The organism is Shewanella sp. MF05960, assembly GCF_050849305.1.
Lineage (GTDB): Bacteria > Pseudomonadota > Gammaproteobacteria > Enterobacterales > Shewanellaceae > Shewanella.
Window position 1 is genome coordinate 1 of sequence record NZ_JBOZPS010000002.1, and the last position, 57,671, is coordinate 57,671.

A 57,671-nucleotide genomic window follows, 5' to 3' on the forward strand; every position below is an offset into this window, starting at 1 on the left:
TGACCTGCTGATCAGTGATTCGTGTTCCCGGCACAGTGAACTCCTCCGTTCTGCTGTACCGAACCTTATCAGATCAACCGGCCAAGATAATTGTCGCTAGACCGGCCACCGTAATTGTCGCTTAATAAGTTGATCAACAATGCCGATAAATGTTTATATCAGGCTAAAACCTTAGGTAGAAATCGGGTTCATCCTTAAATATGATTGGGTATATGGCTTACAGCAAGCTGCAGTTAGCTTTTTATCTTCTCTAAAATTCATTTTACTGACATTAAAAAGCCCCAAAATATTGGGGCTTTCTAATCTATCTACTCAATCCAATTACTGCTCTGCAGTTTCAGGGTAAAGACTGTTCCACCATTGCGGTTCGTCTTTGAGTTTCATATCAAACCAGGCCATGGTGGTGTTCCACCAATCAAAGCGCGCCTGACGGGTGTTGATGTGATGGTCCTGATCATTAAACTCCACCAGCTCCACCTCTTTACCTAACAACTTAAGTGCGGTGTACATGTAATGGCTTTCGCCCACCGGCACGTTGGTATCAGCATTACCGTGAATGAGTAATAATGGCGTAGTGATTTTATCTGCATGATAAAGCGGGCTTTGCTCAACATAAAGCTCAGGGTTATTCCACGGAAAACTGCCGCGACTCGCCACACCAGAATACCCATACCCCCACCAGCCATGTCCCCAGTACGATGACAAATTACTGATCCCCGCATGCGACATCGACGCGGCAAAAATATCGGTTTGTGTGGCCAAATACATGGTCATAAAGCCGCCATACGATGCGCCCATGTTGCCGACGCGTTTTGCATCAACATAGCTGTGGGTATTCAAGAATGCTTTAGTGCCTTCAATAATATCATCTGCGCTGTACTTGCCCCATGCATTAACATGACGTCCGCTAAAGGCCTGGCCGTAACCGGTGGCGCCATTAGGTTGCAACACATACACCACATACCCTTGCGCAGCCCACAAATTAAATGGCCAGCGACCGGTAAAGTGACGCCCAACCGGTGACGTGCCGCCGTAGTAGTACACCAATGCAGGATACTTCTTATTGGCATCAAAATCGGCAGGAAGATACACGCGACCATCAATGTTGTGGCCATGTTTGTTGGTAAAATCAAAATCTTCGATTTTCCCTAAACGTGTATCAGCATAGTTTTGCTTTTGGCTGTCAAATAACACTTGTTTACGGCTTGAATTAAGCGACATGCTGTAAGCTTTTTGCGGCGCAGTGGCCGAGGTGCCTGCTACTACTAAGGTCGGTGTCGATTGTTTGGTCGCCACACTGAAACCATCAACCATATCAACACCGGTGTCGATAAGATTAAAACGGCTTTTACGCTTATCAAACCAATAAAGCGGTGAGCGATCGCCTTCGGTAACCGTGACCAACAAATCATCATTTTCAAGCTTGGTCATACTGCCAATAGCAGGGTCAAAGTCTTTGCTTAATGCGCTAACATTGCCCTTTGCATCACGCCAATATAACTGACCGTCATAGTCATTGACTTCAATATTGGGATCTTGCATGCCAACGCCATTCATAAAGCGCGGGCCAGCCGTGATGTACATGCCATCATCTGCGTATAATGCGCCACTGAAGCTGCGATATTCACCAATTATAGTTTCGCTTAAATCCGCTACCTTAAGTTCAATCAGCTGAGTGATACCATGAGCAGGGGCGTTGTAATCCACAGGTGAGCGAGTGAGCAACAAGCTGCCGTTATCGGCATTACTGTCTAACAGTGAACTGGTGATTTTACTGTCGGTAAGTTGGCGAATAAACCCCGAGGCCACATCTAATTGATAAAGCTGACTGTTGTTACGCCAATAACTCCAGCGATCTTCTAATGCTTGAAAGCGCTTTGAAGTGGCTTTGTCATCGGCTTTAAACGGCTTTTCCCAACTAAACAGTAAACTGTCGCCAAACCACTGTAAGCCAGACACATTATCAAGCTCAGTAGCGGCGATATCGATAGTTAAATCAGCGACATTTAACAATTGAATTTGTTTGTTAGCCACAAACGCGAGTTGTTTTGAATCATCAGACCATACCGCGCTGCTAGGACGACTCTCCTGCCAGCGATACAGCACGCTGTTGTCTGCCAATTTGTGCAGTTCTGTCATTTGAATAGGTTTATCGCCCTGGGCGGCCTGGTATTCAATGGTTGATTGCAGTAGATATTTACCATTTGGCGATAAGGTTAAATTGCTAATCACTTTTGAGTCAAAAAGCTGCTCTGCCGATACGCGTTGTGTTTGTTGCGCGCTAAAATCGAGCTCATCAACATCGCTTTTACCTTGCCAATCCAGGCTAAAAGGCACATCTTTTTGTAAGCCATCTGCAAGCAATATGAGTTGATAATCACCGTTAGCGAGTTCAAGCTCGACCTTATCGGCTGATTTCACTAACTGGCCATTAAGGTACACCTGAGGGTTTTCAAGGCCTTTAACGGTCAATGTACCTTGCGTAAAGCGCTGTGTAGAAACCGGTAAACGATAAGCTAACCAGCCCTCTCCTTCTACTTTCGATGTACCGGCTTGCCAGGAAAACGCTTGATTAAATACCCTAACCTTACTGGCCTTATTTGCTTGACTGAGCTTTGCCACTACATTGGCACGCAAAGCATCGGCTTGAGCGCTTTTAGATAACGTCGTAGCAGAGGCTTGTGTCACAGGGCCAATACGCTCAATGTGCTTAGCATCAATCTCGACGCCGTGAGCCATGCCCGAAATGGCCATCGCTAAACTGGTTAACACCAGAGAAAAAGCTTTCATTACATGTCCTTTTGTTTTAATTAACCAGTGCGTAATTAACCAGTGCGTAAAAAACCAGCTTGTAATAAATCAGTTTTTAATAGGCCAGTTAATTATTTTTAGTGAGTTATTTATTATTCATCGCTATCTATTTTCGATAATCGCTAAGGTAAACCACATTCGTGGTGTCTATCGGGCCGTCTTCAACATCAAGATCTTGTAACCAGCTATCGATAAACACATCATTAGCAAAAAAGTGGCTACTGCGCCCTTTTGCATTTCGAGGGAATTTCCCCATAAAGGCGCTAAAATCAATAAATTCGTTGGGCATTAATAGCATTCCATCTTCATAACATTGTTGCTCTAAGTGCCAGGCAACCTCGTTTAAGTGCCCTTGAACGCTGCGATCGCCTCGAGGATGAAATGCACAGGTAGTAAATTTATCGTGATATCGTGCTAAGGCTAAATCAGCCTCGACACTGTCCACGCCTTTTTTATTGGCTAAAAACATAAAGTTCGACACCATCATTTTCTCGAACATATTGAGAAAATCGATTTCATCACCCTTTTTTGTCGCCAAAAACGTTATGCAATAGCGGCTAACATAATCCATCACTAATAAGTATTTTTTGCGTTTAACCGTCACACAGTGCACCACCCAATGCCATTGAGTGCCATCGTGTTCTTGTGGTTCAACATCTAAGGGGAAAACAGGTGCAGCGACTGACTCAGCAATGGTCTTATGCGGCGCGGCTTCTAAACAAGACAACACTTCGCCTTTACGAGTCACACTAAAAAACTCTGCAGCCGCTTTGGTACAGTTAAACACTAACATCAGCAATCCATCGAACATAAGCCAGAAATTGAACTGAGTATATCAACAACAGGATATTCACGACCACAACACAAGGTTAATTAATGCCAAATATCATGCCTAGTTTGTAAGCGCTTATTATCAGTAGCATTACTCGTGAATGCACGGCCCTTTGCCATCGCATGTTAATGGTTATCTCGCAAAATACGGTATCCACTGCTAAGTTAACGAGGGGCTCATTCAATTCAAGGATTAACATGCAGATCATTCACCATGGAGCGGTAAACGGCGTCACCGGTTCTTGTCATCAACTCGACATTAACCCACAACATCCGAGTAGCTATCTTATCGATTGCGGCTTATTTCAAGGAGCGGAAACAGCAGGTCAAAACTCAGCGGATCAATTGCAAATAGACTTTAACATCGACAATATCAAAGCCTTAATCGTCACTCATTGTCATATCGATCATGTTGGCCGAATTCCCTATCTACTCGCAGCTGGTTTCAACCAACCGATTTACGCCACTACGGCAACCGCAGCGTTATTGCCATTAGTGATTGAAGATGCATTAAAAGTGGGCGTGACTCGCGATAAAAAGCTGATTCAAGCGTGTTTAAACCAGCTCAACAAACTCATTGTGCCGATAGATTACAACCAATGGGTTTCATTGCCGATAAACCTCAACAATGCGACTCAACCTGTTAGGCAAATTAAGCTTAAGTTTAAACCTGCGGGGCATATTTTAGGCTCGGCCTATGTTGAGCTTGACCTTAAAGGACCAAGCTACAAGCATAGAGTGGTATTTTCAGGTGATCTAGGCGCAACCTATGCACCATTGCTGGCGAGCCCAAAAAGTCCGTACAGAGCAGATACCTTAGTCATTGAGTCAACCTACGGCGATAAAAATCATCAAGGCCGTAAAGATCGCAGTAAACAGCTAAAAGGTATTATCGAAAAAGCGGTAAACGATAATGGCGTCGTGCTTATCCCTGCTTTTAGCATTGGACGTACGCAAGAGTTGTTATACGAATTTGAGCACATTATTTATCGCAACCAACACAACCCAATGTGGCAAAATATCGACATCATTGTCGACTCACCAATGGCAGCCAATTTTACCCAACAATATCGTGCATTTAAGGATTTATGGGACAAAGAGGCCAAACAAAAACTCTCACAAGGCCGTCATCCATTAGACTTTGAACAACTCACTACCATCGACAGCCATCAAGATCACTTAGCGGTGATCAACTATTTAGATTCTGTCAATAAACCCGCTATTATCATTGCCGCATCTGGCATGTGCACGGGTGGCCGTATTAGTCATTACCTCAGCCGCTTTTTAGCCAAAGCCACTACCGACGTATTATTTGTTGGTTATCAAGCCCAGGGCACCACAGGTCGTGATATACAAAAATACGGACCTCGAGGCGGCTATGTGTATATTGATGAACAGCGCATAGACATTAAAGCAAAAATTCATACTTTTAGCGGCTACTCTGCTCATGCTGATCAGCACAACCTCATCAACTTTGTTAAACGCATGCATCACAAACCTAAACACATCCGCATCGTTCACGGCGACACTGAAGCCAAGCAAGCCTTAGCCAATGAATATCAAAAATTATTGCCAAATACAGAGATTGAAATCGGTAAGGAGTGATTAAAGTCAGATTTTTAGTGAGTATTGCTGGCCAATAATCGCCATTAGGAAGTATTACGAACATTAGCAAGGGCTAATAATCAACACGATACCGCGAGTAATGTCACGTTCTATAGCAACTGCAATTCGTTAAGTAATGACTTGCGAGGGTGTAAAAGGGAGCAACCATGACGACATAGCAACACCTTAATCAAAAATCGCTAAACGCATTAGGAGTGGTTACTGATTAATGCGCATTGATATAAGTCATTATCGCCTTTACGTCATGCGACTAAACGATTATGATTCAGCCTTATCAACTGTTACGTATACTGTTCTGTTAACGAGCTCATTTAAGACGAGTCAAATCGCATTAATATCGAGACGTTGTAGACTTTTTAGCATCATAAAGGATCACCTGGGCATACCCAGAAAATGTATGGATACAACAATGAAAACACAAACGATAACGGTACTTTATTACCCAGCTGAACTGGCCATTAAACCCATAGCAGAAGTGTTATACGACCTTGAGGTTGGCGTAAACGGCCGTGTGATTATTCCAATGGAATATAAAGTGGATAAAATCATCGTGGCGGTATTTAAAGGTGAAGTTGAGCTGTTAAATGCGTTAGGCGACAGGGTTGCATCAGAGTTTAATGACGTTGCTTAACTAGCTGATTCAGTTGCATTAAGTTTACAATTAAATCACTCTCTATTGTATTTTTCCGAATAGGTCTCAATTGTGCTCGCAGTAAAAATCGGTAAAACGTACTCATAACATGTTTACATGGTAAATGCTGTTCAAAGGTGTTTGGTTTAGAGAGTCAGCATATTGTCGATAAAGCCGCTCAAAACAATTCCAGTCACAGCCTTCTGCGGCCAAAGTTGCAACGTCAATAAGCAATACCACTCCATCATTACAATCGAGCTATGCACATCATAACGCCAGGGGCTGACATAAAATCAAACAGCTAAATTATTTACAGGCGCTTATTTACAGCGTTGATTTACGGGCATGGTTCGCAAAACCATGAGCAATAATATTTAAAGGCGCATAATCATTAAATCCTGCTAGAGACTTCATTTTTCGCTTGTTCTTATCTTTTTATTGCTTATTTTCTCGAAAATCATCATTTAGTCACTTATCATCCCGATACTTATCATCTCAACTCATGAGTGTCGCCACCAAAAACCATGTAAATCAGATACGTATCATCTTTAGCAAATGACCTTTCACTTGTTCCATTGAGATAGCGCCTAAAAATATCCCTGTTTTACCCGTAACCACCATCAATGACTTTGGGTATAAACAAAAATGTTTTAATAACGACTCAACAGAAAAATCGGTAAAACAAGTATGTTCAACCGGCGTAAGGATTTGATGTGCTCTTTTGCTTAACGTTAATCGATCATGCTTTGTTTCAGCATTAGTATTCACATAAGGACTAATTGCCGCATTAATGTCGTGACGAGAAATATAACCAACACTTTTACTGTTATTGAGCACCATCACAACATCACTGTTGTCATGCATATCAATAAACAACTCAATTCTATCGTCTGGCTGAACATGTGGCGGTGTCGGCATCAAAAAATCAATAATCGTGGGTATTTTTTTCATCTCACTGACAAGAAGTTTAAGCTGCAACCTTTCTATAATAATATTCATATTACTAAGGGTATTAGCATGTTCAACTAACGACAGTGGTTTACTAAAAATATAACCCTGTACATAATTAACGCCCATTTCCACTAAAGCCTTAAAAACATCTAAGCTTTCCACCCCTTCAATGACAATTTCACCTCCCATTGAATGAATATACTGGGTAAACATTTTCACCATTAAGCGCTTTTGCTTATCTTTTACGATCCCATCTGTTATGAGCTTATTGATTTTAATTAACGTTAAAGGGAGCACTGATAAATCAGTAAAAGAGGTATAACCAGAGCCAAAGTCATCAATAGCCAACACGATATCGTTATCTGTAAGATGTTTAATATCTTCAAGAACGCTTTGGTTATCGGTAAACACAGCAGACTCAGTTAATTCAATGGTGATTCTGCCTGGGTCAATACCTGTCGAACGAATGAGTTCTAGCGTGTCATCAAGCGTAAAACGGTTTTTAGCACTATGAATCATTGACCGGTTAATCGACAACCCCAAATTATCATTCCCTAACACAGCAGCCAAAGCCGGGAGCTCATTTATCGCGGTGAGTAACACTTGTTTATCAATGATATTAATCCAATCATTTTCCTCTGCTAGCGCGATGAGCTCTTGCACATTATGATTAATTGACGTGTTTAGATTAAAACGAGCCAGCGCTTCAACCCTATCAATTTTTAAGGTTTTTACATTAACGATGGGTTGATAGGCTACATAAATCAGCTTATTATCTAAACAGTTGCGCAAAGCCGATTCTAACTTTAACTTGCGATTATTAAGAATATTAATTTTTTGATTAAAATACTTAACGTTATGTTGATTAATCGAGCTAAAACCGACAGAAGATGTCTTTAATGCCTGTAGTGCATTCGATAGTAACTGTTCATTATCTTTCGCATCAACACCATCAATCGAAACACCAATATGACATTGAATTTTGTTGTCTAATTGTAATTGGTCCTCTTCCAGTAATATGCCGAATATTTCAGCTAAATCACTGTGAATAGTCTTAATTAATTTTGAAGAAATAAAAGTCCCACAAATTTGTTCATCGTTTAACAAGCCTAATTTAACGATACTCCTGAAATTTTTAAGCTTTGAAATAGATTGATCAATTAACCAACGAGGAGAAATTGAGTTTTTTGATGAGTGGAAGTAAGTATCCAAAACTAAAACGACTAAACTCTCTTGATTGCTCCTTAACGCTCGCATGTTGGTTAATGAATTGAAAAAATCAACTTTATGAGTCCAATCCCAGTTAGGTTTTTGTTGCGAAAACTCAGCAATTTCCGAGAAAGTAAAGTCTAATTTCTTTAATTGAAAAATATTGAGCTGGTTACAGTTGTTAGAGTCAGAGTAATGTAAAATGTTAGCTTTAAAGACTACGTGAGAGCCATCTTTATGGTAAAAAAATAACTCACCATCCCAGGTGCCATTGGTTTCACAATTGAACAAATACTCTTTAAATACATTGTTTTTATCATGGATAAAAGCGCTAATATCTTGACCGATAACTTCATATTCCTCATAACCAAGATACTCAACAAGCATTTTGTTAATCAGTAATATTTGATTTTTATCATCGCATACAAACAGTAACCGAGAAGATTGATAAAAAAGGTTTTTTAAAATAGAAGCTTCTTCTTTTTTCGATGGCAATAGACGTTTAAAAAATAGGCTACCAGTAACAAGTTTTAAATTACTCGAATAAATGGCAACTTCAACTAGGTACTTAACACCGCCAATGGTAAAGACCAAATGACTCGTCACAATATCTTTAGAAGAAATACTCGCTTCAATAATTTTTTTGAAGTAAATAGCTTGATTTTTATCCAACAAGTCGACAAGTAACCGAAACTTTACTGCGCCAGGATTTTCAGGACCAAATATAATCTTTAATAGTTGTTCACTGTAAAATAGCTTTTCATCAATATTCCATTTCCAGAGAAAAGATTGATCAAGCAGATCTTTTTCGGCGCTCTCGAGCGTCATCATGATTCCATTCATTTCTAACTGCTTCCCTATGACTTGTCAGACATTAGCCTTTTACAACAAACAACACTCAACTCGAACCAATCCAAAGTTCTCGAGGTCACCATTGTCCAAACCTGTAACATTAGTCTGCCAGTGATGTGATGAATACTCTTGCCAATGCGGCCTACAGTTATACGATACTCAAATTAGTTATCGCAATAACTTAATAACCCTATTTATACAGGCTACGACTTATATAGGCAACTAGGTCTCACACAATTAAATGCTTATTTCGTATCATATGTTCAATTTAGGTTGCCAAGTACATTGCATGATGTCTACCGTAACAATATGAGAGGAAATTTTAAAGGCTAAATTGAGTGGACGACTGTCATTTATCGCATCAGCTTTACGTGAAAATTCGATAAAAAAAGCCCATAGAAAACATTTCTATGGGCTTTTTTTAAGAATACATTACAACTGAATACTTGTTAGGGGTAATGCCATAACAGCATACTAATTATCATCACCTGCAACAGGTATTATAGGACGAAGTAATTATTTTTAATTATTCGCCACGAACAGCATTGGCAATGTGTTCAGCTTGAGCTTGTGACATTTCAGGATCCGTTGATTCAACCATCACACGGATGAGCGGTTCTGTACCAGACTTACGCAGTAATACGCGGCCGTTGTTACCTAAAACAGCTTCCGCTTCTATCACGGCCTGTTTTACTGCTTCTGACGCGATAATTTCATCGGCATTGTTAGCGGTTAAGCGTACGTTAAGTAATACTTGTGGCAACTTGTTCATACCAGAAGCAAACTCTGCCAATGATTGGGTCGACTGTAATAAAGCCTGCAGCACTAAGAGCGATGCGACAACACCATCACCGGTAGAAGCGTGGTCTAAATGTAAAATATGACCTGAGCCTTCTCCACCTAATTTCCAACCGGTTTCTTTTAATTGCTCAACCACATAACGATCACCCACTTTGGCGCGTCTAAAGGGAATATCCATTTCTTTAAGGGCTATCTCAAGCCCAAGATTTGACATTAGCGTGCCAACAACACCACCGCTCATGGTACCTTGCTGTTTAGCAGATTTAGCCAAAATATATAAAATTTGATCGCCATCCACCACGTGACCATTATGATCGACAAACATAAGGCGATCAGCATCACCGTCAAGTGCGATACCTAAATCGGCTTCATGGATCATCACCGCGGTTTGCAAGCTGTCTAAATGAGTTGCGCCGCAGTGATCGTTAATGTTTACGCCATTAGGTTTATCATTAATGCTAATGACTTCTGCACCTAATTCACGGTAAACATTGGGTGCGATGTGATACGCCGCACCATTAGCACTGTCTACCACAATCTTCATTCCCGCTAAGGTTAAGTCTTTGGCAAATACGCCTTTACAGAACTCAATATAACGCCCAGCGGCATCGTTAATGCGGCGTACTTTACCCAATAATTCAGAAGACACACACTGCATTGCGTTGTGGTTTAACGCCTGGTCGAGTAGCGCCTCGATTTCAAGCTCTTGCTCGTCATTAAGCTTGGTGCCCGAATTGGAGAAAAACTTAATGCCGTTATCATAAAAAGGATTATGTGATGCACTGATAACCACACCCGCATCGGCTCTAAAAGTAGAGGCTAAATACGCCACTGCAGGCGTTGGCATCGGGCCAATTAACGCCACGTTCACGCCAGCTGCAGACAAACCTGCCTCGATGGCTGATTCAAGCATGTACCCGCTACTGCGAGTATCTTTACCAATCAAGACTTCTTGAGTACCGGTTGATGCTAAAACCTTACCCGCCGCCCAACCTAACTTCATTGCAAAATCAGGCGTAATAGGAAATGTCCCCACCTTACCGCGCACACCATCGGTGCCAAAATATTTACGACTCATAAAAACTCCAATGTAAAAAAACGCGAATACGCAGGTTCTAGGAACTCGCGGGCTCGCCAGAGAGCGGACTTCGTCCTTCTAGGTCCTAAGGTCTAGGTCCTAGCAGCGAAGCGTTCTTCTGTTAAACAATTAAGTACTAACACCTGGATTCCGGCTTTAAAAACATCACCGGAATGACGTAATCGAGCAGCGTAGCGTTCTAGCAGCCGCAGGCGCCCTATTCTTAGCATCTAGCCGCGAAGCGTTCTCGAAGACCGAAGGTCGCCCTAGCAGAGACGAAGTCACGCCCTAGCAGCGCAGCGCCCTAGGCTTTTCGCCCTAACACAAAGCAAAAAACCAACTGGTAAAAGTTGGTTTTAAAATTTACTGCAAAAATCAATGTTAAAGGATCTTCGCTAATCGTGCTTTAAATGCTTCACCCAATTTAGGGTCGCGTATACCATATTCAACAAAAGCAGCCATGTAACCAAGTTTGTCACCACAATCATGTGACTTGCCGGTCATGTTAAACGCTTCAACAGTGTCTTGCTCAATGAGCATATCAATAGCATCGGTTAGCTGAATTTCATCACCTGCGCCTGCTGGTGTTTTAGCCAATAACTTCCAGATTTTTTCTGATAAGACATAACGACCCACGACCGCTAAATTCGAAGGCGCTTCACCTAATTCAGGTTTTTCAACCATGGCGTTAATTTGAGCAGATTCACCAGGTGCTATTTCAGCTCCATTACAGTCAGCAATACCGTATTTATTCACTTCATTATCAGGTACTGGCGCGACCATAATCTGGCTAGCCAAGGTAGCCTTGTAGCGCGCTATCATAGCAGCTAAATTTTCTGTTTTTTGATCCGCTGTATATGCATCTAAAATCACATCTGGTAATACAACCGCAAAAGGGTTGTTGCCAATACAAGGATAGGCGCACAATACTGCGTGACCTAAGCCTTTCGCTTCAGCCTGACGCACATGCATAATAGTCACGTCTTTAGGGCAAATAGCTTGAACTTCTTCAAGTAACTGGCGTTTTACACGCTTTTCTAAAGTAGATTCAAGTTCATATGATTTATCAAAGTGGTTTTCAATCGCATTCTTACTTGCATGCGTCACCAACACAATCTCTTTGACACCGGCAGCAACGCATTCATTAACAATGTATTGAATAAGAGGCTTGTCCACTAATGGCAACATTTCTTTAGGAATGGCCTTAGTCGCTGGCAACATACGGGTACCAAGCCCCGCAACAGGAATAACTACTTTCATTTAAAATCCTTGTAAAAATGAGCCTGATCTTATGTTAGCTCTATCTTAAAATGAGTTCGCAAAAATCTAATAAACAAATGTAAACAACTAATGTAAAAGGAAAATATAAAGTACTAAGTTAAATAACAAACGTTAACAAGAGTTAAGAAACCAAATTAATCACTTTTTTAGCTGCATCAGTGTTTTTAGCTTTTTGCTGATAGACTAAATCACAAATTCCATCAGTCGGTGCAAAACCGGTAGGTGTTTTAAGCAAAATGTCACGAATAGCTTCATGGTTAAACGCATGGCAAGCTTGATCTAAGCGGTCTAAAATTAATGAGTATTCAGACCAGGATAAAAACAATTCATTTGCAGTCATGATGCGTTCATGGTCAGTACCGGTAACATCATCGCCAATAAGCAATTCTTCATAAAGTTTTTCACCTGGGCGCAATCCGCTAAACTCAATAGCAATATCACCCTCAGGATTTTTTTCATTTCGGACTTCAAATCCACTTAAACGGATCATCTTTTTCGCTAAATCAACAATTTTTACTGACTTACCCATATCGAGAACAAATACATCACCACCCTTACCCATCGCACCGGCCTGAATAACAAGTTGTGAAGCCTCTGGAATAGTCATGAAGAAACGGGTGATTTCTGGGTGAGTCACAGTAACAGGGCCACCATTAGCGATTTGAGTTCTAAACAACGGCACTACAGAGCCCGATGAGCCAAGCACATTACCAAAACGCACCATACAAAAACGGGTATTATTTTGTTCGCGAGATAAAGCCTGTAATACTAATTCAGCCATGCGCTTAGTCGTACCCATCACATTGGTAGGACGCACCGCTTTATCGGTTGAAACCAACACAAAGGTGTCCACTTTTGCCGCTATGGCTGCTCGTGCAGTATAAAGGGTACCAAACACATTATTTCGCACACCTTCAACGACATTATGTTCAACTAAAGGCACATGCTTATATGCTGCAGCATGGTAAACCGTCTGTACGCCAAAAGACTCCATAATGGCTTGTACTCGATTTTCACGCTGTACAGAGCCCATCATAGGCAAAATTCTGACGTTTAAACCGAGTTCTTTTGCAATGGCATTTAATTCACGGTCAATAGCATATAAAGCAAATTCAGATAATTCAAACAGAACCAATTTCTTAGGCGACTGTTTTAAAATCTGTCGACATAACTCCGAACCAATAGATCCCCCAGCCCCCGTTACCATCACCACTTTATCTTTGATGTTAGAAGACAATAAATCTACACGAGGATTTACTGCATCACGACCAAGTAGGTCATCAATTTCGACTTCCTTAATGTCACTATAAAGCTTAGTACCATTAACTAAATCAGACATTGCCGGGATAGTAAGAACTTGAACAGCTAAAGGCTCTAACCTTGCTAAAATTTCTTGTCTTTTTGCTCGAGTAGCACTCGGCATAGCCAATAAGACTTTATTAACCGATTTTTGTGTAATTAATTTTTTTATTATCGAAGGAGAATGCACATGCACACCTTGAATAACATTACCTTGCAATGATATGTCATCATCGACAAAAGCAAACGGATGATATTCATGGCTTTGCACAAGTGATGTTAATAACTGCCTACCGCTTACACCAGCACCATAAATAATGACAGGCTCACCAATACGCGTCATCCCAGAACCGACCATTGAGCGGACAATCGCCCTTGAACCACCGATGAGTACCAGTGAAAACGCGGCATAGATAATCGGTACAGTTCGTGGCAGTTGAGCGTCGAGATAAAAAGCGAAAAGGACTAAAGAAACAGTAGATAAAAGTACCCCTATAGCTATTGCGGTTAAAGCCTGCAATCCCATATAACGCAAAACCGCGCGATATAGGCCTAACTTGGCAAACGCAACTAAACTTACTGGCACCACAACAAGCAACAGCAGCCAATAGTGAGTATTCGATAACACGACAAAATCATCGATACGAACCAGCAGTGCTGCCCAAAATGCTAAACAGAGGAATACAGCATCAACAGAGAGACTCACGAGGCGCTTATGAGCTCGTTTTAAGCCAAACAAGATTTGGAAAAACTCCATTTTTCGCTCCAAATAATAAAATTCACAATATATGACATATTACAACACGACTAGGCTGTAAAAAAATGAGGTGGGCTAGTCTAGCACAAGTAACCTTTACCTATATGCAATACAGCGTAAAATTAATGATAGGACTAAGCTAGCTGAGCGATATTCAAAGCACGACTTAACAACTTATTAAAATCATAAAAAACAATTGATACGTTTTTGTTGCATCAATCTTGAATTGAGACATCAAGAATTTTAAAGAAAAATAATGAGTTCAATCGCTTAGCAAATGATCACCAATAGATAAACCTATTTTACTGCATCACCGCTACCATTACCGGTAACTGTCATCAAAATGTACTTAAAGTAGTTTTTGATATTCAGAGTATCAATCAACTGTTTGTCAGTTTTTGCTAATAAAGCTGGCGTAGACATATCAATATTTTGTACTTGAGCCAAACCTGTTACACCTGGCAGAACATCGTAAACACCTAACGCATCACGTTCTTTGATTAGATCTTCTTGATTGAAAAGATTTGGTCTCGGCCCAACTAAACTCATTTCACCTTTAATGACATTAATCAATTGCGGCAATTCATCAATTTTAGTTTTTCGTAAAAAATTACCTAGTTTAGTTATAGATGCATTATTAGCTAAATGACTGGCAACTGATTTTGTTTCTACAGACATAGTACGAAACTTAATAAGCTTAAAGGCTTTCTTGTTTTTACCCACACGAGTTTGAACAAAAATTGGTGAGCCAGTATCAAACATGCCAATGATAGTGACTATAACTAAAACAGGCCAAAGTAAAAGCAAACCAAAGAGGGCTGCTAAAAAATCGATTAGACGGATCATGTAAATACTCTATTTATTTTTATTAAGAAGAAACGCTTCTGCAGTTTCTTTAAAACCTTGTTCAAGCGTTTGTGGTGGTGCCCAACCTAACGTGTTCTTAGTATGCGTAATATCAACCTGCAGGGAGCCTAATAATCTATCAACAACATCAGTCTTCCCTGTTAACTTGCCAGCTACGCGATAACACCATAAAGGCACAGGCAATAATCTACTCGATTTCCCAAGAGCTTGTGACATATGCTTTACCATTGATGCAGTTGATACATCATCGTCATCAGAAACTAAAAATACTTGATTAAGAGCCTTTGGATGATCAACACAAGTGACAATTAGATCGACAAGATTTTTAACTGAAACTAAACTGCGTTTGTTAGCTGTAATACAACCGAAAGGCAATGGTAAACCTTTTGAGGCTAGGTTAAGCAAGGACGCAAAATTAGCTTTGACTCCAGGGCCATATACCAGAGGGGGTCGAATAATTACAATCTCCATATCCGTTTGTTGCGCTAGGGTCAACAATTGTGTCTCAGCTTCAGACTTTGAAATACCATATGCATCTTGAGGTTTATGAACATCATCAGCTGTAAAGGATTTGTCTGATGATGTGGATTCACCGTTAACTTTGACACTACTGATAAAGACAAAACGTTTAACACCTGCTTTTATTGCTTGCTTCGCAAGATTTAAAGCACCTTCTAAATTAACCTTACGATATTCAGCCAATGGCTCTGTCGATTCATCCCCCATAATATGAGCACGAGCCGCGCAATGAATAACCACATCGACGCCGTCAATTGCTGTAGAGTAATCTGTAGAACCATCAATATCACCAACTAAAATTGTACCGCCATCGACAGATGTGCTTACTCTCCTGACAGCAGAGATAACTTTTACGTTAGAACTCTTTTTCAGCTCAGCCATCAATGCTGAACCAACAAAGCCTGTAGCTCCAGTAATTAAAACTTTATTCATAACTTCAGTCTCTGCTACTTAAAACTAATTCTTTCAAATCAGTTACAAACACATCAAATCCTAAACACTTTTTTAATTGTTCTCGGTCTATATCAAATTTAAACTTATCATATTCACCACTTTCAATAGCAAAAAAAGTTTGACATAAAGAGTCAAGGCTAGGCTCAATTACAATCCCTAAGTCATTTTTAGTGACCCACTCTGCAACACTCGTACGAGCACCACATAAGGCCAAAATTTTTGCTCCAGAAAAAACATAAGATGAAGATTTGCTGGGAAAAGCAAATCGGGTAACTTCATCTTCTATCGGCAATAGGGCCCATTCATAGTCAGCACTTAATTGTGCCGCTTCAGATGCAGAAACTAGGCCCTTATAGCTAACATTCACATATATTTCAGCTAATTGTTGCAATTCGTTGGCATACACACCCGCACCGGCAAAAACAAACTGCAAAGTTCCGCCTGCTTCACAATATTGCTTAATAGCTTGAATGAGTAATGGCATACGCTGCAAACGCCCTGCGTTACCACAAAAGGTGAAGCCCGTTTTTTTAATTGAGGGGACAACAACATGCTCAAAGGAAACAGAGGGATTAACTAGGAGCTTTATAGGAGATACTGTTGAAGAACGTTTTGTGATTTGTGTAGCCATTTCCTTAGTGATTGTAATCAACAAATCAGCATGTCGCATTGTAATAGAGTCCATACCTTTTAAGATACGAAACAGCAATGGATGAACAGGAATAACAACGTTCGCAGCTTCAGGATGTATATCCTGTAAATGATAAACGTAGTTAGCTCGGAATAACTTACAATAAATCATTACGATAAAAGGAACGAGCACAGGTGGATCTGTAGAAATATACACTTTTTTGGGTCGTTTAAGTAGTAAGATGGATAAGACCCACAACATAAAAAAAACAGCATCAACAGCACGTCGAAGAATACTACTACCTGAAACAGAAAGTGCATGGCAGGGGTAAAATTGAACTCCCTGACCACGCTTTTCACGCACAAGATGATTTTTAATACCCACATGGTCCTGCAAAATTACTGCTACAGATTGAGAGCATGACTGCTGCTCGGCAAAACGCATAAGCGCTTCACCAATAACAGGGTAAGCGGGCCAGAAACTTCGATTTATAATTGCTAAATCCAAACGTTTTAGCATCAATATTGCTTCCAAACAACGCGTTTTACATAATCAGTGTAAGAATGGATAATACGCACCATTTTATCAGAGACATTTGGCATGCTGTAATCGTATACTGGGCGAAGAATACGATTACTTCCACTTGGTTGTGATTCTAATATCTGTAATGCTTGCATAACACGTTCAACACCAAGGCCAACCATCATAACTGATGCTTCCTCCATCCCTTCTGGACGCTCATGTGCTTCACGTAAGTTCAAAGCCGGAAAGTTCATGATTGAAGATTCTTCATTAATAGTCCCACTGTCAGATAACACTGCTTTAGAGTATTTCTGTAGATGATTATAGTCATGGAAACCTAAAGGCTTTAATAATTGAATATTAGGGTGAAACTCTAAGCCCTGAGCTTCAATACGATTGCGGGTTCTTGGATGAGTAGAAACAATAACCGGTAAGCCATAATGCTCAGCAACAGTATTTAACGTTTCAGCAAGATTTGCTAATTGTTTTGGTGAATCAACATTTTCTTCACGGTGAGCACTAACAACAAAGAATTGACCTTGTTGTAAGTTTAAACGAGTTAGAACATCAGATGCTTCTATTTGCGGCATGTAATGAGATAACACCTCAAACATTGGACTACCGGTTTTAATCACTCGATCTGCAGGTAGGCCTTCGGATAAAAGATAATCACGTGCTATAGAGCTATACGTCAGGTTAATATCAGATGTATGGTCAACAATTCTTCTATTTATTTCTTCAGGGACTCGCATGTCAAAGCAACGATTACCCGCTTCCATATGGAAAATAGGCACTTTACGACGTTTTGCCGGTATAGCAGACAAACAAGAGTTTGTATCGCCGAGCACTAACATAGCATCTGGTTGAATTTCTTCTAACACTTGATCAACTTTTATAATGACTTGACCAATAGTTTCAGCTGCATTTTTACCAGCAGCGTTTAAGAAATAATCAGGTTTTCTAACGCCTAAATCATCAAAAAAGACTTGATTCAGTTCAAAATCATAATTCTGCCCTGTGTGAACTAAAATATGTTCACAGTGCTCGTCTAATTTAGCTATAACCCGTGATAAACGAATAATTTCAGGACGAGTACCAACGACAGTCATTACTTTCATTTTAGCTATTGCATTCTGAGTCATATCAAAGGTCTCGCTATAGTATCGGGTTTACTTCGATCAAAAATTTCATTTGCCCACAACATTACAATAAGTTCATCTTCACCAATATTAGTAATGTCATGTGTCCAACCAGGTACTGTTTCTACAATTTTATAATCACTGGCATCTGTTATAAGCTCATACTGTTCATCAGTACCGATATGTTTAAATCTATAACAAGCTTTACCCTTAATCACAAGAAATTTTTCATTTTTAGTATGATGATAATGACCACCACGGGTAATACCAGGATGTGCGGTAAAAAAAGAAAACTGCCCAGCTGAATGTGTCTTCAACATCTCCACAAAAGTGCCACGAGGATCTGTATAACCAGGCACAGTATAGGCAAAGTGTTCTGGATGAAAGTAACTTAAGTAAGTTGAATACAAAGCTCTGGTAAGTCCAACACCTACTTCCTCAGTGACCAAAGAGTCCCTACTTACTTTAAATTTTTGCAGTAAATCAACGACTGCACCTATAGTAGTTTGGTAGACAGTTGGTACTTCCTTATAGCCAGTAATTTGTAGCAAAGAATTATCATTTGGCAATAATTTAATAAACGCGTCACAAACGTCATCTATATAAACAAGAGAAAGTTGAGCGCTAGCATCATGAATATTTATTGGTAATTCATTGATAGTATTATGACAAAATGTGGCTATTGCAGAATTGTAATTAGGCTTACACCATTTACCAAACACATTCGCTAGTCGATATATGTAAACTGGAGCACCGGTAAGCTTTTGATATGAATTAGCAACCTTCTCAGCTGCAGCTTTACTTATGCCATAGGGATTATCTCGTTCAGCTTGAATTGATGAAGTTAAAACAAAAGGAGTTTTTTTGTCTAGTTTTATCAGATGATTAACTATTAATGCAGTCAAATCCGTATTGCCAGTTTTGAAATCTTCTTCATTTACAGGACGATTTATACCTGCTAAATGATAAATAAAATCTGCCGTGGAGACTTTTAATAAAATATCATCCTTACTATCAGCGCTGGTAATGGTGGTTATTGAGTCGAAACCTGCTTCTTCTAAAAAGACCCGCAAGTTCTTGCCAATAAAACCATTTGCTCCAGTTACAACAATATTCATTTATACGCCCTCTGGAACAACTAAATTACCCGCTTTAATCTCACGCATAAAATCAAGTTTAAGCAGAAGTTTCTCCATTCCAGCAACATCAAGGTTTTCAGTATTGTGAGAGTTGTAATCTTCAACTTTAGAAAGGTCTTGCTCACCTTCATCTGTAAACTGTGCATAATTTAAATCACGGTTATCAGCAGGAATTCGGTAATAATCACCTTGGTCTTGAGCGACAAACATTTCCTCACGACTACAAAGTGCTTCATACAATTTTTCACCATGGCGAGTACCTATTACATTGACTTGATGTTCAGGTTTACCCATCAAATTAAAAATAGCTTTAGTCAGTACATCAATAGTTGCACCAGGCGCTTTCTGTACAAATATATCTCCATTCGTACCATGTTCAAAAGCATGCAGCACTAAATCAACAGCATCATCTAATGTCATCATAAAGCGTGTCATATTAGGATCTGTAACGGTTAATGCCTTGCCTTCTATAATTTGACGACAAAATAAAGGTATAACACTACCACGAGAAGCCATGACATTACCGTATCGTGTTGTACAAATAGTCATACCTTCTGGCACGTTACGAGACTTTGCTACGATGACCTTTTCCATCATAGCTTTAGAAATTCCCATTGCATTTATCGGGTAAACGGCTTTGTCTGTACTTAAACAAACAACTTTTTGAACGCCATGATTTATAGCAGCTTCGAGCAAATTTTCAGTACCCACTACATTGGTTTTAACCGCTTCGAGTGGATAGAATTCGCACGAAGGAACTTGCTTAAGTGCTGCAGCATGAAAAATATAGTCAACACCACGCATTGCATTTGAAACACTTTGGTAATCACGAACATCACCAATATAAAACTTTAATTTAGGAGAATTAAATGCTTTACGCATGTCGTCTTGCTTTTTTTCGTCTCTAGAGAATATCCGAATTTCTTTAATATCAGAATCTAGAAAACGATTCAATACAGCATTACCAAAAGAACCAGTACCACCGGTTATTAATAACGTTTTATCAACAAACATTAGCTTAGCCTCAACTTTAAATAGGTTCTAAAAGACAATTTAGGTATTGCCTTGCTCGTTCATGAGCATTTGAAAAACTCAATGCGTACTCTTTAGCTTCAGATAAAGATATACTCTCTCTAAAAGAATCATCACTAAAGTACTTTGCAATTACACTCGCTGCAGATTCTGGTGACAATGGATCAAAATAGAAAGAATAACTTGAACAAATATCACGATTAAAAACCCTATCAGATGCAAATAAAGGTTTCCCCATTACCATTGACTCCAATGGCGTTGCTGAAAAACATTCTAGTAAACTTGGAAATATTATAGCATCCATTTCCTCATAGAAACTAGGACATTGCGCAACACTCAACGAGCCCACATTAGTCATGTTATTCTTAAAATTTTCTGTGCACAAATCCCACTCATCATTAGTGAATGTTACAAAAAAATCAACATTAATTCCATACTTATCATACAAAATCGTTTTCACAAAAGGTAAGATACCCGTATTCTTGTGCGTATAATTTCTGCCCAAAAAGCCAATCTTTAAATTATCACTATTTATGTCGAAACTTAATTTCATCCAGCAATTTTGTTCTAGATAGATAGAACTAATACAGTTCCTGACCACTTGTATATTTTCAGATTTTATTATATTTTGTTTTTCTAGTTCAGTTGCTACATGTTCCAACTCAACAAAAATAAAATTTGATAATTTAAAAAAAAACTTTTGAAAGAAAAACTTTAGTTTTAAATAAACCTTCTGTTTTACAGATAACAAAGGCAAAACATCATTATCAGGATATATAATCCAAGGTTGGGCAAAACCAACAATACTAAAAAAATTTTTATTAAATGTATAAAGAGGCCCAAATACTGTAAAAACTTTATCAAAGTCATTCATTTTTTTATGCATCTTTGAAAAAATGAATTTCAAGCCGTAACTATTTACGGTTTGATAATTTTCAAATCTATCTATATTGTAGCCAAGCTCGCGTAAATTATGGTCAACCGCACTTGAAACCCATATAAATAAGTTGTCCGGAAGTACATCAAAGCGAGACAGCTCACCAATTAAAGATGTAGCCACTTGAACACCGCCGCCAACATGCAAATTAGTTGCGTTAATTAAGTATTTACTTCCCACCATTATCTTTATCCTCTCTCATATACTGGACCTTAGCATTAAGGTTTGCATAAATCCCATCTAACGTTATGTTTTATCAAGATTATCTTTGTGGTACTTTTGTGTGTTTCTTGTTATATCATAGACTGCTCAGTCTATCTTTTGTATTATTTCTTACTAGGATCGATGGCAGACAAATTTAACAGTCGGCAGGGGTGCGCCCAAACATTCACATTCATTGCTGCTTTAAACAACGAAACGGAAGGCGTTATCTGAAGTAATGTACTACGTTTGATGATCGGGGCCAACGGACTGGCCCATACTAAGACAACAACTATGACCTTCTGGGCGGTTACAAATATCTTCCTGTCTGTATGTTATTTAAATTCTTTGAACAGCAGCTCAACCTGTCAACTGCCAGGGGCTGATTACACTTTTTGACCTGCGCCAAAAATAATCTCTTCCCTGAAATCATCACTCCAACAAGCCCTATTAAATTTCTGATTCTGGCTAGTTTTAGCGGGATGTAGCTTCACTAGATTTAACGCCCAACGCCTTAAAATAGCCAGAATACTGGCACCATCCTCATCATACATTTTCTGCTTATCTTCTTGAAATAGTGTATCTAAAAGCCAATGCTGACTATTTACCGTTTGCTAGTGAGCCCTAATCGCTGTACCAAAGGCTTCTGATGTCAGCACTGTATTGCTGACATAAAAATGCGTATCTATACTGGTTTTGTTACCCACTTTTCGATGACGCTCTACTGCGATTAATGTTTTTAATTGAGACCATTTCATCTTTATCTCAGCGGGTAAATTCAATGGACACTGAAATGTTATCCGCTTTTCAACTCGACCATGGCCTTTATCGTCTTGCGTAAAGCATTCAGCATCAGGGGTATTTGTAATGTAATCAGCAAATTGTGCCTGTATTGCCTCGTACAGGTTGGGCTGATTACCTTTGACTTGCAAAATACAATGCCCACCTTCTTTGACAATATAATCAAGTGTTTGCATCTGACAATGCAGCGCATCAAATGTCAGTAACTCAGACTTCAAATCAAGACACGTCAGCAATTCTTGAACGAGTTTGAGCTCACTCTTTTTACTCGCAACTGATTTAGCGCTGAAGACTAAACCAGAGCCGGTATGTAACGCTGCGCTTGAGGCTGATGCTGATGCTGATGCTGATGCTTTGGCACCTTTAAGCACTTTCCCATCAATCGCAATAGAAGAAAGTCCTGTGCTAAGCCGATGCTCGTTGACCCAACTCAACAAGGCATCTAACAAGGAATGCTTTGATACTCCTCTGAAGATGCGACCAATACTCTGCTGGCTGGGAATACCATTAGCGAAGGGGCGATATTTACGAAGCCACATAGGTTTTAATGTCCCGAACTCGTGGCAATCGGCCCAACTTTGCGCACATGATATCACTGCGCTTAGGACGAGGAAGCAGATATCAATGACATCATGTTCTTGATTTATATGGGAACGGCAATCAGTAATCTTATCGAGATGTTTAAGCATATTAAGTATAAAGACAAAGAAAAAGAGTGCTATTTGATCACACTGGCGAGATCAATCAGCTATTTTTAATTCTTTGTTTTTAAGAAGGATGTATAATAAGCCTCTGGTCAACTGCGACGATAAGTCACCATTATATCATCGACAGAATAAGTCTCTAACAGCAAGTTTGTTAAGTAAATGCAGAAACGGCTTTTTATGATTACAGCGCTTTGCAACACGAAACTCCTGTTTTTCACTGCGGTTGTTTAAGTCAAGCTGACCAGGTCAACTGAATTCGGTCACCCTAGTTAAGTTCCTCAAAGGACTTATTTTATCTACTTATCCATAAGATAAAATTAATTGGAACTTTTGTAATCATTGTATCAATGTATTCGCTGCCATTTGTACAACATGGTGATGTAATTTATTACATCTAACTGATCAGCATAGCGAGTTCGATAACTTCGCCATAGAACCAATTCCAGTTTAAAGCTGCAAAAAAGCTTTCTGCTACGTTAACAACACACTTATTTACTCATAATATCTATAAATCCATGTGTTCTCTATATTCGTCTAAATTGATGACACATAACTTAACATCTTGCTCTTAATATATTATCAAGTGTGCTTTAGGTTTTCTTTGCTATATGGCTATTATCAACACATCACAAGCAAGTTGCGCTTACTTCGCTTATAATATAACCTGAGCAACTGGTATGAGTATGCATTATTGGCTCACTATGAATAATTTCAATACAGAATCACTTCCAATCACCCATAAAGTGATAACATTCCGAAAAATGTAGTTTAAAAACATACTAAATCTGTTAATGAAGGTTAGTAATCTCGCTTTGCCTAAAGGTCCTTTCTATGTATCCTCTCCAACTCAGTTATAATACCAGTCAAAGTAAAAGGTATCAAAATCTGCCATATATGAAAACAAACGGTACCCAAACAAAAAAAGCAAAAGAGAAAAACATACGATTTTCTTATAAAAGAAAGAGCTTCTTTTATATGCAAAAACAAAATACAGCAAGCCTATATCAAAAAACCAAGAAACTCTATAAAAGATAGCAAAATTATAACCTACTGCCCAACTTACTAAATTCATATATAAACAAAACTTAAAAAAAGACTCATAAATACTATCAGACTTAGATAATTCATTTTCTCTAAAATACAAAAGCAACATTAAAAATGAATATAAAATCCATCTCCAATAAAACAGAATAGGATTCCCACTAAACCCTTCAGATAAGCTTAAATATATTAAATATCTTGAAAAAAAAGACTCAATAAAAAACTCAAGAAAAACAGTAAAATTTATCATCCCAATAAAAAATATCAAAGGCAAAATCAAATAATACCTATCAATAACTTTCCTAGATGCAAAAAAAGCTGGAATAATAAAAATATAAAGTGAAGCTACATTATGAAACAACAAACCTAAGAAAAACAATGAAAAAGATCTTTTTAATTTACCTTCGATAAAATGAAGGCATGCTAATATTGTAAAAAAAACTCCAGTGGCAAATCTTATTTGTACGAAATAACTTTGAAAAAAAATACATAAAATAAAAGCTAAACAAGTATATCTTACACATTGAGGGAAACGTTTACAAATGCATAGAGTCAAAAAAACATTTAAAATTGAAAAGAAAATTATTAATACTTGATAATCAAATCCTAAATAGTGTAAAAAACTAGATAATAAGATAATCCCAGGCTCAATACCAAATGATGCTTCAATAGATTTCTTTATAGACTCAAGATTTATGCTATTAAAATCAGGTGCAAGATAAAATATATCTCTATAACTATAATAATCTGGTTCAATAGGTCCTTTAAACGCTACCAAAAGGAACAGAAAAAAATAAGAAATAAATATCAACAAAAAAGATATTTTTTTAGAATTAACATTCTCAAACTTGAACGTAAAAACACAAGTAATGACTGACAGATATGCAAAAAAAACAGGTAAATAATACACTGTAAACCACTCATTATTAAATTTATTTGCTAAATTACACTCTATCATATAACGAGTTTAATGGATGACCTTTATAAAAGCGTCTAGCAATAGCAGAAAATAATCGACTAAAATCATAAAAAACATATTCTAGTGCAGTTCTCTTTCTTAATTGCACTAACCTAAGGTCAGCATTTTCGAAGTTTGATGAACATAATTCCATACTAAATTCATGGCACGATGAAAGGTGACTACTTACAAGATTTTGTTTTTCTTGTTCATTCATCATTATAAATTTTAGAATCAAAGCTTTCACATCTATTAAAGGTAGATTAACTGATTTTAAGTTATAATCAAGTTTAGCGACTTCATTAAAATATCCATAAGAGAGAGGTTCGTCTAGAGATTCAACACCAACAATCGAACAAACACCAAGAGATGCAGCTTGTATAATGGCTGTACCACTTCCAACAAAAAGATCAAAATCACCTACGATCTCATCAAACTTAGCGTACTCTAAACTTCTAACTTGAAACACTGAATCGTCTAAATTTAAAGCTTTAATTTTCTCGTGCATTTCATCATATAGAGGGCCATCTCCATAGACATGATATTGAATACTAACACCCTTAACTCTTAATTCATTTACAACATCAATCATCCATAAATTATATTTTTTAAAATCTACTAACCTTCCAACTGAGCATATTTTAAACGGCCTATCACGACAAAAACCATCATACTTTCTGATTGTTTTTTCATAATCCTTGTGGATTGAAACAGTTCCTATTCTGAATGTTGCAGCACCATCTAAACTTATAGATGCATACTCTTTGTAGAAATCTATAATACTAGAACTAAACAAGAAGAGATTTTGTACAGGAATGCACTCAAATAAAACATTTCGATTAATGCATTCATAATATGGTAGTTTTCTATCCTTGCCCCAACAAAACTCCATTGAATGGTAAAAACCAACGGATATAGGCAAAGTAATACCAGAAACAGTACATATCTTCTCTGCAACCATTAATGCATTTCCGAAAGTAACATGTATACTTTTAGAATCTAACAATAGTAATTCCAGTTCTTTTTTCTTATAAAAAGCACTCAAATTTAAATACGGCAACAGAAAGCCAGATGCTAAATCATTAATATAGTAAATACCAGCATACTTATTGACTTCATCTAAAATATTATTATTATTAAGCTTTTTATTTGCTATTAATAACACATTAGTTTTCAATCCTGAATAAAACCTTTGTTTGACCAAGCGAGCAATAAATGTTTCTATCCCCCCCATACCTAAAGAATTGTGTATGATAAGCATCTATTATTTAACCCTCTTATATTCTCGATAAAGTTCATACATTGATTTGATTGACCTTTTATAAGTAAAAAGTGAAATACACATTAATAACATCCAAAAAAAAGTTAAATATATGGCATTAGTAGTATAATTAAACTTATAAAGTAAGATATGGGCAATAGATAGCAAAAGATAAGCAGAAGTTATTATATACAACTTCAATCTAGAAAAGCTTTTCCATAGCATTACACTGAACTCAGTTCTTAAAATGAAAAAGATATAAAAAGATATCATGGAGGAAAATGCAGCTCCAACAGCTCCTAATTGAGGTACAAATATGTAATTAAGTACCAAATTAATCATTAATGAAATAAAGCCTGCTAGAAACGAATAACCTGTTTTTTTAGATATTCCAATACCTATAACTGTTGATTCTGACAATAAATAAAATAATGGGGCAGCAGCACACCCAATTATAATGTATTCAATCGAACTATATGTCGCAGGTACAAAATTAACTAATAAACTAGAAGAAATCCCAAACAATGTCCAAATAACAACAACTAGAATTGAAATAAAATCTATAACTAATTTAAACCAATCAAAAGATACATTATCAGCATGCCAACGATAAACTGTTGGATGCCACAAATTACCAAAAATTGCTATAAAAATAACTACTACACTAGCAAAACTAGTTGCTATAGAGTAAATAGCTAACTCTTCTAAAGTAGATAAGTTTTTTATAAAAAAACGGTCAATTGAAGTTAACATCCAATATGAAAGCGTTGCACCAAATAGTGGGAATCCAAATCGGTACAATTCTATTAACTGTACCAAATCTAACTTAGCTTTAAAGGCATCAATTATATGTTCTCTATTAAATAAAACAAAAAACACAAATGCACTTCCTATCGAAATTGTGTACAACGTAATCAAAATAAGAAAATCAAAATCAATATGAAACAAATAAATGAATACTAACATTAATAACAAAACTAATTTTGGTATTACTTGTGACAATGAGAAAGCCCAACCCAAACCATGCATTCGTAGAAGTAAAGTTAATACACTATTCCCAAAAACAAAAAACACACAAACAATGAGTAAAAAATCAAAAGAAGTCCCATTTACACTAAATAATATATTTGAAAACTCAAGTCCACTAATCATCCACAAGAAAAAAAATAATAAAAAAATAAAAATACCTGGAAAAAATGTAGATTTTAAGAGCATGCTCCTATCTATATCTGCATAGAAATATCTAACATATGCTTGGTCTAAACCCATAGTCAGAAAAAGTGCAGCGCATGCTGTTGTAGCCTGTAAGATACTATACCTCCCAATATCCTCTGGTGTAAAAAACCAAGAAATTAAAGGCAGTGTAATTAAAGTTAATAGGGCCGCAATAATCGGCCCAACAGAAAAACTCAATAATTTATTATTATTCATACATAATTATGATTTGTTAAAAATACGATTCTAGCATGGCAATGATACTAATTTAAAAGTGAGTTAAACTTAATATTAAAACTCACTAGTAGCGGTATTAGTTAATGAGTTAGATATCAATATCAACTATATATTCGATGATTTTATCACATATAAAATCAACTTGTTCAAGCTCTAATTCATAAAACATAGGTAATCTAACAAGACAATCGGAATAATTATCTGAATAAATTAGAGCATCTCCATCATAGTTATCTATATAAAACTGACTGTTATGTAATGAAAGATAATGAAAAACTACATTAACAGATAATCCCTTTAAATAAGATATAAGAGAAGTTCTCTGTTCTAATGTTTTACATACTAAGTAGAACATATGTGCGTTATTTGTTGCATAGGCAGGCATATTCGGCAAGGATATATCTGATTCAACTAATGCGGTACTAAGCCTTTCATAATAGCGCTGCCATATAGCTTTACGCTTAGTTTGAATTTTTTCTATATTTTGTAGTTGCGCAAATAGGAAGGCAGCAATAATATCTGAAGGTAAGAACGAGGAACCTATATCAACCCAACCATATTTTGCAACTTCTCCTCTAAAAAATGACGTTCTATTAGTCCCTTTTTCACGAATAATTTCAGCTCTATTGATATATCTATCATCATTAATAACCAACATCCCACCTTCTCCGGCGATAATGTTTTTAGTCTCATGAAAGGAGAATGTACCAAAAGTACCAATACTCCCGAGTGGTACACCATTGTAAAAAGAATCTATTGCCTGAGCAGCGTCTTCAACAACCGGGATATTAAATCGATTCGCTATCTCCATAATACTATCCATATCACAAGCAACTCCTGCGTAATGGACTACCACAATGGCTTTCGTATTAGGGGTAATAAGTTTCTCTATTTGTGCCGGATCAATATTAGGATGATCATCACAACTATCTGCAAAAACTATTTTTGCTCCACGCAAAGCAAATGCATTCACAGTTGAAACAAAAGTATAAGATGGGGCAATAACTTCATCAAAGGGTTGAATATCGATTAAAATTGCTGCCATTTCTAGTGCATCAGTACACGAAGTAGTCAGCAAAACTTTTTTAAAGCCATATCGATGTTCAAAAAAATCATGACATTTCTTAGTAAAATAACCATCGCCAGAAATTTTACCTGACGTCAATGCTTCAGTGATATGAACTAATTCACTTCCATGAAAATATGGTTTGTTAAATGGAATCATTTTCTAAATACTCTGTAAATTTAATTAGTAGATTTTTATTACGATCTTTAATACGTTTGGCTGGTACACCGAAATATACACCCCATGGCATTGTAGGTTTATTAATCAAACTCATAGCACCAACTGAACAACCTTCTTCAATATTACATCCAGGTAATACTATTGAACCAGCACCAATGATCACATGTTTACCAATAAAAACAGCTTTGAAAGTTTCAGACTTATATTCTTTAGGAATAGTCGAATTTGTCATTGTTTCGCCTGTATAATCATCACTTTGCGACATAATATGACAACCATAAGCTACTGTTGAATAGCTATCTATATTTACACCAGGTTCACCACCTGCAATATTACAATAAACCGTAATATGAACATTTTTACCAATAACTATACGTCCAGATAAAACACAAAAGTCATCAACTCTTGAGTTATCTCCGATTTCAATTAACTCTGGGTTATAAATAACACACCTATTACTAATTTTTACGTTCTTACCCAGGGATTTGAATCCTAATTTTTCTATCTGTTTTTCTGTCAAAAAAGCCATATTTTATAAACCTTTATTTATACAGAGTGATAACAAATATTGACCATAACTATTTTTTGCCATTTGTTTAGCTGATTTAATAACGTCATCCTTGGTTAGCCAGCTATTACGTAATGAAATTTCTTCTAAACAAGCAATTTTATAACCTTGTCTTTTCTCAATAGTTTCCACAAATGAAGCCGCTTCTAGCAAACTTTCATAGGTTCCTGTATCTAACCAAGCAAAACCACGCCCTAAAAGTTCAACATTTAATTCGCCCATTTCAAGATACACTTGATTTATACTTGTTATTTCTAACTCACCGCGTTCAGATGGTTTTATATTTTTGGCAATATTAACAACTCTATTATCGTAAAAATATAACCCAGTTACAGCAAAGTCTGATTTTGGTTTAGCAGGCTTCTCTTCTATACTTATTGCCCTCTGAGCTTGGTCAAAATCAACAACGCCAAAACGTTCAGGATCTTTTACTTGATAACCAAACACAGTTGCACCTGTAGATCTTGACGCGGCTTTCTTGAGTATCGGTGAAAAACCTTGCCCCCAGAAAATATTATCCCCAAGAGCTAAACAAACATTATCTTGACCAATAAACTCTTCACCAATTAAAAATGCTTGCGCCAATCCGTCTGGACTTTGTTGCACGGCATATTTCAAACTAATACCAAAGTCACTCCCATCTCCTAATAGTCGCAGGAAAGAAGATTGATCCTCAGGAGTTGTAATAATTAATATATCCTTAATACCAGCAAGCATTAAGACAGAAATAGGATAGTAAATCATCGGCTTGTCATAAACAGGTAGTAACTGTTTCGATACGCCCTTAGTAATAGGGAAAAGACGAGTACCAGAGCCACCCGCTAAAATAATTCCTTTCATAAATTTCCTTTCTACATTCTAGAATGTAGCAAAAATAAGTTAAATAAAGTCTTAATCATGAATTTATGCCTAAACGCTCACGTTGATAGCTACCATCTTGCACATGTTGACACCATGTTTGGTTACTTAGATACCATTCGATGGTTTTACGTAAACCTGTCTCAAATGTTTCTAACGGTTCCCAGCTTAGCTCATGACTCATTTTAGTCGCATCAATTGCATAACGACGATCATGGCCTGGCCTGTCGGTCACATAAGTGATTTGCTCAGCGTAAAGAGTGTCTTTAGGCACTAGGGCATCTAAAATACTGCAAATGGTTTTAACCACTTCAATATTTTGTTTCTCGTTGTGACCACCGATATTGTAAGTTTCACCGACTTTACCTTTCGTCACTACTTTATAGAGTGCACGAGCATGGTCTTCAACAAAGAGCCAATCACGAATTTGATCACCTTTGCCGTAAATAGGAAGTGACTTCCCTTCTAACGCATTGAGGATCACTAATGGAATTAACTTCTCAGGAAAATGATATGGCCCGTAATTGTTAGAGCAGTTAGTTGCGATTGTTGGCAGACCATAAGTGCGTAGCCATGCTCTGACTAGATGGTCACTTGATGCTTTTGATGCAGAATAAGGGCTGCTTGGGGCATAAGGTGTGCACTCTGTAAACAATGGAAGCTCACCATCCTGCTCATCAGGATGAGGTAAATCACCGTAAACTTCGTCTGTGGATATATGATGAAAGCGAAATGTTTGCTTGGCATCGGCTGATAATTCATTCCAATACTCGCGAGTTGCTTCAAGTAACGTATATGTACCAACGATATTGGTTTGAATAAAGTCTGACGGTCCGGTAATAGAGCGATCAACATGAGATTCTGCTGCGAGGTGCATTACAGCATCAGGCTGGTGTTGTTTGAAGACTCTATCTAACTCAGAGCGATCGCAAATGTCGACTTGCTCGAAAACATAACGTTCACTTGACTCAACACTCACCAATGATTCAAGGTTACCAGCATAGGTTAGTTTATCGACATTGATGACGCTATCTTGGGTATTATTGATGATATGGCGTACTACTGCAGAGCCGATAAAACCAGCGCCACCTGTGACTAAAATTTTCATTTGTATGCTTCCGAATTTACTGTAACTACCTAAATATTAATAACGTTAGGTTAGGTGAATTGAATATTTTCTTTTTTACATCTGAACCTAAAACTCGGACTTATCATGTTTGACAAACTTTGACAAAAATAACACTTTGATTATTGATTATGAAGTAATTTTAATCATTTTTTCTAACGAAATATCTAATTAATACAAACATGACACCCAGCATTCCACCAAACATTGTGCCTAACACGCAGATTAGCGCTCGCTTAGGTTTAGACTTTTCTTCTGGTACTAATGCTGGGTCAATTGTTTTAAATACATACTCATCGCGAACTTCTGCAAACATGATTGTTTTTGCTTGTTCTTCAATGAGTTTATATAAAATAGAGCGAATGTCGGCTACGTTTGTTTGTTGAATTTTAGATTCTAAAAATGCAGTACTTTTAATCGCTTCTGCAACGTCACGCTCTTTCATGACGTTGTTAATGTCTTGCACTAACCAGTTAACCCACTGATGGGCAACAGCTGGAGATAAATGCTCTACCGATACGGTGACCATACCGGTTTCTTTTGCAGAGTTAACTGCAATAATTTTAGAGAACACTTTAAATGCTTCTTGCATTGAAGGCTCAGGTTTAAAGGGGGGCTTAACATCGCGAACCCAATTTTTTCGAGCTGCATCATACAAATCTACATCGTACGATAATGTATTGTCTGCCATGTTCCATTTTTCTGCAGCCATTAAATCAGGCAAAATGTCATGGTTTTGAATAAAATCACTGGCAAATTGGCGTGATTTCATGACTTCGATGGCCATTTGAGTTTTATCAACGCCACCACCGCCGCCTAAATTGATTCCCGCCATACTTGCCAAACCACCAAACTGGCCCGCAAGTGCTGCTAAGCCACCACCGCCTTGCTCTGAGTCTGCTGGAGATAATAACGCTTCAGACTTATATATGTTTGGTTGGTTAATCGCAAAAACAACTGCTCCGACAGCAAACACCATAGTGATAGCAATAATTAGCCACTTGCCTTGCCATATTACAGAAAATAACTCACGAAGGTCGATTTCGTCGTTTTGACGATTGCCGAATTCAGAGTCTTGTTGGTATTTGTTTAATTCATTGGACATTTAACGTTTGTCTCTTTGTTTGGGTTCTAGGTTCTAGGTTCTAGGTTCTAGGTTCTAGGTCAACATCATAATTTGCAGCGTCTTCTTTCACGCAACCTTTTCTTATTTTGATTAACGCATCAAGCATTGCTGAAATTTCTCTGGCTTCTTTAATAAGCTTTAATCCGTTCTATTTTTCTATAACACCTATTTCAATAGCTATAAAAATTTGTGTTGCTAGTTCCCCGGATGACCCTTTTGCAAAATATAAAAACCTTGCAGACTCAGCATGTGACTCTCGCTCTTCACCCTCAGCAATATTTGAAGCAATAGAAACTGCAGCTCGAGTCATTTAATCTTTCAAGCCATAATCACGGCAACTCTTTAATTCACAATAGGTATTACATGCCAATCTACTTGAGCGTTTCCATACTTCTAATTTTTTAAAACTAAATTCATTCATATAACCATCCTTGGCTCTACTTAATTTTGTTATCGCTTTAAACCCTAGGACCTAGAGTATGCTTATTTACAAGGTTGCGACTGCGGCTACTGCAATGGCGCTGTTATAGAGAATGGTAGTGACTTGTCCCCACAGGGTTAGGCTGTCTTTGTATTCGGTATCTAACGGTACAATGATGGTGTCGCCTGGTTCCATTTTACTGCTGCTGGTAAACCAGGTTGATTCGTTTGGCATGGCAACAGAACCGTCGGCTTTAATGATGTAAATACGATCATCATCAGCACGTTTTCGTGAACCGCCAGACAAGTCTAGATATTGGTCGAATGTGACACCGTCTTTGAATCTGTGGGTACTAGGATGCTGTACTTGACCCATGACTGATACAGTTTGATTTTTAGGTGGGACGTATAATGCATCACCGTCTTCTAAATCAAGATTCGCTTCGTCTATATTTAGTGCTATAGCATTTAAATCAACGATTAAACGCCCTGCAACTTGCACGTTTTCAAGCTCTTTAAGCATTAATTGCGCATCGGCATAGCCAACTGTTGGGGTGTCTTTGGTTAATGCTTTAGCGGCTATTTCGCGGCGTAACTCATCTGATAGTTTAGCGAGTTCTAAACGCTCTTTATCTTTAACCGATTGGCGTAAAAACACGGCGCTTTTTAATGATGCATCTTCGGTATAACTGCCGGCGCGTGCAATCGCATCTTTAAGCGTTTCACCACGTTGTATAGAGTAAGTACCCGGGAACTTAACCTCACCTTTGATGGTTATCCAACGGGTTTCTTGCCAATCTGGAAGCATTCTAACCGTTAGAATATCTCTGCTTTGTAATGCGATATTTGCTGATGAATCATGCATTAATTCACTAAGATTTAATTGTTGATGCTCGATTGTTACGCCATCTGTTTGTGAAATAACCTGACGCGTTAATTCGGCAGACATGGTATAAGAGCCCTCTTCAAGGCCACCAGCAGCAATTAATAACTCTTTTACATCTGCATTTGTTGTTAAAGGATACTCACCAGGGAAACGTACACTGCCGTTAATACTAACCAGCTTAGCTGCATCACCAAATCGACTTTGCTTTTTAAGTTGACTGATAACTGGTTTTAGAAGTTGTTCGCGGTCTTCATAATCGAATACTAAAATGGTATCTCGTGGTTGTAATGCAAGGTTGAATTCAGAAAAAGGTTCTGCAATCGCACGGCCTAGTGCAATACGTTGCACCTCAATATCACCACGTTGATTTACTTCACGTACCAGTAATGCATAATCTAAATCTGCCGTAATCGTTAAGTTACCCCAAATTGATGGCAGTAAGTCTGCCACTTTAATTTGGTTAACCCATTGATATTTACCAGGGCGGATGACCGCGCCTGCGATAGTAATGGCATTGTCGATGCGGTTAGAGGCTGATTTAACGTTTAGCACATCGCCGTTTTTAACTTGGGTTGATAAACCGCTATTAGCCGTTAAATCGACGTTAATTACAGTTTTAACAGCTTTGTCACTAAAACGTTCAACCACACTGGCTTTCGGAAATGCACCAGGGTTTAAACCACTGGCCATTTTGATCACATCTGCCATTGTTTCGCTGTGTTTAAGCTCATAGATGGCAGGACGACGAACTTCCCCCATAACGCTCACAGTTCCACCAGTCGATGGAATAAATACCACATCACCAGATTGCAAACGTTTGTCACCTGAAGCATCGCCGCGCATTAATAAGTCATAAAGGTCTAATGACCCGACGGTTTTACCTGAGCGCTTTAATTGAATATTACGTAATGAACCTATTTGGTTAATACCGCCAGAGATAAACAATGCTTGGGTAATCGTAGATAAACTAGAAACTGTATAAGAACCAGGCTTGTATGCATCGCCAGCAACAAAAATACGAATTGAGCGCAATTCCCCCATCGTAATGTTTGAATTAATGCCAATCATACTTTGAGCGATTTTATCTTGGAGCAAGTCTCTCGCTTCTGAAAAAGATAACCCTACTAATGATATTGGACCTAAATCTGGAAACTGTACTGCGCCATCGCGACCAACCATTAATTGGTAATTATTGTTTTCTTTACCATAGAGTTGAACATTAATGGTATCGCCAGGGCCAACCATATATTCAGCAGGTACAGGAACATCTGAAACTGGCGCAAACGTTGTAGGAGAACCGGCAAATAAATCATAACCAAATGGCTTTAGTTCTGATTTTTGTTCTGTTTCTCTTTCTTCAACACTTAATGTCGTTTTTGTTTTTTGTAAATTTGTTCGATCTTCTAATTCTTGTTGATTGTTTTTTACATCAGTATTTTGAACGACTCTAGGTTCGACTACTTGTGGGTTTTCAATTTTAGTTGTAGTTGTTGAAGCCGATAGCAATGAAGGGTCGATGCCATATTGTTTTGCTATGCGCTCTTGTTCTGATTTTGGCAGTTGTTTAAATTGCTCGATCATTTGTGGCGATGGCGTCACAGCCTGTACTTGCGTACTGAAAATAATAATGGCTGACAAGCCAGCAATTAACATGTTTTTGGTTTTATGCAACACCAGGTATCTCCAATATTATTTTAAATTAGGTTGTTAGGTAATAGGGTATAGGAACTCGCAAGCTCGCCAGAGGGCGGACTACGTCCTTCTAGGTCCTAGCAGCGTAGCGTCCAGGCACGCTACCGACCCGCGTGCCCGCATGGCGGGCGAGACGCCCTTCGGCGTCTGCTTAACGAATGAAACTTTTCATTCGATGTCCTTCGGACACGCTACCGCCCATGGATTACGGCTTCCAACTTGCCCTTCGCTATGCGAAATTTTAAATTTTTATGTACATATTTGCGCTATTTTTACGTTTTATACGTAATCAAGCGCGGAATTATACTTAAAAATGCACTGAGATGCTTTAGTTAAGACTCTAATAAACATTAAATATGTTAAACAAACGTTTAAAAACCACTTAATTGCTTACATCTCGAACACTTCGGCACAGTTTTAATCGTTTAAGTGTCGTTTTTGAAGTAAGCCTATGGCGAATCTCTTACAAATGGACAGGCTTAACACTGTACTTTCAAAAAAGGACAATCATATTCTGTCGTAAATCAAGCAGACTTAAGATTACTCAATTCGACTAAAATTCGTTTTTGCTGCCCCATAATTGTAAACAGTACATGGCAGCGTTTATCTGGGTTGTTTTCGTCGAATATAGCCTCAAGGTCTTTAAAGGGACCGTCTACGAATGTGACTTTATCGCCTTTGGTTATCGTTTTTTCAACGTCAGGGACATGCCCTTGAACGCGCCTTTTCAGCGCTGAAATAATTCGGTCGTCAATGGGGGTCATGTCTTCTCGACAGCCGACTATGCGATTAGCACCACGTGTATTGTGGATTTTGCTTACGCTAGTGACTTCTGGATCGAAATAGATAAACAGATAACTTGGGAAAAGAGGTGCCGTAACCATTTGGGTTTTATTACGAACCTTTTTTTGTTGGCTAATCATAGGTAAATAGCTTTCGACTTCTTGCAAAGCCAAATTTTGCTGTGCACGTAATTCTTCACGTGATTTGCAATACAGTAGATACCAAGATTTCATTGTTACTCGCTTGTTTAATTTACTCATCTGTCTGAGTAAGTGACGTCCCATTCACAGCAGTCAATAATAACAAACTTAGCGATTCTTTTGAAACCATTTAGGCTCTAAATGCCTATAAATACGCCACTTCTAGCACATAACCAACCAATAAAAATGGAAGAATGGGTTTACCTGAATCTAACATATTGATTTGCCTCGACAGATAAATACATTAGGGATTTATGGTGTGGGTGACAGTTAACTATAATTTATCTGTTTTTAGTAAAATAAAAAATAAACCTCGATTGAATATCGAGGTTTAGAGTAAGCATAACCATTATGTCTATTAAAAAACGAGCGCTTATTGGCCTGGTTTAGGTGGGTAATTCATCATGACAGAACCGATAGCCTGATTAATTGTTTCTACTCGCTCTTGTGGAGTACTTTGCTCTCTAACCGTGTCAGCAATCGTGCCGCGCCATATAAGCTTGCCGGTTTTATTGTCGACTAAATCAACCATTAATGTACCGACTTCATATTCACGCACTATCGTTTCTGTTTGCATTGAACCGGCGAGTCCCCAGCGCGGACCATAGTATGGGTTGTATCCGAAATGGCTATTAAAGGTGTCTACGTTGATTTTTTTATCGACTTTTGTAATGTAATTAACTAATAAGTCAGCGTTAGGTTTGTCGACTTTACTGATGCCTTTTTGGCTTAATTGAGTTTCAATTGCCGCTCGGACGCGTTGGTCCATAAGGCCATCTAAATGGTATTCAGTTTCGGTATTGTTTTTTTCTACCCAGGCGTAAGACTGGTATTGGCTAAAGTTTACCGATGGGTCAAAGTCTGAACTTGATTTTAAGGTACTACAAGCGCTTAACGCTAATACCGCGGCGGCGATAAACAGTTTTTTCATTACAGACTCCAAAACAATATGTTAATGCATATAAGCTTATAGAGCACAAAGATGTTGTCAAGTTAACTAGAATTTATAAATGTAGGTTATAGGTTCTAGGAACTCGCAAGCTCGTCAGAAAGGACTTAGTCCTTCTAGGTACTAGGTAGGTTTTAAATTTTACTCGCTCGTCATCCTCGAGGGCTTTTATCGGGGATCCAGGTGTTTCTGTTTATTTATATTTAATACTTTTAGATTTTAAGGTTAAACACGTAGGAGCTAACACCTGGATTCCGGCTCAACAGCATTGCCGGAAAGACGGAGTAGTGGGCGCTATTTCGAGGCTCAATCATTGTGTTGCTCCAGCGCACGTCATCCTCGAGGGCTTTTATCAGGGAACTAGGTGTTTCTGTTGACTTATATTTATGACTTTTAGATTTTAAGGTTAAACACATAAGAGCTAACACCTGGATTCCGGCTCAACAGCATTGCCGGAAAGACGGAGTAGTGGGCGTTATTTCGAGGCTCAATCATTGTGTTGTTCCACCGCTTGTCGTCCTCGAGGGCTTTTATCGGGGATCCAGGTGTTGCTGTTGACTTATCTTTAGGGTTTCAGATTTTAAGATTAAACACGTAAGAGCTAATACCTGGATTCCGGCTCTACAGCATTGCCGGAAAGACGGAATATTGGGCGGTGTTTGGATAACTCCAATCGTCCGTCTTCCCTGAGTACTTGTATTAGGAATCCAGTTATTGCTCCAACCTCCCGTCTTCCCTCAGTACTTGTATTGGGGCTAGCTGTTGCTAAACCGTTCGTCATCCTCGAGTGCTTTTATCGGGGATCCAGGTGTTGCTGTTGACTTATCTTTAGGGTTTCAGATTTTAAGATTAAACACGTAAGAGCTAATACCTGGATTCCGGCTCTACAGTATTGCCGGAACGACGGAGTTGTCGGAGGTGTTTGAATACTCCAATCCCCCGTCATCCCCAAAATGTTTGTATTTGAGATCCTGATATTGCTTTTAGTTCTATCACAACTTTTGATTCTCTTGCAGCTTTAGCCTTTATTACTGATCCATACGGTTTGATATGGTTGCAGTTGTATTGTTTTGGTGATGTCTTCAATTTGGATCCCGCTGAGTAAATCGATCCAGTATTCTGAAATCACTAGATTGAGCTCATTAATGGGCAAGTCGGTTACTTGGTCTGACACGTTACTGATGCAAAAAATACTTTGTTTACGGTTGCGGCTTTGACGCCAAAAGCCAAATAGTTGCAGGCCGAGGTGTAAGGTAAATTGCGTGGCATTTGGGTGAAATGCAATTTGTTGTGTGCGTATATTGATAAGCTTTGTCATCGCAGACAATACCTGGCTGTGAGTACTTTGCGCATCACTTAACTGTTGCTTTAAATTGTCTAGCTCCCAACGATGACGGTTGATGGCTCGGTTGTGCGAGGTATTGGCGAGCTTTTCATAATCATTACGCGTGCCCAGTAAGCTGTGTATGTAAATGCCAGGTATGCCTTCTAGCCCTAGCATGATGCTATGAGCACACATAAAGCGTTGCATGCCCCATAAATCTTTACCTTTTGTGGTGCCTTGCAGTGCATCGTAAAGTGCGATGTTCATCTCATACGGTTTTTGGGTGCCAGTTTCGGTGGTTCGTGCTGATATTTGGCCACCAAATTGCTTCATGGTATCGACGAGTGTTTCAATTTCATCGTCATCTAATAAGCCTTCAACCGGACGCAAACCAATACCGTCATGCGAGGCGATAAAATTAAAATATGTAGTGCCATCTTGTGCTGGCGGCATACTCATTAACCAACGCTTTAAATATAAACAACTGCCAGTGATTAAGGTGTTAATGAGCAAAGGAGGCAGTGAAAAATTATAAATACAGTGGGCTTCGTTGGCATTGCCAAAGTACGTTAGATTTTGTGTATTGGGGATATTAGTTTCGGTGATGATCATTGCATCGTTTTGCGCATGTTCAATAAGGGTACGCAATAAACGAATGACCTCGTGCGTTTGAGGCAAATTGATCGATTTAGTTCCTACCACTTTCCATAAAAATGCTACCGCATCGAGCCTAAATATACTCACTCCCGCATCCAGATACTGACGAATAATCGTCACAAATTCGATTAATACTTTTGGGTTTCTAAAATCAAAATCGACTTGGTCGTGGCTAAAGGTAGACCACACATATTGCGTTCCGCTAGGTGTTTCTGTCGGTCTTAACAGTTCCGATGTACGCGGCCTAACAACATCAGATAAATCATCGTTTGGTTGCGCGGTAAAAAAGTAATCATGACCAGGTCCATCACCTTTGCAGAAGTTATCAAACCACAAGCTTCGGCTTGAGCAGTGATTGATGACTAAATCTGACATTAAACGACGTTTACTCGCGATAGCACTGATATCAGCCCAGTCTCCTAAACTCTCGTTGACACTAGAGTAATCGATAACGGCAAAGCCATCGTCTGAGCTGTAGGGGAAAAATGGCAAAATATGCACGCCATTGATACAACCAACATAACTGTCGATAAATTGTGACAATGTAGTCAGTGGCCGCTCACCTTGCTGTAAAACACTATCACCGTAAGTGATCATGATGGTGTCTTTTTCAGACCAGTGATTGGCAAAAGGTTCTGGTACCTGGCTAAACTCGGTGATACGCATGATTTCTATGAGTGTTTGCGCCAAGGTGACAATCGATATATCGAGATCAATGTCTTTATAAATACACTCAAGTTGATGTTGCAGTTTTTGCTGTAGTCCATCCATTACTGACATAAGAATTCCTTAGCTAAACTCTGCATTATCTGCTTCAACTGCGGCTTTAAGTTGCTCAAGTACATCTGGCATGGCACTCACTACTCTGCTCCAGGTTGGCATAAACGGGGTTTCCATAGGATTATCTAAAAAGCGTTGCCCTGCGGTTACAATATTTTGCGCAAACATTTCAACGGCTTTTTCTTCTAAATGAATATCTGTGGTTAAGCCGTTCATTAACGCATCATTATGATATGTCTCAACATAATCAAGGGCGACACGGTAGTAAGTGGCTTTTAATGTGCGAAATGATTCTGTGCTGAAGGTTTCACCCTGGGTTGCTAATTTACGGAAAAACGCTTTGGTAATATCAATCGACATTTTGGATAAACCCGCCTCTTCGTTGTCGAGTGATAAGTCTTGATGTTTGTGATCATAATTGTCGGCAATATCGACCTGACAAATACGATTATGGGCATAATTACGCTGCATTTCAGACAGCACGCCTATTTCTAAGCCCCAATCACTCGGGATGCGTAAATCGGTCAGTACATCGCGTCTAAAAGAGAACTCCCCTGCGAGTGGATACCGAAAACTGTCCATATATTCCAGGTATTCGTTGTAGCCGACCACTTTTTTAAGCGCCTTAATAAGCGGGGTGACTAATAAACGAGAGACTCGACCGTTAATTTTGCCATCGGATAATCTGGCGTAATAGCCTTTACTAAATGCATAGTTAAATTGTGGGTTGGCTACCGGGTAGAGCAACCTGGCTAATAATGACTTTTCGTAGGTGACAATATCACAGTCGTGCAAGGCGACAGATTCAGATTTACCCGACGCTAAAATATAACCCATGCAATACCATACATTGCGGCCTTTACCCAATTCGGTTGGGGCTAGCCCAAGCTTTTGTAATTTGGCGTCTAATGCTTGTAAACGCGGACCATCGTTCCATAAAATACGGTGATGTTGCGGTAATTCACCAAAAAAACTCAACGCATGTTTATACTGCGCTTCATCAGCACGATCTAAGCCAATCACAATTTCTGACAAGTAAGGTACATCTTTAAGATTGCTTACAATGCCTTTTAAGGCGTCGCCTTCTAGCTCTGAAAATAATGACGGTAAAATAAGCCCTAGTGGACGCGTTTTTGCAAATTTTAATAAGTCTTGTTCGAGTTCTTCGTGAGTGCGGCGGGTTAAGTTGTGCATTGTGGTAACAATGCCATTTTGATAAAAATCGGCCATGTTAAACGCCTCCTAAAGACATTGATGTTGAGGGAGTTGCCAGTGTCGGGGTTAATAAGGTTGCGGTAATACATTCAGCCCAACCTTTGGGCCCGCATTCCAGGCTTTTTATGGTGTGTTTTTTACTTAATACCGGGAAGTCATGCGTTGGTGATTTGATTTGAATCGCGATATCAGCGGCCTCTAACATGGCACTGTCGTTACCACTGTCACCTAAGGCGATTGTGGTGACCTCGCTTTGGTATTGCTTCGCGTATATTTGTGCAAGCCAGTTCATGGCTTTGCCCTTATCGCTTTCACCGCCTACGTGTAAAAAGCGCCCACCTTGGAGCATATGCGCACCTAAAGATGTCATGTGTTTAATAAATTCTTGTTTACGCGTTTCATCGCCTTGCCACAACACTGGCTCCGAATAGTGTCGAACCAATGCTAGACGCGCCTTATCGGGCGCTAAATCTGTGACTTCACATAGCTCTTCAACACTAAATGATGAAAAACCAACATACTCATCTTCAAATTCAACCGCTTGCTGCGCTAATAGCTCCAGCCAATGCTCTCGAGGTGGACAAAACTCTTTAACCCAGTAATAACCTTGCTCAAGGGTGCCTTGAGGTTGCTCATTGAAATAACCAATGGGGATATAAATAACCGCGCCATTTTCAGATATAAACGGTGAATTAATACCAATGGTTTGTTGCAACTTTTCCATTTCGGCAAAGGTTTTACTGGTATTGGCAATAATAGGAATATGACGATCATTGAGCGCTTCAATCACTTCAATGGCATGATTAAAACTGTAATCGAAGTGGTCGAGTAATGTTCCGTCAATATCAGTGAAAATGAGTGGTTTAGTTGTCATATCATGTCCCTTTATCATCATTGAGTGCTGAGTGAACAAAGCTATAAAAGCGTTAGCGAGCGATGTCAGGTGGCTAAAAAGTAAGCTTAGAAGCTCATTCGTTTGCAGCTAGCGTCGATAGCCTTCAAAGCCATTACTAACCGGTTTAACATTCTTTAATCGCTGTCTATTCACTATTTATTCACTATCGTTAATCTATTGTCGCTCGTCACTTTGCTTTGATTGTCTGTCATTACCTTATAGTGAAGGATTCAGGATATGTGCCAAGCGTAAAACCATTGCACCTAAATGGTTCAATTAGATGTTAACTACTGATATAAAAGGAATATTAAAAAGGTTAAACCCGATAAGGTAAAAGTGGTGATTGGGTGTAAAGACGGTTAATTGTGCAACAATGAATAGTTATCGCACTACTTTGGTGCAAATTAGTAAGTAAAAAAGTGTAAAAGCGGCAAGATGATAAAGTGCGATAAATGCTTATCACGATAACCGGTTACGGAACGCTTCGCTTAAAGAAACGAGACCTTAGGCTTCGCCGCTAAGTGCTACTAGGTTTGTAAGTAATAAGTGCTGGGTGCTAGGGGTGTTATTCAAACTGCACATCGTCCTCGAATGTTTTAATCGGGATCTTGGTGTTGATCTAACCCATGTCATCCTTGAGTGCTTTTATCAGGGATCCAGGTGTTTCTTTTGACTTAGATTTTAAGATTTAAGATTTAATACGTAAAAACTAACACCTGGATTCCGGCTCAACAGCATTGCCGGAAAGACGGAGTAGTGGGCGTTATTTCGGGGATCTATCATTGTGCTGCTCTACCGCATGTCATCCTCGAGTGCTTTTATCGGGGATCCAGGTGTTGCTTCACCGCCCGTAATCCTCGAATGCTTTTATCGGGGATCCAGGTGTTTCTTTTGACTTAGATTTTAATATTTAAGATTTTAAGATTTAATACGTAAGGACTAACACCTGGATTCCGGCTCAACAGCATTGCCGGAAAGACGGAGTAGTGGGCGTTATTTCGGGGATCAATCATTGTGTTACTCCAGCGCACGTCATCCTCGAATGCTTGTATCGGGGGCCCAGGTGTTTCTGTTGACTTAGATTTTAGGTTTTAAGATTTAACACATAAAAGCTAACACCTGGATTCCGGCTCAACAGCATTGCCGGAAAGACGGAGTAGTGGGCGGTGTAGGTGTTTTGAAATGATGTCGTCATAGTTATCACTGAAATACTCTACACGCCCGTCATCCTCGAATGCTTTTATCGGGGACCCAGGTGTTTCTTTTGACTTAGATTTTAGGTTTTAAGATTTAACACATAAAAGCTAACACCTGGATTCCGGCTAAAAGCATTGCCGGAAAGACGGAGTTGTGGGCGGTGTTTGAATACTCTAACAGCCCGAGTAGCGATCTAGTGTTGAGATTAATACTGGTTTTCAAAGTAGCTTTCGATAATCAATACGGCTGAAACGGCGTCAACCTGGCCTTTTGTTAGCGCTTTAAAGCCGCCTAGCTCAAATAATCTCGCTTTAGCATCTGCAGTTGTGAGGCGTTCATCTTGAGTGGCAATTTTCACCCCAAAGCGACCATTGATACGGTTAGCAAATTTCCGTGCTCGTTGAGTCATCTCTTGTTCTGTGCCATCCATATTGAGCGGTAAACCAACTACCACTAAATCGGGTTGCCACTCTTTAAGCAGTTTTTCGATGTCGTCCCAATTAGGAATACCATCAACCGCTTTAATTGATAATAACGGAGTTGCACTTGCCGTGATGGCTTGACCAATCGCGACACCGATACTTTTAGTGCCATAGTCAAAGCCTAAAACCGTTTGTGGTTGCATGTATTTCTCTTTGTTTAATCGTTTTAGGAACTCGCAAGCTAGCCTGAGGGCGGACTTCGTCCTTCTAGGTTCTAGGTTCTAGGTTCTAGGTTCTAGGTTCTAGGTTCTAGGCTCTAGGCTCTAGGCTCTAGGCTCTAGGCTCTAGGCTCTAGCAGCGTAGCGTCCTAGCAGTGACAAAGTCACGCCCTAGCACCTAGTAGCGTAGCGTCCTAGCAGTGACGAAGTCACGCCCTAGCACCTAGTAGCGTAGCGTCCTAGCAGTGACGAAGTCACGCCCTAGCACCTAGCAGCGTAGCGATACTATTAAGCATGCCCTACTTGGGTCGACATTTGCCAGAAATTGAACCCCAATGTTTGGGTAGCGTTTTGCCAAAGCTGTTCATGGTCAACATTAAACAGTAACTCAGGAGAGGCTTTAATGGTTAACCAGGTATTGTCGGCTAATTCTTGTTCTAATTGATCTTTACCCCAACCGGCATAACCCAAAGCAATGATAAAGTTGTCAGGAGATTTGCCAATTGCAATCGAACTTAGAATGTCGCGAGAAGATGTCAGCATTGAATATTCACTGATTTCAACGCTATTAATCCAATTCTGCTGCGGCGTATGTAATACAAAACCGCGATCGGGAGAAACGGGTCCACCGACCAACACTTCTTCATTAATAGAAAACATTTGTTCTGCAGAGGGATGAAGCTCCATTTGATCGAGTAACTCTTCAACATCAACACCAATTGGTCGGTTGACCATAATGCCCATTGCGCCTTTGTCGTCGTGTTCGCAAATGTAAATCACTGAACGTTCAAAAAATGTGTCATCTAATGATGGCATCGCAATTAAAAAGTGATCTTTTAAACTATCCATATGCTCTCCCAAGTCGTGTAGTTAGCGTTTATCCACCCGCTAATTTCACGGTGAAATTCAATTTCTCTAATATGGATTTTACCAGTTCGCGATTGTCTGTTTGTACTTCAATGTTAAAGTCTTTCACTGTACCACCACAACCACACTGTTTCTTGAGTTTTTGTGCTAATTCTTTTAAGGCTTTTTCGTCTAGAGCAAGGCCTTTAATCACACTCACCCCCTTACCCTTTCTACCTTTACTGTCTTTATGAATGCGAACGACGCCATCGCCCGTTGGCACTTCTGCCTGAGCTTTAGGTTGGTCGATGCGACCTTTATCGGTACTATAAACAAGGGTGATATTAGGATCTATTCTCATAACATTTCTTTTCAATGGCCATGAGTTGAGTTTACCAAATCGTAAAAGCTGAGGCGAGGATATAAAATAAAAGCCTGGGTACGCAACAGCCTAGAGCGCTGCGCTGCTAGGACGCTACGCGGCTAGATGCTATAAAATCAACAGCAGCCGCGTCACGCCCTAGTATCTAGCAGAGTAGCAACCCTAGCAGGACGTAGTCCGCCCTCTGGCGAGCTTGCGAGTTCCTAGGACCTAAATGAAAGGTTTAACCAAATTTGCCATCATATTGATATGATCGTCATTGTCATTTAGGCATTCGATGTAACGGAAGTTTTTGCCACCAGCATCTTCAAAGACATGACGATTCTCGCCTTTAATCTCTTCTAGTGTTTCTAAACAATCAGCACTAAACGCAGGACAAATCACCGCAATATCGGTAATGCCTTTTTCTGGTAGGCTGCCGATAGTCATATCGGTATAGGGTTGTAGCCATTTAGCTTTACCAAAACGTGATTGGAAGGTAGCCACATAATCGTCTTCACTTAAGCCAAGCTTTTCCACAACTAAACGCGTGGTTTTCATGCAGAAGCAATAATATGGGTCGCCAAGATGTAAGTTACGTTCTGGCATTCCATGGTATGACATCACTAATTTTTGTGGTTTGCCATTTAATTCAAAGTCTTTTTGAATTGAAGCGGCAATCGCATCGATAAAGTCGGGGTTATCATGATAAGTATTAATGAAATGAAGCGCGGGTAAATAACGCCACTTCATCATCTCTTTGGCTAGAGCATCAAAAGCGGAACCTGTTGTCGGCGCTGCATATTGCGGATACAAAGGCAGTACCACTAGGTTATCAATGCCTTGCTTGTGCATAGTTTGCAAAGTGGTCGCCACAGACGGTGAACCATAACGCATGGCTAAGTGCACACTCACATCATGCCCTTGTGCCTGCAGCTGGTTTGCTAATTTGGTTTGTTGACGTTGGCTGATATCAAGCAATGGCGAGCCAGCTTCAGTCCACACTTGTTGATATAACGCCGCCGATTTAGCCGGGCGAATACGTAAAATAATGCCATGGAGAATTAACATCCACACTAACTTTGGAATTTCAACCACACGTGGATCTGACAAAAACTCAGCTAAATAAATACGTACGGCAGATGCGGTTGGCGCATCTGGTGTGCCTAGATTCATGATCAACACGCCAGTTTTACCGCGTGCTTTATGACCGGTGTCTTTATCTAATCCTGAAAATCTAGCCAAAATATCTTCTCCGTATTCAATCTAGGTAACTTCAACAGCACAAAATAGCGTAAGGTTTTATGCAACCTTATCAATACAATATCTGCTTGGTGCTGAGTTAGGTATTGGTTATCAATCAATTGTATCTTATTCTTTAAAAACAAAAAGAGCGCTAGTTATCGATTTTGATCGTCTTTAGCGCTCTTTCGATAGTGCAGCTGTTTATAATACAGACTCTATCGCTTTTTTCATTTCTTCGCTGTCTGGTTTTACGCGTGAATTAAATTGTTGCACGCTTTGCCCATCGCCAGAGACTAAATATTTATAAAAGTTCCATTTAGGTGAATCACTTTTCTCGCCAAGGTATTTAAACACTGAATTGGCATTATCACCTCTTACCGGCGATGTCGCGACCATGGTAAAGCTGACACCGTAATTGATAAAACAAACATCTGCCGTTTTCGCTTCATCTTTTTCTTCTTGGAAAAAATCGTCAGAAGGGAAACCAATCACCACTAAACCTTTATCGGCGTATTGTTTGTGCAGTGCTTCTAATGCGTCAAATTGCGGCGTAAAACCACAGTTTGATGCGGTGTTAACAATTAACACTGGCTTACCTTGAGTCAGCTCGCACAAATTGACGTTTTCTTTTGAATGTAATTTACGCGCATCGACATTAAGGTATTCAGGACAGCTTGCCGCTGACACACCAACACTTCCCGTTAATAGCGCGATTGCTGTAATGTACTTTATCATTTTGCCAGTCCTTTACTCAAATTACACCCAATAAAAAAGGTATTGATAATCAACTTATCAATACCTTAGCAGATTTCACATAACAGTACGTATTACGGCAATGTTAAGATCATTCGCGTTTAGAAATAAAAACCCACATTGATGTTTAATCTTGAATGCCAGGCCGTGTCACCGTTGTCGATACCAACACCAGGGCCGTTAACGAAGTACATGTTTTTACCGGCAATCCAATCCACATAAGAATACAGTTTACCCGCAGTGATAGCACAGCCGGTTACGTTCTGAATTGAGTCATCTAAGCCTTGACCAGACGCCATCACCTGACTGTAATCGTTATAACAAGTTAATTGAGTAATCGGTCCCCAGTTAACATCAAATGACTTAGCAACGTTAACGATTGCAACATCAGCTTCAGCAGCTATATCAGATTGATACTGGAAAGCACCAATCGCAATACGGTTGCTGTCTACGTCATAGTCGTAATGCATATATTGAACTTGTAATTGCCATTTTTGCCAGTCAGCTTGCCAATGTGCAGCTGCTGCGATGCTGTCTGTGTCGTCACCGTTGATGTTTGCCGCATCTGCCACAAAATCTAACTGGCTAAACTGCAGCGAACCACCTAACTTGTGAGTCACCTCACCTGTGGTAAATTCACGTTCAATACGTGCATTGATTTGGCCAGACTCTTCGTATGGAGAATCACCTGTTGTTGCTACGTCAAACGAGTAACGGTCATAACGAGATCCATTAGCGTATTCGTCATTGGCAAAATACGCTAAGTCATAACGCCAGCCATCTTGTTCGTTTTTATAATGCACACCTGCATCGTAATCATCTTCGAAGCCAAGATAGTAAGCAGCGCTAAACCAAAATGAGTGAGCGGCATAAGGTAAAAAACCAAACGGCACTTGGGTTACGCCTACTTGAACTGATTGTGCATCATCAAACTGATAACCCATATAGGCATGATGGATAACATCCATATCTTGATACCAACGGTATTGAGCTGATGCAAATAAGCCATCTTTCGCTTTGTAATTGACGTCGGCACGGAACAATTCAAACTCTAACTTTGCATTGTCGTCGTAATCTTTCCAACCGTAGTTAATACGAACCGCACCACCAATATCAACTTCATCGGTCACTTTGACTGCGAGTGCTGAACACGAAAATAATACCAGTGAAGTAGAAAGTGCGAACTTTTGCCATAAAAACATGAGGCATCCTTGAGAGGTTTAAAATATAGATGTTGTAAATTAGTCCTGATCATAGCAATAAAGGTCATAAGTTGCTGCTAATAACCTCTCAAAAAGTTAAATAACCGAAGCGGAGACAACAAAAAGCGCTTAAACAGCCCTTTGCCCTGCTAACGGCGCTGAATCGACTTGTAATAGACTCATCAATTCGCGCTGTTAGCAAAAAAAGGACACGTTTGAAAGATATAATAATTAACGTTTGGACCTTTAACATTATTCTGAACTCTATCCTGATCTCTTATCCAGAGATCAGGATAAATAGTGGCGAGGAATGACTAATCCATGTCTAGCGTGATGCCTTCCATTGACCCTGCAGAGGTAGCTTCGTTACCTTGCAGTTTAATCATTAAGCGTAAATCATTTGGAGAATCGGCGTGGTGCAATGCATCTGCATAGCTAATTTCGCCTTCGAGGTATAAATCTAACAAGGCCTGATCGAACGTTTGCATGCCCTGCTCACGAGATTTGCCCATGGTTTCTTTAAGAAGATGCAACTCGTTTTTGGCGATTAAGCTGGCCACACGAGGGGTATTGATTAACACCTCAATGGCGGCTCGACGCCCTGTTCCGTCTGATTTTGGGATCAGTTGCTGCGCAACAATACCGCGTAAGTTTAACGACAAATCAAACAGTAATTGATTGTGTTTACTTTCTGGCACTAAATGCATAATACGGTCAAGTGCTTGGTTAGCGTTGTTGGCGTGTAAGGTCGCCATACATAAGTGACCTGTTTCAGCAAACGATAACGCAAATTCCATGGTTTCCTGCGTTCGGATTTCACCAATTAAGATAACATCTGGCGCCTGGCGTAATGAACTTTTGAGTGCTGCGTCAAACGAGTCGGTATCGATGCCCACTTCTCGCTGAGTAATAATACTTTTACGATGGTTGTGTACAAATTCGACAGGGTCTTCAATCGTTAAAATATGACCGCGAGAATGAGCATTGCGATAACCTACAAGTGCTGCAAGCGAGGTTGATTTACCGGTACCAGTACCACCGACCATAATGATTAAGCCACGTTTACTCATGACCAAATCTTTAAGAATGGCTGGCAGTTTCAAGTCATCTACTTCAGGAATATTGGTTTCAATGCGGCGCATTACGCAGCCAGCAGATTCGCGCTGCCAAAAAGCGCTAACACGAAAACGCCCTAAATCTTTAGCGGCAAAGGCAAAGTTACATTCACTGCTGTCGTGAAATTCTTTCTTTTGCACATCGCTCATTAACGATTCAACAAACTCTAAAGACTGTTGCGGCGTTAACTTAGTTTCAGATAATTGACGTAATTCACCGTCTATTTTGGCACTGGGCGGAAAACCCGCTGTGATAAATAAATCTGAGGCCTTTTTCTCGACCATAATATTTAAAAACGGACGAACATCCATGATCCTAATCCTTAAAAATTAGCTTGTTTATTCGAGCTTTTATGCATTGCATCTTCACGAGTAATCAGCCCGCGATTAACCAAGTTTTGTAAACATTGATCTAGCGTTTGCATACCATGAGCCATACCGGTCTGAATGGCAGAATACATTTGCGCCACTTTATCTTCGCGAATAAGGTTACGAATTGCAGGAGTACCCATCATAATTTCGTGCGCCGCAACTCGGCCTCCACCAATTTTTTTGATCAAGGTTTGCGAAATAACGGCCTGCAGTGATTCAGACAACATGGTTCTCACCATGCCCTTCTCACCTTCTGGGAATACGTCGACAATACGGTCAATAGTTTTTGCAGCTGAAGTGGTGTGCAAAGTACCAAATACTAAGTGACCGGTTTCGGCGGCGGTCATCGCTAAGCGGATAGTTTCAAGGTCACGCATCTCACCAACAAGAATAACGTCGGGGTCTTCACGCAGCGCACTTCGTAATGCGGCATTAAAGCTGTGGGTGTGTTTATGCACTTCACGTTGGTTAACCAGGCATTGTTTATTTTGGTGAACGAATTCGATAGGATCTTCAATGGTCAAAATATGTTCGTGACGATTATCATTAATATAATCGACCATGGCCGCTAATGTGGTTGACTTACCTGAACCCGTTGGTCCGGTAACAAGGACTAAACCACGTGGATAGCTGGAGATTTTTTTAAAAATTTCCGGCGCACCTAACTGCTCTAATGACAAAATATCCGATGGAATGGTACGAAATACTGCACCGGCACCACGAGATTGGTTAAATGCGTTAACACGAAAACGCGCTAAATTAGGCACCTCAAATGAAAAATCGATTTCAAGGTGTTCTTCATAGTCTTTTCGTTGCTTATCGTTCATGATGTCGTAAACAAGGCTATGAACACCTTGATGATCGAGTGCGGGTAAGTTAATTTTACGTACTTCGCCGTCAACTCGGATCATGGGTGAAACACCCGCAGAAAGATGTAGATCTGATGCTTTGTGTTTTACACTAAAAGCGAGTAATTCAGTGATTTCCATTGTAGAGACATCCATTTAGCCAACATTATGACAACAATAGCAGACAGAATATCAATCGCCCAGAGCAGAATTAACCAAGCGGCGCAAAATTGTTCGAGATTACCCAGCGACATAAGCTTGCTTGCCGTAAGTAAAACCAAGCCAATCAACGACATTATCGCCGCGTATGAGGCTGGACAACGCCAATTTGGTGAAAATTATGTCCAGGAAGGTGAAACTAAAATCACCACACTAGCAGCCGATTATCCCGACATCGAATGGCATTTTATTGGCCCATTACAATCAAACAAAACCAAAATTGTCGCCGAACATTTTGATTGGATGCATACCGTCAACCGCGACAAAATTGCCCAACGATTAAACGACCAACGCCCTGATAATAAAAAGCCGTTAAATGTGTGTATTCAGGTCAACATTAGCCAGGAAGACAGTAAATCTGGTGTTGATGCGAATCAGGTCGCCACGTTAGCACTTACTATCAGCAAATTGCCTAATTTAAGGCTGCGCGGCTTAATGGCTATTCCAACGGCAACAGCCGACACTCAATTACAACAACAAGAGTTTGCCAACCTTAAAATACTGTACGACCAATTACAGCAGCAATATCCGAGCATCGATACCTTATCGATGGGCATGAGCGGCGACATGGACATTGCCATTGCTCATGGTTCGACAATGGTGCGTATCGGTAGCGCCATATTTGGTGAACGATAAATTTTAGGTACTAGGAGCTCGCAAGCTCGCCACTCTTAGAATCTAGGAGCTCGCAAGCTCGCCTGAGGGTGGACTTCGTCCTTCTAGGTTCTAGCAGCGTATGCGCCCTAGCAGCAAAGCGACCCTAGCAGTGACGAAGTCACGCCCTAGCAGTGACAAAGTCACGCCCTAGCAGTGACAAAGTCACGCCCTAGTAGCGAAGCGACCCTAGCAGTGACGAAGTCACGCCCTAGCAGTGACGAAGTCACGCCCTAGCAGTGACGAAGTCACGCCCTAGTAGCGAAGCGACCCTAGCAGTGACGAAGTCACGCCCTAGTAGCGAAGCGACCCTAGCAGTGACGAAGTCACGCCCTAGTAGCGAAGCGACCCTAGCAGTGACGAAGTCACGCCCTAGTATCATAGCGACCTTAGCAGTGACAAAGTCATGCCCTAGCAGCGAAGCGATCCTAGCAGTGACAAAGTCACGCCCTAGAACCTAGCAGCGAAGCGTCCTTTTAGGTAACATATATAACAACAGGACATAAATTCACTCTATTTATTGGATGTAATTGAAATGACTCAAGCAAAAGTATGTTTTATCGGCGCGGGCAACATGACTCGCAGTATTATTAGCGGCTTAGTCAAACATGGTTATCCAAGTGCCCTTATCCACGCAACCAATCCAAGTAAAGGCAAGCTTGATGCATTGAAGCAAGACTTTGCCATTGAAGTGTCACACGACAATGCTGCAGCTGCACAAGCTGCTGATGTCATTGTACTGAGTGTTAAACCACAATTAATGGAAGCAGTTTGTGATGCACTGAGCCACCTTAACTTAGCCAATAAGTTAATCATCACTATCGCTGCAGGCATCCCCGCAGCGCGTTATTCGCAATACCTAAAGCAACCGATTAAACTTATTCGTACTATGCCAAATACACCCACTCAAATTGGTTATGGCATGACCGGTATTTATGCTGGAGATGATATTTCTGCTGAGCATAAGGCCATTTGCGAAACCTTAATGCAAAGCGGTGGTAAAGTGGCGTGGGTAGACAGCGAGGATGGTTTAAACCAAGTTATTGCACTTTCTGGTAGTTCACCAGCGTACTTCTTCCTGTTTATTGAATCGATGATTGCATCGGGCGTCAACATGGGCATGCCAGAAGACAAAGCTAGATTACTGGCAGAACAAGCTGCACTGGGTGCTGCGCAAATGGTGATTCAAAACCAACAACTGTCTGTGGCACAATTACGTCAAAATGTGATGTCAAAAGGCGGCACAACAGCTAGAGCGGTAGAGACATTCCAAGATGGCGACCTAGGCGGTTTAGTCGATAAAGCCATGAGCAATTGTGTGGCTCGTGCTGAAGAGATGGCTAAAACGTTTTAATGAACCACTAAGCTTAATGATATAGAGTTCAGATGAAGGATTATTTATCTCAGTGTAAAATGCTTAGTGATAAGATTATGGCACGTAGTAAGACAAGCTAACGTTAAATAGGCAAATGAGCCTTATCCAATTCAATGATATAAATGTAAGGCAATATTCATGAATGCAATGGTTTTCTTGATCAACACGGTGTTTGATTTATACCTTATGGTAGTCATTCTTCGATTTTGGTTACAACTGGCTAAAGCCGACTTTTATAATCCGTTCAGCCAATTTGTAGTCAAGGCGACACAACCCATTGTCGCGCCAATGCGCCGAGTGCTGCCGTCAATAGGCAGTATCGATACCTCATCAATTTTATTAGCACTTATCGTTGTTATTGTAAAAATGTTAGTGCTTACTTTCATCGCAGGTGCTGGTGTTGATATTTTAACTATCTTGTTATTTTCTGTGGTATCAGTGCTTAAAAATGCGGGCGTATTGCTGTTTTGGATGCTACTTATCCGTGCAATTTTGAGTTGGTTTAATCAAGGCTATAACCCAGTGGTGATGATTATGACTCAGTTAACAGAGCCAATTTTAGCCCCTGTGCGTAAAATTTTACCGTCTCTTGGCGGCTTAGATTTATCGGTACTGGTGGTGTTTATTGCGATGAACTTCTTAAACATGCTATTTGCACAGTACATTCCATTTTGGGCAATGATTTAAGCGATACGCTTTTCACTATCGCCTATTTAAAACTGAATTTAAAAGAGCAGCTAAGTGTTAATAGCTGCTCTTTTTATCTCTAAAGTTACAAGATCAATACAGGACTCTACCATGTTAAAATCACTGTTAAATTCGCGTCGTATCGTTAGTGCGTTATTGTTATCTCTAGCCTGCATTACCAGTGCTGCCTATGCCGAACAAAAACAGCAAGTGGGTAATTTTGATATTCACTACATGGCACTTAACAGCACCTTTATCACCCCAGAAATTGCCAAAACTTACGGTATAGAACGCAGTGGTTATAATGGTTTGGTGAATATCACCGTATTAAATACTAACCTGGAAGGCAATCCTCCTGTCGCTGTTGAAATCTCTGGCATCGCCAACAACCTCATTGATGCGCGCATGACACTCGACTTTAAAGAGATCCGCGAAGGAGATGCTATTTACTATATTGCCGAAGTGCCTTTCAGAGACGATCAATATGTCAATTTTGATATCGCGATAAAATATGCAAATCAACTCAATACATCACTAAAATTTAAGCAAAAGTTCTACGTAGAATAAGAAAGCGCTACGCTGCTAGAACGACCTACGGTCTCGAGGACGCTGCGATGCTAGAACGACCTGCGGTCTCGAGGACGCTGCGCTGCTAGGACGACCTGCGGTCTCAAGGACGCTGCGCTGCTAGAACGACCTACGGTCTCGAGGACGCTGCGCTGCTAGAACGACCTACGGTCTCGAGGACGCTGCGCTGCTAGACGACCTACGGACTCAAGGACGCTGCGCTGCTAGGACGACCTGCGGTCTCGAGGACGCTGCGCTGCTAGAACGACCTGCGGTCTCGAGGACGCTGCGCTGCTAGAACGACCTGCGGTCTCAAGGACGCAGCGCTGCGAAAATCTATTAACTAAATCTTAGCAGCACAGCTGTCCTAGCAGTGACGAAGTCACGCCCTCTAGCGAGCCTGCGAGTTCCTAGAACCTAGAACCTAGAACCTAGAACCTAGAACCTAGAATCATGGCCGAAGAACCATAGTACATCGCAGCTTTGTTAGCGTATAATGTGGCAAATTTTTACCTTAGGTCGACCTATTCATGCAATCTCCCATTCAACACATCGTGCTTGCCAGTGGCAACAAAGGCAAACTTGCCGAATTTGCGCAAATGTTTACCACTTATGGCATCGAAGTTCTGCCTCAAAATCTGTTTAACGTGCCAGATGTAGCAGAAACCGGTACCACATTTGTTGAAAATGCCATTATTAAAGCGCGCCATGCGGCTGAAATAACCGGAAAACCTGCAATAGCAGATGATTCAGGCATCGAGGTTGACGCATTACAAGGGCAACCAGGTATCTATTCAGCGCGCTATTCAGGCGCTGGCGCCACAGAAACCAGCAATTACCTTAAGCTGTTAGATGCACTAACAGGTGAAACCCAACGCTCTGCTCGTTTTCAATGCGTATTGGTGTATATGCGTCACGCTAAAGATCCAACACCGATTATTTGCCAGGCATCCTGGGAAGGCAGTATTAATTTAGCGCCACAGGGTGAGCAAGGCCATGGTTACGATCCAGTGTTTATTCCACACGGCTTTAATTGCAGCGCAGCAGAACTTACCAGTGAGCAAAAAAATGCCCACAGCCATCGCGGTAAAGCGCTTGAACTATTAATTAATGCCATGAAAGCACAGGGTGTTATTCAGTCACAGGACCCACAAACAGTAGACGGCGGCCAATAAATGACCTTGCAACTGCCACCGTTAAGTTTGTATGTGCATATCCCATGGTGTGTACAAAAATGTCCTTATTGTGACTTTAACTCCCATGGCCAAAATGGCGAGCTACCACAGCAAGAATATGTGAATGCATTACTAGCAGATTTACAAGCTGATTTAGCATATGTACAAGGCCGTAAAATACACACTATTTTTATCGGTGGTGGAACCCCCTCCTTGTTTGATGCCAGTCAAATTCAACGTTTTCTTGAGGGCGCGAATGCATTAATTCCATTTGAAGATGATATTGAAATTACGATGGAAGCAAACCCTGGCACGCTTGAACATGATGACTTTAGCGCTTATCGAGCCGCTGGGGTAACAAGGTTATCAATTGGGGTGCAAAGTTTTTCTAAAGAAAAGCTTAATTTACTGGGTCGTATCCATAACGAAGATGAAGCTAAGATTGCAGCGCAAAAAGCAAAAAAAGCCAACTACTTAAGTTTCAACCTCGACTTAATGCATGGCTTACCGAACCAAAGCTTTGATGAAGCCATGCACGATATCGATACGGCGACAGCGCTAGCACCACCGCATTTATCTTGGTATCAACTCACCATTGAACCAAACACCTTGTTCCATTCAAAACCACCACAGCTCCCTGACGATGAGAACTTGTGGCAAATATACGAACAAGGACAAAAAAAGCTCGCGGCGTTAGGTTACGAGCAATATGAAATTTCCGCTTATGCAAAACCGGGATATCAATGCCGACATAATTTGAACTACTGGCAATTTGGCGATTACCTAGGCGTAGGCTGTGGCGCACACGGTAAAGTCACCTTGCCTGAGCAAAACCGGATTATCAGAACCGTTAAAATTAAGCATCCTAAAGGCTATCTCGCCGCAGACAACTACACCGTTGAAACATCTGATGTGATTGAAGACGATCGTCCTTTAGAGTATTTGATGAATCGCTTAAGGCTGATGACACCCATTGCTAAAACAGAGTTTGAGCAACGTACAGGGCAATCTGCAGATGTTGTTAAGGTTGGCATGACAAAGTCGATAAACAGAGGCTTACTCACTGAAACAGACACCCATTGGCAACTCACGCCAAAGGGGCACATGTTTGTCAATGATTTACTGTCGCAGTTTATTTAACCCGACTTAACTCATATACAACACCTTATAAAACGTGCCCATTAGCAAGCGCTTGGGCACCCATTTCCCCCATCTTTTGCGCATGCCTTGCTAATAAAATTAACAAGTCAGTCATACGCCTTATTTAAGCCCTTCTAAACTCTCGGTGAGCCATCACTTATTAACGCGGAATGGTATAACAATAACAAAATACACACTTTCTAACATTTCAATTAACACATTTAGTGAAAGCTTGATTAGGATGTCAGCCTATAAATTGTGTACTTTAGGAAGATATCGATGTCCCTCAAAACCAAAACGACTATTATTGCCGTGGCACTATCAAGCTTATTAAGCACAACTGCTATTGCACACTCGCACACAACAGCTCCATTAAACCAACAAGAAACCAAAACTGTTGCTCTTAATAGCGAGTCAGAAAAAGCCAACGCATTGTTTGAAGACATCTTCATGGAAAATGTCATGTCCAGCCCTGTTAATCAAACCTACCTGGGCATCAAAAAAGACTACGACAAATGGAATGACTTGTCAGAAGCTGCGGCAGATGCCGACCTTGAGCGCGCTAAAAAGCAACTTGCGCAACTTAATGCTTTAGATGTAAAACAACTCGATGAGCAAACATCACTGAGTTTTGAGTTATTACATGCACGCCTAGAGCAAGCCATTGCTGACGATAAATGGCGTTACCATACCTACCCAATGAACCAAATGTATGGTGCTCATTCGATGGTGGCAGCCATTCTTATTAATCAACATCAAATTA

Annotated in this window: 45 protein-coding genes and 1 pseudogene (1 of these 46 running past the window's edge); 9 read left to right on the top strand and 37 right to left on the bottom strand. The window is 39.9% G+C overall.

Annotation, left to right across the window (positions count from 1 at the left end; translation table 11 throughout):
• Window positions 1-321 precede the first annotated feature (321 nt).
• Together ACROAE_RS01725 and ACROAE_RS01730 are read right to left on the bottom strand one after the other, a co-directional pair.
• Window positions 322-2,790, bottom strand: a complete 2,469-nt coding sequence (locus ACROAE_RS01725) for an alpha/beta hydrolase family protein (protein ID WP_432399217.1) — start codon at window positions 2,788-2,790, stop codon at window positions 322-324.
• A 127-nt stretch (window positions 2,791-2,917) separates the two neighbouring features.
• Window positions 2,918-3,604 (bottom strand): DUF6933 domain-containing protein, encoded by a 687-nt coding sequence (locus tag ACROAE_RS01730; RefSeq protein ID WP_432399218.1) that lies wholly within the window; start codon window positions 3,602-3,604, stop codon window positions 2,918-2,920.
• Window positions 3,605-3,840: 236 nt separating this feature from the next.
• Here ACROAE_RS01730 and ACROAE_RS01735 point away from each other — a divergent pair, with 236 nt between their 5' ends.
• Both ACROAE_RS01735 and ACROAE_RS01740 read left to right on the top strand, forming a co-directional pair.
• Window positions 3,841-5,247 (top strand): MBL fold metallo-hydrolase RNA specificity domain-containing protein, encoded by a 1,407-nt coding sequence (locus ACROAE_RS01735; RefSeq protein WP_432399219.1) that lies wholly within the window; start codon window positions 3,841-3,843, stop codon window positions 5,245-5,247.
• A gap of 430 nt (window positions 5,248-5,677) precedes the next feature.
• Complete coding sequence (locus tag ACROAE_RS01740; protein ID WP_432399220.1) at window positions 5,678-5,899, top strand: DUF2375 family protein; 222 nt, start codon at window positions 5,678-5,680, stop codon at window positions 5,897-5,899.
• A gap of 531 nt (window positions 5,900-6,430) precedes the next feature.
• On the opposite strand, the gene ACROAE_RS01745 is transcribed toward ACROAE_RS01740, so the two are convergent.
• The 35 genes and pseudogenes from ACROAE_RS01745 to ACROAE_RS01915 form a co-directional block, all read right to left on the bottom strand.
• The gene (locus ACROAE_RS01745) at window positions 6,431-8,890 is read right to left on the bottom strand and encodes an EAL domain-containing protein (RefSeq protein WP_432399221.1); all 2,460 of its coding nucleotides are present in this window, start codon (window positions 8,888-8,890) and stop codon (window positions 6,431-6,433) included.
• Window positions 8,891-9,437: 547 nt separating this feature from the next.
• Window positions 9,438-10,790 (bottom strand): phosphoglucosamine mutase, encoded by a 1,353-nt coding sequence (glmM, locus tag ACROAE_RS01750; protein WP_432399222.1) that lies wholly within the window; start codon window positions 10,788-10,790, stop codon window positions 9,438-9,440.
• Between the two features lie 381 nt (window positions 10,791-11,171).
• Window positions 11,172-12,050, bottom strand: a complete 879-nt coding sequence (gene galU / locus ACROAE_RS01755) for a UTP--glucose-1-phosphate uridylyltransferase GalU (RefSeq protein WP_432399223.1) — start codon at window positions 12,048-12,050, stop codon at window positions 11,172-11,174.
• A gap of 142 nt (window positions 12,051-12,192) precedes the next feature.
• Complete coding sequence (locus tag ACROAE_RS01760; protein ID WP_432399224.1) at window positions 12,193-14,127, bottom strand: polysaccharide biosynthesis protein; 1,935 nt, start codon at window positions 14,125-14,127, stop codon at window positions 12,193-12,195.
• A gap of 297 nt (window positions 14,128-14,424) precedes the next feature.
• Window positions 14,425-14,973 carry a sugar transferase gene (locus tag ACROAE_RS01765; RefSeq protein ID WP_432399225.1) on the bottom strand — a complete coding sequence of 183 codons (549 nt, stop codon included), beginning with the start codon at window positions 14,971-14,973 and terminating at the stop codon, window positions 14,425-14,427.
• A gap of 9 nt (window positions 14,974-14,982) precedes the next feature.
• Window positions 14,983-15,945 (bottom strand): UDP-glucose 4-epimerase family protein, encoded by a 963-nt coding sequence (locus ACROAE_RS01770; protein WP_432399226.1) that lies wholly within the window; start codon window positions 15,943-15,945, stop codon window positions 14,983-14,985.
• 4 nt (window positions 15,946-15,949) lie between these two features.
• Window positions 15,950-17,116 (bottom strand): glycosyltransferase, encoded by a 1,167-nt coding sequence (locus ACROAE_RS01775; protein WP_432399227.1) that lies wholly within the window; start codon window positions 17,114-17,116, stop codon window positions 15,950-15,952.
• On the bottom strand, window positions 17,116-18,246 hold the full coding sequence (wecB, locus tag ACROAE_RS01780; protein WP_432399494.1) for a non-hydrolyzing UDP-N-acetylglucosamine 2-epimerase: 1,131 nt from the start codon (window positions 18,244-18,246) through the stop codon (window positions 17,116-17,118). The genes ACROAE_RS01775 and wecB overlap by 1 nt, the downstream gene beginning before the upstream one ends.
• Window positions 18,247-18,257: 11 nt before the next feature.
• The gene (wbjC, locus tag ACROAE_RS01785; RefSeq protein WP_432399228.1) at window positions 18,258-19,376 is read right to left on the bottom strand and encodes a UDP-2-acetamido-2,6-beta-L-arabino-hexul-4-ose reductase; all 1,119 of its coding nucleotides are present in this window, start codon (window positions 19,374-19,376) and stop codon (window positions 18,258-18,260) included.
• Window positions 19,377-20,411, bottom strand: a complete 1,035-nt coding sequence (locus ACROAE_RS01790; RefSeq protein WP_432399229.1) for a polysaccharide biosynthesis protein — start codon at window positions 20,409-20,411, stop codon at window positions 19,377-19,379. It abuts the gene before it with no gap.
• Window positions 20,412-20,427: 16 nt separating this feature from the next.
• Window positions 20,428-21,549 (bottom strand): glycosyltransferase, encoded by a 1,122-nt coding sequence (locus tag ACROAE_RS01795; RefSeq protein ID WP_432399230.1) that lies wholly within the window; start codon window positions 21,547-21,549, stop codon window positions 20,428-20,430.
• Window positions 21,550-21,953: 404 nt separating this feature from the next.
• Window positions 21,954-23,057, bottom strand: a pseudogene (locus ACROAE_RS01800) (ISAs1 family transposase).
• 865 nt (window positions 23,058-23,922) lie between these two features.
• Entirely contained in the window at window positions 23,923-25,074 is a 1,152-nt protein-coding gene (locus tag ACROAE_RS01805) for an EpsG family protein (RefSeq protein ID WP_432399231.1), read from the bottom strand.
• The gene (locus ACROAE_RS01810) at window positions 25,061-26,335 is read right to left on the bottom strand and encodes a hypothetical protein (protein WP_432399232.1); all 1,275 of its coding nucleotides are present in this window, start codon (window positions 26,333-26,335) and stop codon (window positions 25,061-25,063) included. Before ACROAE_RS01810 ends, ACROAE_RS01805 begins: the two co-directional genes overlap by 14 nt.
• A gap of 3 nt (window positions 26,336-26,338) precedes the next feature.
• Window positions 26,339-27,766 (bottom strand): lipopolysaccharide biosynthesis protein, encoded by a 1,428-nt coding sequence (locus tag ACROAE_RS01815; protein ID WP_432399233.1) that lies wholly within the window; start codon window positions 27,764-27,766, stop codon window positions 26,339-26,341.
• Window positions 27,767-27,875: 109 nt separating this feature from the next.
• Entirely contained in the window at window positions 27,876-29,012 is a 1,137-nt protein-coding gene (gene rffA / locus ACROAE_RS01820; protein ID WP_432399234.1) for a dTDP-4-amino-4,6-dideoxygalactose transaminase, read from the bottom strand.
• A complete protein-coding gene (locus ACROAE_RS01825; protein WP_432399235.1) occupies window positions 28,999-29,562 on the bottom strand; it encodes an acyltransferase in 564 nt (187 codons plus the stop codon). Before ACROAE_RS01825 ends, rffA begins: the two co-directional genes overlap by 14 nt.
• 3 nt (window positions 29,563-29,565) lie before the next feature.
• A complete protein-coding gene (rfbA, locus tag ACROAE_RS01830) occupies window positions 29,566-30,441 on the bottom strand; it encodes a glucose-1-phosphate thymidylyltransferase RfbA (RefSeq protein ID WP_432399236.1) in 876 nt (291 codons plus the stop codon).
• A 55-nt stretch (window positions 30,442-30,496) separates the two neighbouring features.
• A complete protein-coding gene (gene rfbB / locus ACROAE_RS01835) occupies window positions 30,497-31,567 on the bottom strand; it encodes a dTDP-glucose 4,6-dehydratase (RefSeq protein WP_432399237.1) in 1,071 nt (356 codons plus the stop codon).
• Window positions 31,568-31,727: 160 nt separating this feature from the next.
• Entirely contained in the window at window positions 31,728-32,690 is a 963-nt protein-coding gene (locus ACROAE_RS01840; protein ID WP_432399238.1) for a Wzz/FepE/Etk N-terminal domain-containing protein, read from the bottom strand.
• 169 nt (window positions 32,691-32,859) lie between these two features.
• Window positions 32,860-33,021 (bottom strand): four helix bundle protein, encoded by a 162-nt coding sequence (locus ACROAE_RS01845; protein WP_432399239.1) that lies wholly within the window; start codon window positions 33,019-33,021, stop codon window positions 32,860-32,862.
• A 177-nt stretch (window positions 33,022-33,198) separates the two neighbouring features.
• The gene (locus ACROAE_RS01850) at window positions 33,199-35,670 is read right to left on the bottom strand and encodes an SLBB domain-containing protein (RefSeq protein WP_432399495.1); all 2,472 of its coding nucleotides are present in this window, start codon (window positions 35,668-35,670) and stop codon (window positions 33,199-33,201) included.
• Between the two features lie 563 nt (window positions 35,671-36,233).
• Entirely contained in the window at window positions 36,234-36,725 is a 492-nt protein-coding gene (gene rfaH / locus ACROAE_RS01855; RefSeq protein ID WP_432399240.1) for a transcription/translation regulatory transformer protein RfaH, read from the bottom strand.
• 340 nt (window positions 36,726-37,065) lie between these two features.
• Window positions 37,066-37,623, bottom strand: a complete 558-nt coding sequence (locus ACROAE_RS01860) for a DUF4136 domain-containing protein (RefSeq protein ID WP_432399241.1) — start codon at window positions 37,621-37,623, stop codon at window positions 37,066-37,068.
• Between the two features lie 1,036 nt (window positions 37,624-38,659).
• Window positions 38,660-40,402, bottom strand: coding sequence for a sugar phosphorylase (locus tag ACROAE_RS01865; RefSeq protein WP_432399242.1), 1,743 nt, complete (start codon window positions 40,400-40,402; stop codon window positions 38,660-38,662).
• A gap of 9 nt (window positions 40,403-40,411) precedes the next feature.
• Complete coding sequence (locus ACROAE_RS01870) at window positions 40,412-41,632, bottom strand: glycosyl transferase (protein ID WP_432399243.1); 1,221 nt, start codon at window positions 41,630-41,632, stop codon at window positions 40,412-40,414.
• A gap of 1 nt (window position 41,633) precedes the next feature.
• Window positions 41,634-42,491, bottom strand: coding sequence for an HAD-IIB family hydrolase (locus ACROAE_RS01875; protein ID WP_432399244.1), 858 nt, complete (start codon window positions 42,489-42,491; stop codon window positions 41,634-41,636).
• Window positions 42,492-43,914: 1,423 nt separating this feature from the next.
• Window positions 43,915-44,334 (bottom strand): Holliday junction resolvase RuvX, encoded by a 420-nt coding sequence (ruvX, locus tag ACROAE_RS01880; RefSeq protein ID WP_432399245.1) that lies wholly within the window; start codon window positions 44,332-44,334, stop codon window positions 43,915-43,917.
• 303 nt (window positions 44,335-44,637) lie between these two features.
• Window positions 44,638-45,198: a YqgE/AlgH family protein gene (locus ACROAE_RS01885; protein WP_432399246.1), complete on the bottom strand. Its 561-nt coding sequence runs from the start codon at window positions 45,196-45,198 to the stop codon at window positions 44,638-44,640.
• A gap of 28 nt (window positions 45,199-45,226) precedes the next feature.
• On the bottom strand, window positions 45,227-45,556 hold the full coding sequence (gene yciH, locus ACROAE_RS01890; RefSeq protein ID WP_432399247.1) for a stress response translation initiation inhibitor YciH: 330 nt from the start codon (window positions 45,554-45,556) through the stop codon (window positions 45,227-45,229).
• Window positions 45,557-45,787: 231 nt separating this feature from the next.
• Window positions 45,788-46,801: a ferrochelatase gene (hemH, locus tag ACROAE_RS01895; RefSeq protein ID WP_432399248.1), complete on the bottom strand. Its 1,014-nt coding sequence runs from the start codon at window positions 46,799-46,801 to the stop codon at window positions 45,788-45,790.
• Window positions 46,802-47,002: 201 nt separating this feature from the next.
• Entirely contained in the window at window positions 47,003-47,536 is a 534-nt protein-coding gene (locus ACROAE_RS01900; RefSeq protein ID WP_432399249.1) for a glutathione peroxidase, read from the bottom strand.
• A 119-nt stretch (window positions 47,537-47,655) separates the two neighbouring features.
• Window positions 47,656-48,756 carry a hypothetical protein gene (locus ACROAE_RS01905; RefSeq protein ID WP_432399250.1) on the bottom strand — a complete coding sequence of 367 codons (1,101 nt, stop codon included), beginning with the start codon at window positions 48,754-48,756 and terminating at the stop codon, window positions 47,656-47,658.
• 314 nt (window positions 48,757-49,070) lie between these two features.
• Window positions 49,071-50,183, bottom strand: coding sequence for a PilT/PilU family type 4a pilus ATPase (locus ACROAE_RS01910; protein WP_432399251.1), 1,113 nt, complete (start codon window positions 50,181-50,183; stop codon window positions 49,071-49,073).
• An 11-nt stretch (window positions 50,184-50,194) separates the two neighbouring features.
• Complete coding sequence (locus tag ACROAE_RS01915; RefSeq protein WP_432399252.1) at window positions 50,195-51,232, bottom strand: type IV pilus twitching motility protein PilT; 1,038 nt, start codon at window positions 51,230-51,232, stop codon at window positions 50,195-50,197.
• A 27-nt stretch (window positions 51,233-51,259) separates the two neighbouring features.
• On the opposite strand from ACROAE_RS01915, the gene ACROAE_RS01920 reads away from it, so the two are divergent.
• From ACROAE_RS01920 to ACROAE_RS01950, 7 genes are all read left to right on the top strand, one after another.
• Window positions 51,260-51,946: a YggS family pyridoxal phosphate-dependent enzyme gene (locus ACROAE_RS01920; RefSeq protein WP_432399254.1), complete on the top strand. Its 687-nt coding sequence runs from the start codon at window positions 51,260-51,262 to the stop codon at window positions 51,944-51,946.
• 553 nt (window positions 51,947-52,499) lie between these two features.
• The gene (gene proC, locus ACROAE_RS01925; protein ID WP_432399255.1) at window positions 52,500-53,318 is read left to right on the top strand and encodes a pyrroline-5-carboxylate reductase; all 819 of its coding nucleotides are present in this window, start codon (window positions 52,500-52,502) and stop codon (window positions 53,316-53,318) included.
• Window positions 53,319-53,477: 159 nt separating this feature from the next.
• The gene (locus ACROAE_RS01930) at window positions 53,478-54,026 is read left to right on the top strand and encodes a YggT family protein (RefSeq protein WP_432399256.1); all 549 of its coding nucleotides are present in this window, start codon (window positions 53,478-53,480) and stop codon (window positions 54,024-54,026) included.
• A gap of 111 nt (window positions 54,027-54,137) precedes the next feature.
• Entirely contained in the window at window positions 54,138-54,593 is a 456-nt protein-coding gene (locus ACROAE_RS01935; protein ID WP_432399257.1) for a DUF4426 domain-containing protein, read from the top strand.
• A gap of 542 nt (window positions 54,594-55,135) precedes the next feature.
• Window positions 55,136-55,768: an RdgB/HAM1 family non-canonical purine NTP pyrophosphatase gene (gene rdgB / locus ACROAE_RS01940; RefSeq protein WP_432399496.1), complete on the top strand. Its 633-nt coding sequence runs from the start codon at window positions 55,136-55,138 to the stop codon at window positions 55,766-55,768.
• A complete protein-coding gene (gene hemW / locus ACROAE_RS01945) occupies window positions 55,769-56,908 on the top strand; it encodes a radical SAM family heme chaperone HemW (protein WP_432399258.1) in 1,140 nt (379 codons plus the stop codon).
• Between the two features lie 279 nt (window positions 56,909-57,187).
• A protein-coding gene (locus ACROAE_RS01950) for a DUF885 domain-containing protein (protein ID WP_432399259.1) crosses the window boundary here: on the top strand, window positions 57,188-57,671 show its 5' end (the start). Its footprint extends 1,370 nt past the window's final position; the window shows 484 of its 1,854 coding nt (coding positions 1-484); the start codon lies at window positions 57,188-57,190; its stop codon lies beyond the right edge, outside the window.

Coding starts and splice junctions, on each gene's coding strand:
- ruvX (WP_432399245.1), bottom strand. CDS start 44,334: ATGCAACCACAAACGGTTTTAGGCTTTGACTATGGCACTAAAAGTATC.
- glmM (WP_432399222.1), bottom strand. CDS start 10,790: ATGAGTCGTAAATATTTTGGCACCGATGGTGTGCGCGGTAAGGTGGGG.
- proC (WP_432399255.1), top strand. CDS start 52,500: ATGACTCAAGCAAAAGTATGTTTTATCGGCGCGGGCAACATGACTCGC.
- ACROAE_RS01765 (WP_432399225.1), bottom strand. CDS start 14,973: ATGATCCGTCTAATCGATTTTTTAGCAGCCCTCTTTGGTTTGCTTTTA.
- ACROAE_RS01860 (WP_432399241.1), bottom strand. CDS start 37,623: ATGAAAAAACTGTTTATCGCCGCCGCGGTATTAGCGTTAAGCGCTTGT.
- ACROAE_RS01825 (WP_432399235.1), bottom strand. CDS start 29,562: ATGGCTTTTTTGACAGAAAAACAGATAGAAAAATTAGGATTCAAATCC.
- ACROAE_RS01775 (WP_432399227.1), bottom strand. CDS start 17,116: ATGCTAAAACGTTTGGATTTAGCAATTATAAATCGAAGTTTCTGGCCC.
- ACROAE_RS01740 (WP_432399220.1), top strand. CDS start 5,678: ATGAAAACACAAACGATAACGGTACTTTATTACCCAGCTGAACTGGCC.
- galU (WP_432399223.1), bottom strand. CDS start 12,050: ATGAAAGTAGTTATTCCTGTTGCGGGGCTTGGTACCCGTATGTTGCCA.
- yciH (WP_432399247.1), bottom strand. CDS start 45,556: ATGAGAATAGATCCTAATATCACCCTTGTTTATAGTACCGATAAAGGT.
- ACROAE_RS01745 (WP_432399221.1), bottom strand. CDS start 8,890: ATGATGACGCTCGAGAGCGCCGAAAAAGATCTGCTTGATCAATCTTTT.
- ACROAE_RS01865 (WP_432399242.1), bottom strand. CDS start 40,402: ATGTCAGTAATGGATGGACTACAGCAAAAACTGCAACATCAACTTGAG.
- ACROAE_RS01910 (WP_432399251.1), bottom strand. CDS start 50,183: ATGGATGTTCGTCCGTTTTTAAATATTATGGTCGAGAAAAAGGCCTCA.
- ACROAE_RS01875 (WP_432399244.1), bottom strand. CDS start 42,491: ATGACAACTAAACCACTCATTTTCACTGATATTGACGGAACATTACTC.
- rffA (WP_432399234.1), bottom strand. CDS start 29,012: ATGATTCCATTTAACAAACCATATTTTCATGGAAGTGAATTAGTTCAT.
- ACROAE_RS01900 (WP_432399249.1), bottom strand. CDS start 47,536: ATGATAAAGTACATTACAGCAATCGCGCTATTAACGGGAAGTGTTGGT.
- ACROAE_RS01730 (WP_432399218.1), bottom strand. CDS start 3,604: ATGTTAGTGTTTAACTGTACCAAAGCGGCTGCAGAGTTTTTTAGTGTG.
- ACROAE_RS01770 (WP_432399226.1), bottom strand. CDS start 15,945: ATGAATAAAGTTTTAATTACTGGAGCTACAGGCTTTGTTGGTTCAGCA.
- ACROAE_RS01850 (WP_432399495.1), bottom strand. CDS start 35,670: ATGTTAATTGCTGGCTTGTCAGCCATTATTATTTTCAGTACGCAAGTA.
- ACROAE_RS01725 (WP_432399217.1), bottom strand. CDS start 2,790: ATGAAAGCTTTTTCTCTGGTGTTAACCAGTTTAGCGATGGCCATTTCG.
- ACROAE_RS01920 (WP_432399254.1), top strand. CDS start 51,260: ATGACAACAATAGCAGACAGAATATCAATCGCCCAGAGCAGAATTAAC.
- ACROAE_RS01905 (WP_432399250.1), bottom strand. CDS start 48,756: ATGTTTTTATGGCAAAAGTTCGCACTTTCTACTTCACTGGTATTATTT.
- wbjC (WP_432399228.1), bottom strand. CDS start 19,376: ATGAATATTGTTGTAACTGGAGCAAATGGTTTTATTGGCAAGAACTTG.
- ACROAE_RS01760 (WP_432399224.1), bottom strand. CDS start 14,127: ATGGAGTTTTTCCAAATCTTGTTTGGCTTAAAACGAGCTCATAAGCGC.
- ACROAE_RS01915 (WP_432399252.1), bottom strand. CDS start 51,232: ATGGAAATCACTGAATTACTCGCTTTTAGTGTAAAACACAAAGCATCA.
- rfbB (WP_432399237.1), bottom strand. CDS start 31,567: ATGAAAATTTTAGTCACAGGTGGCGCTGGTTTTATCGGCTCTGCAGTA.
- ACROAE_RS01735 (WP_432399219.1), top strand. CDS start 3,841: ATGCAGATCATTCACCATGGAGCGGTAAACGGCGTCACCGGTTCTTGT.
- ACROAE_RS01885 (WP_432399246.1), bottom strand. CDS start 45,198: ATGGATAGTTTAAAAGATCACTTTTTAATTGCGATGCCATCATTAGAT.
- rfaH (WP_432399240.1), bottom strand. CDS start 36,725: ATGAAATCTTGGTATCTACTGTATTGCAAATCACGTGAAGAATTACGT.
- ACROAE_RS01815 (WP_432399233.1), bottom strand. CDS start 27,766: ATGAATAATAATAAATTATTGAGTTTTTCTGTTGGGCCGATTATTGCG.
- ACROAE_RS01845 (WP_432399239.1), bottom strand. CDS start 33,021: ATGACTCGAGCTGCAGTTTCTATTGCTTCAAATATTGCTGAGGGTGAA.
- ACROAE_RS01870 (WP_432399243.1), bottom strand. CDS start 41,632: ATGGCCGATTTTTATCAAAATGGCATTGTTACCACAATGCACAACTTA.
- rfbA (WP_432399236.1), bottom strand. CDS start 30,441: ATGAAAGGAATTATTTTAGCGGGTGGCTCTGGTACTCGTCTTTTCCCT.
- hemW (WP_432399258.1), top strand. CDS start 55,769: ATGACCTTGCAACTGCCACCGTTAAGTTTGTATGTGCATATCCCATGG.
- ACROAE_RS01935 (WP_432399257.1), top strand. CDS start 54,138: ATGTTAAAATCACTGTTAAATTCGCGTCGTATCGTTAGTGCGTTATTG.
- ACROAE_RS01810 (WP_432399232.1), bottom strand. CDS start 26,335: ATGCTTATCATACACAATTCTTTAGGTATGGGGGGGATAGAAACATTT.
- ACROAE_RS01790 (WP_432399229.1), bottom strand. CDS start 20,411: ATGTTTGTTGATAAAACGTTATTAATAACCGGTGGTACTGGTTCTTTT.
- ACROAE_RS01930 (WP_432399256.1), top strand. CDS start 53,478: ATGAATGCAATGGTTTTCTTGATCAACACGGTGTTTGATTTATACCTT.
- ACROAE_RS01805 (WP_432399231.1), bottom strand. CDS start 25,074: ATGATAGAGTGTAATTTAGCAAATAAATTTAATAATGAGTGGTTTACA.
- ACROAE_RS01840 (WP_432399238.1), bottom strand. CDS start 32,690: ATGTCCAATGAATTAAACAAATACCAACAAGACTCTGAATTCGGCAAT.
- ACROAE_RS01795 (WP_432399230.1), bottom strand. CDS start 21,549: ATGGTGGGAAGTAAATACTTAATTAACGCAACTAATTTGCATGTTGGC.